The following is a 55,983-nucleotide window of genomic DNA, read 5'->3' as shown; positions in this document are numbered from 1 at the left end:
CCTCGAAGGACTGACCTGCGAGAAGTACATCGTGGTCGGTGATGGCCAGTTGCGCGGCCAGGCGACGGTCTGACTTGACCGACCTCGACCTGACAGCGCCGCAAACCGGCAGCGAGTCCCGCCCCCGACGCATCGGCGTATTGGGCGGTACGTTCGATCCGGTGCACATCGGCCATTTGCGTGGAGGGCTGGAAGTCGCCGAAGCGCTCGCGCTCGACGAGTTGCGCCTGATGCCGAATGCGCGGCCGCCACATCGCGGTACGCCGCAGGTGTCGGCGCAGGATCGCTTGGCAATGGTCGAGTGTGCGGTGGCCGGATTGCCGCCGCTGGTGGTGGACGCCCGCGAACTGCAGCGGGACAAGCCGTCCTGGACCATTGATACCCTGGAGTCGATGCGCGCTGAAATGCCCGCCGAGACCCAGGTTTTTCTGCTTTTGGGCTGGGACGCGTTTTGCGGCCTGCCCACTTGGCACCGCTGGGAGGAGTTGCTCCAGCATTGCCACATCCTGGTGCTACAGCGCCCGGACGCCGACAGCGAACCGCCGGATGCCTTGCGCAACCTGCTGGCAGCGCGTTCGGTGAGCGACCCGCTGGCCCTGAAAGGGCCGAGCGGACAGATTGCATTCGTCTGGCAGACACCGCTCGCGGTTTCCGCCACCCAGATCCGTCAACTGCTGGCCAGCGGTAAGTCGGTACGTTTCCTGGTGCCCGACGCGGTCCTGGCCTACATCGATGCGCACGGTCTGTACCGTGCGTCGAACTGAGCAAGGCGTGCTTCACTGATACGAATCCACGTATCGCCAAGCCGCCGAATATATGAGCAAAACGAGTTTTATATGACTGACAAAGACCAAACCAAAGTAAAGCGCAAAGGCACATTCAAGAGCGCCCCGCTGCCAGAGCCGGTCAACACCAACGAGCCGCTGAAGGGCGACGAGCTGGTCAAGCTGGCCGTAGCCGCTCTGGAAGACGTCAAGGCGCAAGACATCCAGATCATCGATGTTCGCGACAAGCAGAGCATCACTGACTACATGATCATCGCCACCGGTACGTCCAACCGCCAGATCAACGCGATGCTCGACAAGGTTCGCGAAGAAGTCAAAAAGCAGGGCGCCAAGCCGCTGGGCGAAGAAGGCAAGGGCGACAGCGACTGGGTGCTGCTCGACCTGGACCTGGTGATCGTGCACATGATGACTGCCTCGGCACGTCAGTTCTATGACCTGGAGCGCTTGTGGGCCGGTGCCGAGCAGAGCCGTGCGGCCGACGCCAAACACCACAGCCCGGAAAATACCCACGAGCATTTCACCAAGCTCAACAAAGACCAGCTGTAAGGGATTGCTGTGCGACTGCGCCTGATCGCCGTCGGTTCACGCATGCCCAAGTGGGTGGAAGAAGGCTGGCATGAATATGCCAAGCGTCTTCCGTCCGAGCTGGCGCTGGAACTGGTGGAAATACCGCTCAATACCCGTGGCAAGAATGCCGACGTGGCCCGATTCATCCGCCAGGAAGGCGAAGCCATGCTGGCCAAGGTTGGGCCGAACGAGCGGATCGTCACGCTGGAAGTCCACGGCAAGCCCTGGAGCACCGAGCAGCTGGCGGTCGAACTCGATCGCTGGCGGCTGGATTCGCGCACGGTCAATTTCATGGTCGGGGGCCCGGAAGGGCTGGCGCCGGAAGTCTGTGCCCGTGCCGATCAGCGCTGGTCGTTGTCGCCGCTGACGTTGCCGCACCCGCTAGTGCGGATCCTGATCGGCGAACAGTTGTATCGTGCCTGGACCGTGCTGTCCGGTCACCCTTACCACAAGTAATCCAGCCCTCATGTCTCAGCCGATCCGCATCAAGGACCACGAAAAGGACGCACGCCTGGTGCGTAGCCGCGTCGTGTTCGGGGCCATTGCGATCATGCTGTTGATCGGCGTGCTGATCGCACGGCTGTATTACTTGCAGGTGATCCAGTACGAGTACCACTCGACACTCTCGGAAAACAACCGCGTCCACGTGCAGCCGATTCCGCCGACGCGCGGGTTGATTTTCGACCGCAATGGCGTGGTGGTGGCGGACAACCGTCCAAGCTTCAGCCTGAGCATGACCCGTGAGCGCTCCGGCGACTGGCAGCAAGTGCTCGACGTGATTGTCGAAGTGCTGGAGCTGACGCCCGAGGATCGGGTGATCTTCGAAAAGCGCATGCGTCAGGGGCGCCGGCCGTTTGAGCCGGTGCCGATCCTGTTCGAGCTGAGCGAAGAGCAGATTGCCCGGATCGCCGTGAACCAGTTCCGCCTGCCCGGCGTGGAGGTGGTTGCGCAACTGGTTCGTCACTACCCGCAGGGCGCGCATTTTGCGCATTCGGTCGGGTACATGGGGCGGATCAACGAGAAAGAGCTGAAGACCCTCGACCCGGTCAACTACAGCGGCACCCACCACATCGGCAAAACCGGCATCGAGCGATTCTACGAGCCGGAATTGCACGGTCAGGTCGGCTACGAAGAAGTCGAGACCAACGCCCGAGGCCGCGTTCTGCGTGTGCTCAAACGCACCGATCCGATTCCCGGCAAGGACATCGTCCTCAGTCTGGACATCAAATTGCAGGAGGCCGCCGAGGCAGCATTGGGCGGACGTCGCGGCGCGGTCGTGGCGCTCGATCCGAAGACCGGCGAAGTTCTGGCAATGGTCAGCCAGCCGAGTTTTGACCCGAACCTGTTCGTCACCGGCATCAGCTTCAAGGCCTACGCCGAGTTGCGCGATTCGATCGACCGGCCATTGTTCAACCGCGTGCTGCGCGGTCTGTACCCACCGGGTTCGACGATCAAGCCAGCGGTGGCGATTGCCGGTCTCGATTCCGGTGTGGTGACGGCGTCGAGCCGAGTGTTCGACCCCGGCTACTACATGCTGCCCAACTACGATCACAAATACCGTAACTGGAACCGCACCGGGGACGGCTTCGTCGATCTCGACACGGCGATCATGCGTTCCAACGACACCTACTTCTATGACTTGGCCCACAAGCTCGGCATCGATCGGCTGTCGGCCTACATGAACAAGTTCGGCATCGGCCAGAAGGTCTCGCTGGACATGTTCGAAGAATCCCCCGGCCTGATGCCGTCCCGCGAATGGAAACGGGCGACGCGTAAACAGGCATGGTTCCCGGGCGAAACGCTGATCCTCGGGATCGGCCAGGGCTACATGCAATCGACCCCGCTGCAGCTGGCCCAGGCCACCGCGCTGGTGGCCAACAAAGGCATCTGGAATCGTCCGCACCTGGCCAAGTCCCTCGAAGGGGTGAAACCGGTGGATGAAAACCCGATGCCGGACATTGTCCTGCGTGATCCGTCGGACTGGACCAAGGTCAACCACGGTATGCAGCAGGTGATGCACGGCGCGCGTGGTACTGCGCGCAAAGCGGCCATCGGCGCGCAATACCGCATTGCCGGCAAGTCGGGTACCGCGCAGGTGGTGGCGATCAAGCAGGGTGAGAAGTACGACCGCTCCAAGGTTCAGGAACGTCACCGCGACCACGCCTTGTTCGTCGGTTTCGCCCCGGCCGATGACCCGAAAATCGTTGTATCGGTGATGGTCGAGAACGGTGAGTCCGGCTCTGGCGTTGCAGCGCCGGTGGTGCGTCAGGTCATGGACGCCTGGCTGCTCGATCAGGACGGACGTTTGAAGGCCGAATACGCCAGCCCAATCAGTGCGGAGGCTACGGCCCGTGATGAATAACTTTGATCGCATGCTCTCCAGTGAGGATGTGATGCGTCGCCGCGCGACGTTGCTGCAAAGACTGCATATCGATGGCCCGTTACTGATCCTGCTGCTGATTCTCGCCGCCGGCAGTTTGTTCGTGCTGTATTCGGCGAGTGGCAAGAGCTGGGATCTGTTGGCCAAACAGGCGACGTCGTTCGGTATCGGTCTGGTGTCGATGATCATCATCGCCCAGTTCGAGCCGCGTTTCATGGCGCGCTGGGTGCCGCTTGGTTATGTGATCGGCGTGGTGCTGCTGTTGGTGGTGGACATCATGGGCCACAACGCGATGGGCGCCACCCGCTGGATCAACATCCCCGGGGTGATCCGCTTCCAGCCCTCGGAGTTCATGAAGATCCTGATGCCGGCGACCATCGCCTGGTACCTGTCCAAGCGCACGTTACCGCCACAACTCAAGCATGTCGGCATCAGCCTGATGCTGATCGGCGTGCCGTTCGCGCTGATCGTGCGCCAGCCTGACCTCGGTACTTCACTGCTGATTCTGGCGGGCGGCGCGTTTGTGCTGTTCATGGGCGGGCTGCGCTGGCGCTGGATTCTCAGTGTGCTGGCGGCGGCGATTCCGGTGTCGGTGGCCATGTGGTTCTTCATCATGCACGACTACCAGAAACAGCGAATCCTGACCTTCCTCGATCCGGAAAGCGATCCGCTGGGCACCGGCTGGAACATCATTCAGTCGAAAGCCGCGATCGGTTCCGGCGGGGTGTTCGGCAAGGGCTGGCTGCTCGGCACCCAGTCGCACCTGGACTTCCTGCCGGAAAGCCACACCGACTTCATCATTGCTGTACTCGGCGAGGAGTTCGGTCTGGTGGGCATTTGCGCGCTGCTGCTGATCTATCTGTTGCTGATTGGCCGGGGGCTGGTGATCACCGCTCAGGCTCAGACGCTGTTCGGCAAATTGCTCGCCGGTGCGTTGACCATGACGTTTTTTGTTTACGTTTTCGTCAACATCGGTATGGTCAGTGGCCTGTTGCCGGTTGTAGGGGTGCCGTTGCCGTTCATTAGCTACGGAGGAACTTCGTTGGTGACGCTGCTGTCAGCGTTTGGGGTTTTGATGTCGATCCATACCCATCGCAAGTGGATCGCACAGGTTTGAATAAGGTGAAGAGTTCAATGCAAGTAATGCGTGGCTGGGCGACTCGATGCGCGCCGCTGGTTGGCCTGATGGGCCTGCTGGGTAGCGTGCAGGAAGCGCTGGCCGGCGAATACGAAGGCTCGCCGCAGGTGGCCGAATTCGTCGGTGAAATGACCCGCGACTACGGTTTCGCCGGTGAGCAATTGATGGCGGTGTTCCGCGAGGCTCAGCGCAAACAGGCGATTCTCGACGCCATTTCCAGACCTGCCGAGCGCGTCAAGCAGTGGAAAGAATACCGCCCGATGTTCATCACCGATGCGCGCATTGCGCGCGGTGTCGACTTCTGGCGTCAGCACGAGGCGACGCTGGCCCGTGCCGAGCAGGAATACGGCGTACCGGCACAAGTCATCGTATCGATCATCGGCGTTGAAACCTTTTTCGGACGTAATACCGGCAATTACCGGGTGATCGATGCCTTGTCCACGCTCGGTTTCGACTATCCTCCCCGTGCCGAGTTTTTCCGTAAGGAACTGCGAGAGTTCCTGCTGCTGGCCCGTGAAGAACAGGTCGATCCATTGACCCTCAAAGGCTCGTACGCCGGGGCCATGGGCCTGCCGCAGTTCATGCCGAGCAGCTTTCGCGCCTATGCGGTGGATTTCGACGGTGACGGCCACATCAATATCTGGAACAACCCGGATGATGCGATCGGCAGCGTCGCCAGTTACTTCAAACGACATGGCTGGGTGGCCGGCGAGCCGGTGGTCAGCCGCGCCGATGTGCGGGGCGAGCAGGTCGATGAAGGCTTGACCACCGGCATCGAGCCGACGAAGACGGTTGGAGAGTTGCGGGCGCTGGGCTGGTCAAGTCATGATGCGCTGCGCGATGATATGCCGGTTACTGCATTTCGCCTCGAAGGCGACAATGGCCCCGAATACTGGATGGGCCTGAAGAATTTCTACGCGATCACGCGTTATAACCGCAGCGTGATGTACGCCATGGCCGTACATCAACTGTCTGAACAGCTGGTACAAGCACGGGGCGTCAAGTAATGCAGGCATTGCCTAACAGTAAACCCCTGAAGCTGGTGGCATTCGCTGCATTGGCAGTGCTGGTCGCCAGTTGTTCGACCAGCCGTTCGCCGACTCAGAAAACCACGAATACCGCCGTGCGGGCGCAGCCGGGCCTGGACATCAACCGTGCGCACAAAGATGGCGCGCCGTGGTGGGACGTCGACGTGTCGCGCATCCCCGATGCCACCCCGACCCTGCACACTGGCCCGTACAAGGCCAACCCGTACACCGTGCTGGGCAAGACTTACTTCCCGTTGCAGGAGTCCAAGACTTACGTCGCGTCCGGTACGGCGTCCTGGTACGGCACCAAGTTTCACGGTCAGAACACCGCCAACGGCGAGGTCTATGACCTGTACGGCATGAGTGCTGCCCACAAGACTCTGCCACTGCCAAGTTACGTTCGGGTGACCAACCTGGACAACAACCGCACGGTGATCCTGCGGGTCAACGACCGTGGGCCGTTCTATTCCGATCGCATCATCGACTTGTCCTACGCCGCCGCGAAAAAACTCGGTTACGCCGAAACCGGCACCGCGCGGGTCAAGGTTGAAGGTATCGATCCGCAGCAGTATTGGGCTGCCAAGGGCCGTCCGGCACCGTTGATGCTCAACGAGCCGCAAGTCGCGCAGAACAGCGCACCGGTGATCACGGCCTCGGCCGGCACCGTTGAGCAATGGACGCCACCGCCGCAGCAACATGCCTCTGACACCGTCCCGGTGCCGATGAGCGCAAAAAAAAACGCTTCTGCAACAGCGTCTGGCCAGTATCTGCAGGTGGGCGCGTTCGCCAACCCGGACGCTGCAGAACTGCTGAGGTCGAAGCTCAGCGGGATGGTGAGCGCTCCGGTGTTCATCAGTTCGATCGTGCGCAATCAGCAGACCCTGCATCGGGTACGTCTGGGGCCGATCGGTTCGCCGGGTGAAATTGCCCAGGTGCAGAACAGCGTGCGCCTGGCCAACCTTGGTTCGCCAAGTGTGGTCACCGAGTAATACGTAGAACTTGATTGACGATTCGCCAGCGATTGGGGGGTGAATCAGGTTGTTGGCTCGTCGAAGAACAAAAGCCCGGCAAGGGTGACTGGAGTGAGCAACTGAACACGCGATGGCTCGTTAGAAAGTCATCTGATTAAATTTTGTCCGCAAGGACAGTTTCCATTAGCGATTTCGAGAGACGGATGAACATCACCACCTTTGCCAAACGCCTGTGTCTGCTAGTCCCGCTGCTCCTCTCGCCAGCCGCCTTCGCGGCCGAGATGATGCCGTCGCCACCGCAACTGGCCGCCAAAGCCTACGTACTCATGGATGCCGCCAGCGGCAACGTGCTGGTAGAGAACAACGGTGACCAGCGTCTGCCGCCGGCCAGCCTGACCAAACTGATGACCGCGTACATTGCTACGCTGGAAATCCGTCGTGGCCAGATCGGTGAAAACGATCCGGTGACCGTCAGCGAAAACGCCTGGCGCACCGGCGGTTCGCGGATGTTCATCAAAGTCGGCTCGCAGGTGACTGTCAGCGACTTGCTGCACGGCATCATCATCCAGTCCGGCAACGACGCCAGCGTGGCGCTGTCCGAGCACATCGCCGGCAGCGAAGATGCGTTCGCCGACCTGATGAACAAGACTGTCACCGATCTGGGTATGACCAACACCCACTTCATGAACCCGACCGGTCTGCCAAACCCTGAGCACTACTCGTCGGCTCACGACATGGCGATTCTGGCCCGTGCGATCATCCACGAAGACCCGGCTCACTACGCGATCTACTCGCAGAAAGAGTTCTTTTGGAACGGCATCAAGCAGCCTAACCGCAACCTGCTACTGTGGCGCGACAAGACCGTTGACGGTCTGAAAACCGGTCACACCGACGAAGCCGGCTACTGCATGGTGTCCTCGGCTGTACGTGACGGCCAGCGTCTGATCGCCGTGGTGTTCGGCACCAACAGCGAAGTGGCCCGTGCAGCTGAAACCCAGAAGCTCCTGACCTACGGTTTCCGCTTCTTCGAAACCCAGACCTTCTACCAGAAGGGCACCGAACTGGCTCAGGCCCCGGTGTGGAAAGGCACCACCAATCAAGTCAAGGCCGGCCTGGCTGAAGACCTGACCATGACCCTGCCAAAAGGCCAGCTGAAGAAGCTCGCTGCCAGCATGACCATGAACCCGCAACTGACCGCGCCAATCGCCAAGGGCGACGTGATCGGTAAAGTCGAAGTCAAACTGGAAGACAAGGTCGTGCACAGCGCCGACCTGATCGCTCTGGATGGCGTCGAGGAGGGTGGTATCTTCCGCCGCATGTGGGATAGCATCCGTCTATTCTTCTACGGCTTGTTCAACTGATTTGTGTTGACCTGCATGGCCCCGCCCCGATCCGGAGCGGGGCCATGTGCGTTACCACGGCTTGCGCTCTAGAGGCCGTTACGCCATGACCGATACCGAAGTAAAGGCGCCAAAGATCGAATTTCCGCAGACTGATTATCCGATTAAGGTGATCAGCGATACGGGTGTTGGCAACAAGGACAAGATCATCGAGATCGTCCTGAAACACGCGATCATCAACGATGAGCGCATCGACGAGCGTCAAAGCACTAACGGCAAATACACCACCATTCAGTTGCACATCGTCGCGATCGATCAGGATCAGCTGTACAACATCAACAGCGAACTGCGGGCGACCGGCTTCGTGCACATGGTGTTGTGATGTCTGGCACGCTGGGCTTTCGTGAGCTCGGCCAGATGGCGTACGAGCCGGTCTGGCATGCCATGCAACGCTTTACCAACGAACGCGGCAGCGATGCCGCCGACGAAATCTGGCTCGTCGAGCACCCACCGGTGTTCACTCAGGGCCAGGCCGGCAAGGCCGAACACTTGCTGTTGCCGGGGGATATCCCGGTGGTGCAGGTCGATCGCGGCGGGCAGGTGACTTATCATGGTCCCGGCCAGTTGGTGGCTTACCTGCTGCTGGATGTACGCAAACTGGGTTTCGGCGTACGAGATCTGGTCAGTCGCATGGAACAGTGCCTGATCGAACTGCTGGCCAGCTACGGCGTGACCGCCGCAGCCAAGCCAGATGCTCCCGGCGTCTATGTCGATGGAGCGAAAATCGCTTCTCTGGGTTTGCGGATTCGCCACGGTTGCTCCTTTCATGGCCTGGCCCTGAACGTGGATATGAACCTGGAACCGTTTCGACGGATTAATCCCTGCGGCTATGCCGGGCTGGCGATGACCCAGCTGAGCGATCACGCAGGATCGATTGAATTTGCCGAGGTAAGTGCCCGGCTGCGTGCGCAGCTCGTCAAACACCTCGACTATGCTGAGCAGACGACCCTGACGGGCGGAATCGACTGATATGACTACTGATGCAGTGCAAACCATGATCCCGACGCTCGACGTGACCGAGCGCCCGGCCCCGCGTCCCAAGGTTGAAGCCGGCGTCAAGCTGCGCGGCGCCGAGAAGGTTGCACGCATCCCGGTAAAGATCATTCCGACCACCGAACTGCCGAAGAAACCTGACTGGATTCGTGTACGCATTCCGGTTTCGCCGGAAGTCGACCGGATCAAGAGCCTGCTGCGCAAACACAAACTGCACAGCGTCTGCGAAGAAGCGTCCTGCCCGAACCTCGGTGAGTGCTTCTCCGGCGGCACCGCGACCTTCATGATCATGGGCGACATCTGCACCCGTCGCTGCCCGTTCTGCGACGTTGGCCACGGTCGTCCGAAGCCATTGGACGTCAATGAACCTGAAAGCCTGGCCATCGCCATCGCCGACCTCAAGCTCAAGTACGTGGTGATCACCTCGGTTGACCGCGACGACCTGCGTGACGGCGGTGCCCAGCACTTTGCCGACTGCATCCGCGAAATCCGCAAACTGTCGCCGAACGTGCAGCTCGAGACTCTGGTCCCGGACTACCGTGGCCGCATGGACGTCGCGCTGGAAATCACCGCCGCCGAGCCGCCGGATGTGTTCAACCACAACCTGGAGACTGTGCCACGTCTGTACAAGGCTGCGCGTCCGGGTTCGGATTACCAGTGGTCGCTGACCCTGCTGCAACGCTTCAAGCAGATGATGCCGCACATTCCGACCAAATCCGGCTTGATGCTGGGTCTGGGCGAGACCGACGAAGAAGTCATCGAAGTCATGAAGCGCATGCGCGAACACGACATCGACATGCTGACCCTGGGCCAGTATCTGCAGCCGTCGCGCAGCCACTTGCCGGTGCAGCGTTTCGTGCACCCGGACACCTTCGCCTGGTTTGCCGAGGAAGGTTACAAGATGGGCTTCAAAAACGTCGCGTCGGGCCCGCTGGTGCGTTCTTCGTACCACGCCGACGAGCAGGCCAAGCTGGTCAAGGCTGAGCTGCTGGGTTCCTGATCCGGCGCTGAATAAAAAATGCCCGCCGAGGTTTTAACGCCCGGCGGGCATTTTTTTGCCCGGATTACACTCGCTGCTGATTTTTCCTTCAATCCACGGCGTGGCTGACCCTCTTCTGTTTGCCGCCGTTCCTGACTACTGTGTGTGCATGACTTCACAGGGAGATCCAAGGATGACCGTTCGACCAACCCACACACTTTGCCCGCACAAAGCCGTGCCTGCGCTGCCCTCGGAAGGGTTGATCGGCGTCATTGCGCCTGCCGGCCCCGGTGCTCTGGACACCGATAAGGCGATGCAATGGATGCGCGCTCGTGGCTATGGGCTGAAGGTGTTTCCCGGTGTCTATGAAAAGGACGGCTATCTGGCCGGTAGTGACGATGTACGCCTGCGTGACCTGCACGCGGCGTTCGCTGATTCCGAGGTCGATGCGATCATTTGCCTGCGCGGTGGCTACGGCACGCCGCGATTGCTCGACCGGATCGACTACGACCTGCTGAGCCGCAACGCCAAGCCCTTCGTCGGCTACAGCGATATCACTGCACTGCATCTGGCCATCAGTCGCTATGCCGGGTTTGTGACCTTTCACGGGCCGCTGCTCAACGCCGACCTGTTGGGTGACAAGGAACCGCCGACCGTTACTTCGTTCTTCGCCATGCTGCGCGGGCAATTGAAGGCAGGGAATGTGTTTAGCCATCCGGTGGCTTATCCATTGACCACGGTCGAGCCCGGCATCGCGCACGGGCGCTTGCTCGGCGGTAATCTGGCGATGATCGCCGCAACGCTGGGCACGCCTTACGAGATTGATGTCGAGGGGGTGATTCTGCTCATCGAAGACATCAACGAGCCGCTGTATCGCATTGACCGGCTGCTCACCCAGATGCGCCTGGCCGGCAAGTTGGCCAAGTTGCGCGGGGTGTTGGTCGGGGATATTGCAGGCGTGGATGTCGAAGCGCTGAACCGCTTGCTCAAGCAGACTTTCGAGCCGTTGCGGATTCCGGTGTTGTCGGGATGGCGTAGCGGGCATTGCGATCCGAACCTGACGCTGCCGATGGGCGCACTGGTGCGGCTGGATGCGGGCAAGCAGGAATTGATGCTGGAGCAGGATGTGGTGATCAAGGCCTGAAGGTTTATTGCCTGATAGTCAGTCTTCGCGAGCAGGCTCGCTCCCACATTTGGCATGCATTCCAATGTGGGAGCGAGCCTGCTCGCGAAAGCGGTATCAGCCCTAAACAATCGTTCTACTGAGTCCGCAGGCTTTCCAGCAATTTGTGCGTCGGATAACCATCTGCCGGCCAGCCAAACGACTGCTGGGCACTGCGAATCGCTTTACGCGTATTGGCGCCGATGATCCCGTCCGCTGTGCCGGCATCGTAATTGCGCGCGCTCAACAGGGTTTGCAATTCCATACGCTCGGTACGGCTCAGTGGCAGATCATCTTTCGGCCAGGTGCCGTTGATCAGGCCGCCGCCGTTGAAACGCTCGGACAGCAGGCTCACCGCCAATGCATACGACGACGAGTTGTTGTACTTGAGGATCGCGCGGAAATTATCGAGGATCAGAAACGCCGGCCCACGATAACCAGCCGGCAGCAGCAGGGCGGCCGACAATTGTTCCGAACCGGCTGGCACCTGAGCGCCATTTGGCAGGGACACACCTAATTGACGCCACTCGGCAACGCTCTTGCGAATCGCGCCATCAGCCAGTGTGTAGTTGAACGTGCTCGGCAGTTGCACTTCAAAACCCCACGGCTGGCCACGCTGCCAGCCAGAGCTTTGCAGGTAATGCGCGGTCGAGGCCAGGGCGTCGGCCGGGCTGCCCCAGATGTCGCGGCGACCGTCGCCATCAAAGTCCACGGCGTGGGTGTTGTAGGTGGTCGGAATGAACTGGGTCTGGCCCATCGCGCCGGCCCAGGAACCGAGCATCTTCTCCGGTGTGATATCGCCTTGTTGCAGAATTTGTAGCGCGGCGATCAATTGCGCGTGTGCAAAGCCCGGACGTCGGCCTTCGTAGGCGAGGGTGGCCAGCGAGTTGATCACCGACTTGCTGCCCTGAAACTGACCGAAATTACTTTCCATACCCCACACTGACACCAGCGCCTGACGGTCAACGCCATATCGCTGTTCGATGCTTTGCAGAATATCGGCGTACTGACTGATCAGTGCCTGGCCTTTACGCACACGCAGTGGCGAAAGCGCGCCATCGAGGTATTCCCACACCGGGCGGGAGAACTCCGGCTGACTGCGGTCGGCCCGGATCACGCTGGCGTCGAAGCTGACATTGGCAAAGGCGCGATCGAACAGCTCGGGGCTGATTCCGGCGGCCAGCGCATCTTTGCGAAAGCCTGCCTGCCATTCGGCAAAGGTCTGAGTCGGCTGAAGATCAAGTGGGTCGGCGGACGGCACTACCGGCGGGATGATCGCTGGGGCCGTGGCGACAGGCGCGGCTTGGAGGGGTTGCGCATCGGCGGCGGTCGGTTTTTCCGCGCAGGCGACAAGCAGAATGAAGCTGGAGGCAGCGATCAATTGGCGAACAGGCCAACGACGGGAAAGACTTAGGGGCATGCACAGTTCCAGGAAAACGAATCAGGTGCAGACCTTAACATGACCGGGGGGTACTGCGCTTTAAGCGGCCAGAAAGTAAGAAGCCTCCCAGCTGTCAGACTGGAAGGCTTCGCGGCGGTAGCTGCCTTTACCCTTGGTTGGTCGTTCCTGGCGACTGCGGAACAGGGGTTGGGCGACAATGGATTTGGCCTTGTTGGGGCCATGTTTCGATGGCTTTTTGCTCATGAGGGTTCTCTCGAGTGAGTGAGGTTTTGCGCCACAGATAATCTGCTCATGCTATAGAAAAGTCAAAAGATCGCAGCCTTCGGCAGCTCCTACATGAATCGGTGTAGGAGCTGCCGAAGGCTGCGATCTTTTGATCTTACTCAGCGGGGAGTGTCAGACGCTGGCCGGACATCAACAACGCCAACCGGCTCAGGCTCATCCACGGCGACCCGGCAGCCTGGCCTTTGATTTGCGCGTCGATCCGCTGGGCCTCCAGCAACAACTGCGCCCAACGCTGCGCCGAGTAGCGCTGCAGGGCTTTGCTCATCAACGGTTTGCGCTTGTCCCAGACCGGCGGTTTGGCCTGACTGAAGCATTTGTCCAGCGGCGTGCCCTGGCTGTATTGCAACGAAATATTAGCCAGCAGACGTAGCTCGCGCGCCAGCGCCCAGAGAATCACCGGTGGTTCGACGCCTTCGCCACGCAAGCCTTCAAGCATGCGCAGCGCGTGGGCCGGTTCGCCATTGAGCACGGCATCGGTCAGGCCAAACACGTCGAATCGCGCACTGTCCGCGACGGCGGCCTGCACGGTTTCGACTGTGATCTGACCGCCCTCGGCCATCAACTTGAGCTTTTCGATTTCCTGCGCGGCGGCGAGCAAATTGCCCTCGACGCGTGCAGCAATCAATTCGACCGCGTCCTGGCTGGCCGACAACCCGGCCTGGGACAAGCGCTGACGAATCCAGCTTGGCAACTGATTGGCATCCACCGGCCAGATCTGGATGAACTGGGTTTGCTGGCCTTCAACCAGCGCCTTGCCCCACTTGGTCTTCTGCGCGCTGCCATCCATCTTGGGCAGGCTGATCAGCAGCACCGTGTCTTCAGCGGGGCGCGAGCAGTATTCGATAAGTGCCGCGGCACCTTTGTCACCGGGCTTGCCCGAAGGCAGGCGCAGTTCCAGCAGGCGTTTTTCCGAGAACAACGACATGCTGGCGCCGGCCTGCAACAGCGTGCCCCAATCGAAATTGGCGTCGGCGGCAAAGACCTGGCGTTCGTCAAAACCTTGCTGGCGCGCAGCACTGCGGATGGCGTCGGCGGCTTCCTGGCACAGCAGCGGGTCATCGCCACTGATGATGTAGACCGGGCCGAGAGCGCCTTGCAGGTGTTTGCCGAGTTGGGCGGGAGCGAGCTTCATAAAAAATGTCGAACGGGGCGCCTGAGCGCCCCGAACGTCTTACTGCTGCGGTATTTCGAGCGGCGACTGACGCGGGGTTTCCGCTTCAGCCTTTTGCGCCGCTTGCAGCGCATCGGCTTCTGCCTTGGCGCGGTCATTGGCGGCTTGCTGCAGTTGTTGCAGCTGGCCCGGCGTCAGTTGCTGCAGACGCAGCATCATGCGCTGAACCAGTTCGCGAGTGGTTTCGCGACGAGCATCGTTGGCTTCCTGATCGGAACCCACGAGGTTGTTACCGTCGTGGATAAACACTTTCTGAACTTCAAGTTGGTCGCTGAGCAGCTGCAGGTTCTTTTCGCCACGGATCTCATATTTCAGAACAGTGTTGACCTGATACTCGCCCGTACGACCGGCACCGGCGTAGCTGAGGATGCGCTGGCTCTCCTGCTGGTCAGCCAGGAACAGCTTGTACGGTGCGCCGGAGTAGACCTTGACGCCGCTCGACTCCAGCACCTGACGCAGTTGCGTGACCGTCTCGCCATAGGCGTTACGGGCGCTCAGGTCGAGTTCCTTGATCGACAGTTCGTTGGTGCCGGTACCGCGCAGCTGGAAACCGCAGGCGCTCAACAGAACGGCGAGGCCCATCACCAGCAGATTGCGTTTGATCATTGTGTTGCTCCCCTTGAAACCACGTGGGCCGACTGTACGGCCCGAAAGGTTTTACTTGGCGTCAGGCGAACCTGACGCCCGATCCAATTAGCTGGCGACGATATTGACCAGTTTCCCGGGCACTACGATCACTTTACGAATGGTCAGACCATCGACGAAACGCAATACGTTTTCGTTGGCGCGGGCTGCCGCTTCCACTTCTTCACGCGTCGCACTGGCAGGCATATCGATCTGACCGCGCAGCTTGCCGTTGACCTGGATCACCAGGGTCAGGCTGTCCTGCACCAGAGCGCTTTCGTCGACTGCCGGCCAGCCGGCGTCGATGACGGCGTCAGCGTGCCCCAGCCTGTTCCACAATTCGTGGCTGATGTGCGGCGTGATTGGCGCCAGCAACAGCGTCACGGCTTCCAGACCTTCGTGAATCAACGCGCGATCCTGCTCGGTAGCTTGCGCTGCTTTTTCCAGCACGTTCATCAGCGTCATCACCTGAGCGATGGCGGTGTTGAATTTATGATTCTGGCCGACGTCGTGGCTGGCTTGCTTGATGGCCACGTGGATCGAACGGCGAACGGCTTTCTGCTCGTCGTTCAGGCTGGCGATGTCCAGTTTGCCCGGCAAGGCCTGACTGACGTGAGCCTGGGCCAGACGCCAGACGCGCTTGAGGAAGCGGTGCGAACCTTCAACGCCGGAATCGGACCACTCAGCGCTCATGTCAGGTGGCGAGGCGAACATCATGAACAGGCGGCAGGTGTCGGCGCCGAACTGATCGATCATCGACTGTGGGTCGACGCCGTTGTTCTTCGACTTGGCCATCTTCTCAGTGCCGCCGATTTCCACCGGCAGGCCGTCGGATTTCAGCTTGGCGCTGATGACCTTGGCTTTGCTGTCGCGCTCGAGTTCCACGTCCGCCGGGTTGAACCAGGTGTAGGCACCGTTGGCTTCACGACGATAGTAGGTTTCAGCGATCACCATGCCTTGGGTCAGCAGGTTCTTGAATGGCTCGTTGGAGCTGACCAGGCCTTCGTCACGCATCAGCTTGTGGAAGAAACGCGCATAGAGCAGGTGCAGAATCGCGTGTTCGATACCGCCGATGTACTGATCGACCGGCAACCAGTGGTCGGCTGCGGATTTTTCTACCAAGCCACCTTCAAAGTGCGGCGAGGCGTAACGGGCGTAGTACCACGACGACTCGACGAAGGTGTCCATGGTGTCGGTTTCACGCTTGGCAGGCTGGCCGCATTTCGGGCAGCTGCACTCGTAAAACTCAGGCATGCGTGCCAGCGGCGAACCGGCGCCGTCCGGCACCACGTCTTCCGGCAGGACGACCGGCAGTTGATCTTCCGGCACCGGCACGTCACCGCAGGCATCGCAGTGAATGATCGGGATCGGGCAGCCCCAGTAGCGCTGGCGGCTGATGCCCCAGTCGCGCAGGCGGAACTGGGTACGCGAGGCGCCCAGTTCTTTCTTGATCAGGGCGACTTCCATGGCGTCGAACGCACCAGCGAAGTCGAGACCGTCGAACTCGCCGGAGTTGATCAGCGTGCCATGCTCGCCGTAGGCGTCTTGCCACGGGGCCGGGTTGCTGTCGCCGGAGCTGGTACGCACTACCGATTTCACCGGCAGGTTGTACTTGTGAGCGAATTCGAAATCGCGCTCGTCGTGCGCCGGCACGGCCATTACAGCGCCGTCGCCGTAGTGCATAAGCACGTAGTTGGCGACCCACACCGGGAGTTTTTCACCGGTCAGCGGGTGCTCGACGAACAGGCCGGTCGGCAGGCCTTTTTTCTCTTGGGTGGCGACGTCGGCTTCGGCAACGCTGCCGCCCTTGCATTCAGCGATGAACGCTTGCAGCTCAGCGTTGTTTTTCGCGGCCAGGGTGGCCAGCGGGTGCTCAGCGGCCACGGCGACATAGGTCGCGCCCATCAGGGTGTCCGGACGGGTAGTGAAGACTTTCAGAGTGCCGGCTTCGCCAATGGAATCGACGTTGTACGGGAACTGCACTTCCATGCCGCGGGATTTGCCGATCCAGTTGCGCTGCATGGTCTTGACCTGTTCAGGCCAGCCCGTCAGCTCGTCGAGGCTCTCCAGCAGCTCATCCGCGTAAGCGGTGATCTTGAAGTAGTACATCGGGATTTCGCGCTTTTCGATCAGCGCGCCGGAACGCCAGCCGCGACCGTCGATCACCTGTTCATTGGCCAGAACGGTCTGGTCGATCGGGTCCCAGTTCACGGTGCCGTTTTTACGGTAGATCACACCTTTTTCGAACAGGCGAGTGAACAGCCATTGTTCCCAGCGGTAGTAATCCGGTTTGCAGGTGGTGACTTCGCGCGACCAGTCGACCGCCAGACCCAGGCTGCGCAGCTGGGTTTTCATGTAGGCGATGTTCTCGTAGGTCCACTTGGCAGGGGCGACATTGTTCTTCATCGCGGCGTTTTCCGCCGGCATGCCGAATGCGTCCCAGCCCATCGGTTGCAGAACGTTCTTGCCGAGCATGCGCTGGTAGCGGGAGATCACGTCGCCGATGGTGTAGTTGCGCACGTGCCCCATGTGTAGCTTGCCGCTGGGGTAAGGGAACATCGACAGGCAGTAGTAGGTTTCCTTGCCTGGCTGTTCACTGACTTCAAAGGACTTTTGCTCGTCCCAGAATGACTGGGCGGCGGCTTCGATTTCACGGGGCTGATATTGTTCGTGCATGGCTACTTTTGTACTGGATAGGGGTGGCCTAATCCTCTTCAACGCAGGTTCCGGGGTTGGCCCGGACGAGCTGGAAGTGGAATTACAGGAAGCGCCGTAGCATACATGACCGCGCTTGGCCTAGGGAAACCCTGATTACAGCTGTTTTCCCCGGCCAATCCGTGGCGAGGGCCGTTGGTCGCGGCGTGCAGCCGGTTTGTGCAGCGAAGCTAAGCTCTAACTGGGGAGTGAGTCTTATCTTCAATGAGGTGAGGGATGGTGGAGCAACGGCAGAAAAAAGTGACTAAACCCGAGTTGTACGAAAGGTTGATCGACCGTCTGGGTATGGCCCTGGACGCTGTAAAAACCGCTGACCGGCTGCGCGACGAGCGCCCCCTGGAACTGGAATTGCGTGGCTTGAGCCCCGCTGAGTTCAAACTGGTCAAGGCCTATCTGGATCGCAGTGAACGTGAATCGCACGGATGCTTGTCACAGGCAGTGAAGCAGCTCGATGCAGCACATTCGGCCAAGGTCATCTGGCTCAAGGACAAGGCGCCCGGCAGAGACACCGTCAAGGTTCGCTCTGTGCAGGCCAAGTAAGCGCATGGCAGGTCAGGAACCGGATCTTTTTCAACAGGATCCCACCTATTGGTTGTAACGCTTTATTAACACTCTTAGGCTTCGGGCATCTGTGGAGATGCCCGATGCCCTTTCGTTATTTCATCAAACAACTTTTATTGCCGCCCGGCATTCTTTTGCTGCTGTTGCTGGCTGCGTGGTGGCTACGCCGCTCACGGCCGCGCCTGGCTGGCGTGTGCTTTACGCTTGGCTTTGGCGGATTGTGGCTGATGAGCCTGCCGGTGGTCGTGCAGTGGGGCGCGAAGGCGCTCGAGCGCGAACCGCCATTGGCCCGTGAAGAGTGGGCGACGTTGGCGCAGCGAGCTGATGCGATTGTGGTACTGGGTTCCGGGCGCGAGCGCGGCGATCTGGCCTGGGGCGAGGATCAGCCGACCGGCGTGGGGCTTGAACGTCAGCGTTATGCGGCGCGGCTGGCCAAAGCGTCCGGTTTGCCGATTCTGACCACGGGTGGCTTGCATTACGGTACACCGCCGACTGAGGCGAAGTTGATGGCGGACTCATTGCGCGACGATTTTGGCGTGACAGTGCGTTGGCAGGAAGGTGAAAGCCGTACGACGTGGGAAAACGCCAGGTTCACCGCCGATATCCTTTTGCCGCAGGGAGTCAAGCGCGTAGTAGTGGTGACACAGGCGTGGCACATGCCCCGATCAGTCTGGAGTTTTGAACAGGCAGGATTTGAAGTGGTACCGGCGCCGGTGGGCTTTTTGGGCACTGATAATGCGAGGCCGTTTGGTGGCTGGTTGCCGGAGTTCAAGTCGATCTGGCAGAGCGGGCAGTTGCTGAACGAGGCGGTGGGGCAGGTGGGGTATTCACTGTTTTACCGGGCTGACTGATCATTCCCACGCTCTGCGTGGGAACGATCATTGTCGCAGGCTTTAAAGGGTTTTCGACATCCGGCTCGCCATCAGTGCCCAGCCAAACAACAGCACGCACAGGATGATCAATGGCCACGAACGCCATTGCAGATACGGCGTCAGGTTGTGCATCGGCACCACTTCGCCGTACAGAATGCCCTGTTCAAACTGCGGAATCTGCTCGGTGATCTGCCCGAACGGGTTGATCAACCCGGTCACGCCGTTGTTGGTTGCGCGGATCATCCAGCGCCCGGCCTCCAGCGCACGCATCTGCGCCATCTGCAAATGTTGCAGCGGGCCAATCGAGGTGCCGAACCACGTGTCGTTACTGATCGTCAGCAGCAGATCACTACGCGCCGACAGGCTGGCGGCAAATTCCGGATAGACCACTTCGTAGCAGATGAACGGCGCAATCTGATAACCCTTGGCTTGCAGCAGTGCCTGATCGGCGGGGCCGCGGGCAAAGTCCGACATCGGTAGATCGAAGAAGGCGATCAGCCCGCGCAGCACATCCTGCAGCGGCACGTATTCGCCGAATGGCACCAGTTTTTGCTTCAGGTAAGTGCCATCGCCTTCGCCTACTACGGTGATGCCGTTGAAGAAGCGTTTTTCGTGACGAACCGTTTGGCGAATCGGCACGCCCGTGATCAGCGCCGATTTACGTTCGGCGGCGAAGGTCCCCATCATGCTCAGGTAACCTTCGGCGGACTCCTTGAGTACCGGCACGGCGGTTTCCGGCCAGATCAGCAGATCGACCGGTTTCGAGCGGAAGCTCAAGTCGCGGTACAGCGCCAGTTGTGCGTTGAGTTCGGCCGGGTCCCATTTCATGCTTTGTGCGACGTTGCCTTGAATCGCGGCAACAGTCAGAGGTGCGCCGGACGGGCTGGTCCAGGCGTGGCCTTTGAGCGCGATACCGGCAATCCAGGGACCCAGCAGCAGCACCAGCCCCGCAACGACAAAACCTTTGCGGTCGCTTTGCAGCAGGCGCCGCGCGTTGTAGATCAGCGCGGCGGTTAGCGCCAGCACGAACGACACCAGCCACATGCCACCGACCGGCGCGAGTCCGGACAACGGCCCGTCGAGCTGACTGTAACCGGAGTACAACCAAGGGAAACCGGTGAGGAACCAACCGCGAAATGCTTCCTGACCGACCCACAGCGCAGCAAACGCCAAAGCATCCGCCACGGGCGCTTCGTTACGGCGCAGCCAGCGCGCCCAAATCCAGGCTGGCAGGGCGAAGAACCAGGCAATCGCTGCGGTAAACAGCAGCATCAGGAAACCGGCCAGCAACACTGAAGCGCCGCCGAAGTGGTGAATGCTGTAGTAGATCCAGCTGGTGCCGGCGCCGAACAGGCCGAAACCGAAGCACCAGCCACGGCCCAGCGCCTGACGCGGGCTCAGCTCACGCAAGCCTGCATAGAACAGACCGACCGCCAGCAAAGCCAGTGGCCAGATGTTGAAAGGTGCCAGAGCGAACGTGGTGATTGCACCGGCCGCCACGGCCAGCAGGTTACCGGGCCAGCCGGGGCGGGTTGTCCAGCGCATTTCAGTCCTTAGAATTAACGAGCAATTGGCGTCAGTCGCAGCAAATGAATCCGACGGCTGTCGGCATTCAGGATGCGGAAACGATAGGCGCCGATTTCAGTGATTTCGTTGCGTTTTGGCAAGTGCCCGAACGCGCTCATCACCAGGCCGCCGACGGTGTCGAACTCGTCATCAGAGAATTCGCTGTCGAAGAACTCGTTGAAGTTCTCGATAGGCGTCAGCGCCTTGATCAGGAAGTCGCCACTTGGCAGCGGCTTGATGTAGCTGTCTTCTTCGACGTCGTGCTCGTCTTCGATATCGCCGACGATCTGTTCCAGCACGTCTTCGATCGTTACCAGACCCGCCACGCCGCCGTATTCGTCGATGACGATGGCCATGTGGTTGTGGTTGGCGCGGAATTCACGCAGCAACACGTTCAGACGCTTGGACTCCGGCACGAAAGTGGCCGGGCGCAGCAGATCCTTGATGTTGAAGCTGTCGCCGTTCTCCTTGAGGATCAGCGGCAGCAGATCCTTGGCCAGCAGCACGCCCATCACATCGTCATGGCTTTCGCCGATCACCGGATAGCGCGAGTGGGCCGAGTCGACCACGGCCGGGAGGAATTCACGCGGTGTCTGGGTCGCCTTGATGCTGATCATCTGCGAACGCGGCACCATGATGTCGCGTACTTGCAGGTCAGCCACCTGAATGGCGCCTTCGACGATGGCCAGCGCTTCGCTGTCCAGCAGTTTGTTCTGATGTGCATCACGCAGCAGCTCGAGGAGCTCCTGACGGTTCTTCGGCTCGTGGGCAAAAGCCTGGGTCAGTTTACCCAGCCATGACTTCTGCCCGTTGCTCGATCGATCTTCGCTCATAGCGATTACTCTGAATCCTTTGTTGTAACGATAGGGGATGTGTCGGGTTCGTCGTCCGCGTACGGATCGGGGTAGCCCAGTTCGGCAAGCAACTCGCGTTCCAGTGCTTCCATTTCTTCGGCTTCTTCGTCATCTATATGGTCGTAACCGAGTAGATGCAAGCAGCCGTGAATGACCAGATGTGCCCAGTGGGCCTTTAGTTCCTTGCCTTGTTCAGCGGCTTCTCGTTCGACCACGGCCACGCAGATCACCAGATCGCCAAGCAACGGGATGTCGAGAAACTCGTCAGGCACTTCAGCCGGGAACGACAGGACATTGGTCGCGTAATCCTTGTGGCGCCAGGTGTGATTGAGCTCGCGGCCTTCTTCCTCGTCGACCAGACGAATGGTCATTTCCGAGTCAGCGGTGCGCTGGCGCAGGGCCAGTTCGCACCACAGGCGGAAGTCGGCTTGACTCGGCGCGCTCGCTTCAGTCGCGATTTGCAGGTCTAGCTCAAGCATTTCGCGAGGTGTCCTTGGGTGCTTCGTCACGGTTTTCGAAGCGCTCGTAGGCTTCGACGATCCGCTGTACCAAAGGATGGCGCACGACGTCTTTGGGCTGGAAGTGCGTGAAGCTGATGCCCGGCACGTCTTTAAGCACTTCGATCACATGGTGCAGACCCGACTTGGTGCCTTTCGGCAGGTCGACCTGGGTGATGTCACCGGTGATGACGGCGGTAGAACCGAAGCCGATTCGGGTCAGGAACATCTTCATCTGTTCGACGGTGGTGTTCTGGCTTTCGTCGAGAATGATGAAGCTGTTGTTCAGCGTGCGACCGCGCATATAGGCCAGTGGCGCAACTTCGATCACCTGACGTTCGATCAGCTTGGCCACGTATTCGAAGCCGAGCATCTCGTAGAGTGCGTCGTAGAGCGGGCGCAGGTACGGGTCGATCTTCTGCGACAGGTCGCCGGGCAGGAAGCCGAGTTTTTCACCCGCTTCAACCGCCGGACGCACCAGCAGGATGCGGCGGATCTGCTCGCGTTCCAGTGCATCGACAGCGCAGGCCACGGCCAGATAGGTCTTGCCGGTACCGGCCGGGCCAATGCCGAAGTTGATGTCGTTGCCGAGGATTTCCTTCACGTAGCGCAGTTGATTCAAGCCGCGCGGGCGAATCATGCCTTTCTTGGTGCGCAGGGCAACGGACGCTTCGGCGGGGGCGTGATTGTCCAGCTCGACCACGGCCGATTCCTGCAGGAACAGGTGCACCGTATCCGGCGACAGCTCTGAACCTTTGGTTTCCCGGTACAGGCGACGAATCAGATTTTCCGCAGACGTGGTGTGTTTGGGGTCGCCGATCAGCTCGAACTGGTTTCCGCGGTTGCGGATCTCGATCGTCAGGCGCTGTTCGATCAAGCGCAAATGCTCGTCGAATTGCCCGCACAGATTGGCGAAGCGGCGAGCCTCAAAGGGCTCGAGGATAAAACGATGTGGTTCTATGGGTGCGTTCAAGGTCGTATTTAGCCGCCCTGGGGCAATTAAGATGAAATCAAGGATAACGCCAGAGGCTTGGGTGCGAAAGCTCTTATATGAGGTCGCCCGATTCATGCCTCTGACGCTGTACCTGTGGGAGCGAGCCTGCTCGCGAAGGCGGCGACACATTCAACATTGATGTGTCTGACAGACCGCTTTCGCGAGCAGGCTCGCTCCCACAGGGAAATGCAGTGTTATTGGATCAGCGAGCCGCGCAGTGAGTGCGGCTGCGCCGCGTCGATGTGCACGTCGGCGAACTGGCCGATCAGGGTTGGATTGTCGCAGCGGAAGTTGACGATACGATTATTCTCGGTACGCCCCTGCAACTCGCCCGGGTCTTTTTTCGAATAATCGGTCACCAGAATGCGCTGGATCGAGCCGACCATTTGTCGGCTGATCTCGAAACCTTGCTGATTCAAGCGGTGCTGCAGCGCGTTCAAGCGTTCTTTCTTCAGCTCCTCCGGCGTGTCATCCGCCAGATCGGCAGCCGGTGTGCCCGGGCGCTGGCTGTAGACGAAGGAATAGGAGAAGTCGAAACCGACGTCGGCAATCAGCTTCATGGTCTGTTCGAAGTCTTTCTCGGTCTCGCCGGGGAAACCGACGATAAAGTCCGAACTGATGCAGATTCCCGGCACCGCCGCGCGCAGTTTGCGCAGCTTGGATTTGTACTCCAGCGCGGTGTGGTTGCGCTTCATTGCCGCCAGAATCCGGTCGGATCCCGATTGCACCGGCAAGTGCAGGTGTTTGACCAATTCCGGCACATCGGCGTGGGCCTGGATCAGGCTGTCGGAGAACTCCAGCGGGTGCGAAGTGGTGTAGCGAATGCGGTCGATGCCGTCGATGGCGGCGACAACGCGGATCAATTCGGCGAGATCAGCCAGGCGACCGTCATGGGTCGTACCGCGATAGCCGTTGACGTTCTGCCCGAGCAGCGTCACTTCACGCACGCCGTTTTCGGCGAGGTGGATGACTTCGGCAATCACATCGTCGAACGGCCGGCTGACTTCTTCGCCACGGGTGTAAGGCACCACGCAGAACGTGCAGTACTTGCTGCAGCCTTCCATCACCGACACATAGGCGCTCGGGCCATCGATACGCGGCTCGGGCAAGTGGTCGAATTTTTCGATTTCCGGGAACGAAACGTCAACTTGCGGCAGCTTGGTGATACGCGCGGCGTCGATCATTTCCGGCAGGCGGTGCAGGGTCTGTGGGCCGAACACGACGTCGACGTACGGCGCGCGATCACGAATCGCCGCGCCTTCCTGGCTGGCCACGCAACCGCCGACGGCGATCACCATGTCCGGGTTGGCCAGTTTCAGTTCGCGCCAGCGGCCCAGCTGCGAATACACGCGATCTTGCGCGCGCTCGCGGATCGAGCAGGTGTTGAGCAGAATCACGTCGGCGTCTTCTGCACGCGCGGTGACTTCCAGGGCCTGATGTTCGCCCAGCAGATCGACCATGCGCGAGCTGTCGTACTCGTTCATCTGGCAACCGTGGGTTTCGATGTAAAGCTTCTTGGCCATGGAGTAGGGTCGTCACGTGATTCAAAGAACCCGGCATTATAGGGAACAAGCCCTCAGGTTCCTACCGCTGCGCGTCCGGCGGCTATGCTATAGTTTGCGCCCTCATTTTTATCCCCGATGTTATCCCCCCGCCATGACCAAACGCGAAGCTCCAATCTATAAGCTGATTTTCCTCAACCAGGGCCAGGTGTTCGAAATGTACGCCAAGCAGATCTATCAAAGTGATCTGTGGGGTTTTCTGGAAGTGGAAGAGTTCGTCTTTGGCGAGCGCACGCAAGTGGTCGTCGATCCGAGCGAAGAAAAGCTCAAGGCGCAGTTCGAAGGCGTGGTGCGCAGCTTTGTGCCGATGCACTCGATTGTGCGCATCGACGAAGTGGAACGTCTGGGCACCCCGAAAATCAGCGAAGCCCGTGGCGCGGTCGGCAATGTGATGCCGTTCCCGGTGCCGATGCCTGAGAAGTAAGCCTTAAAACCGAGTCGCCTCATTCGCGAGCAGGCTCGCTCCCACAGGGGGTCTTCTGAACACTGGAGATCTACTGTGGGAGCGAGCTTGCTCGCGAAGAGGCCAGAAAGGTCGGCGCAAAAATCAGGGAAGAGGCGAGAACGGCGTGCGCCCATCGGCGCTCTGCAGTTCCATCAGGTATTTACGGAAAATTTGCCCGAGCACTTGCGTGGCAGTCTCGAGATCTTCGCGGGACATTTTTTCGGAAACTTCGTCAGCTGTATCCAGCGCATCTTCAGCGCCGTTGACCGCGGCCATCTTCAGCACGATGTACGCCTGAATATTGTTGGCCTGCACGCCTTCACCGTGGAAGAACATCGTGCCCAGTTTGAACTGTGCCTGAGCGTGGCCTTGCAGCGAGGCTTTTTCGAAATAGCTCAGGGCTTGATTGAGGTCGCGCGGCGCATTCTTGCCGTCGTAGTAGAACTCACCCAACTCGTATTGCGCTTGCGCATCCCCTTCGTCCGCCGCTTTCTGGCAGGCGGCCAGTGCCTGCGTGACGTCTTGCGGCTGAGTATTGAGGGTGCAACGACCCATCGCCGGGATCAACAACGAGTTGCCGCCTGCTTGTGCATGCGCGAGCAGGGGCTGAAGGAGCAACAGGCAGCCCAAGGCAAGGGTGCGGCCGGTGCGGTTCATGGGAATCGACTTACCTCTGAAGGGCACGCGGACCCATCGAGGGATCCAATAAGCGCGCATTATGAAATAAGCAGGGCCAACCTTACAAAGTCTTTACTCGTTTTTCTGCTGCACGGGGAATATATCGCCCACTTTAGGGGAGATTCTTAGCAGGAGCATCGGAAAAACAGCGCGGATGTAGGTGAATGCTGACGCTGGCGATAGCCAACGTCAGCGGTACGGCGATTACTTCAGTGCAGCGAAGGCGCGTTCGGCAGCGTCCAGCGTCAGTTTCAGCTCGGCTTCGCCGTGAGCGATCGAGGTGAAACCGGCTTCGAAGGCGCTCGGTGCCAGGTACACGCCACCTTCCAGCATCAGGTGGAAGAAGCGTCCGAACAGGGCTGCGTCGCTGGCCATCACGTCTTCAAAGGTGACGATGTCATCGGCGCCGCTGAAGTACAGACCGAACATGCCGCCGGCCTGGGTGGTCACGAACGGAATGCCAGCAGCATCGGCGCGTTGTTGCAGACCGTCGAGCAGACGCGTGGTGTAGTCGGTCAGCTCAGCGTGGAAACCCGGACGGCTGATCAGGCGCAGGGTGGTCAAACCAGCGGCCATGGCCAGTGGGTTACCCGATAGCGTACCGGCCTGATACACCGGACCCAGCGGCGCGATGCGTTCCATGATTTCACGCTTGCCGCCGAAGCAGCCCACCGGCATGCCGCCACCGATGATCTTGCCGAAGGTGGTCAGGTCAGGATTGACCCCGTAGTACGCCTGGGCACCGCCGAGGGCGACGCGGAAACCGGTCATCACTTCGTCGAAAATCAACACCACGCCATGTTTGTCGCACAGCGAACGCAGGCCTTCGAGGAAGCCCGGCGCCGGTGGTACGCAGTTCATGTTGCCGGCGACCGGCTCAACGATGATGCACGCCACGTCCTCGCCAACTTCAGCGAGCATCTTTTCAACTGCGTCGATGTCGTTGAACGGCAGGGTCAGGGTGTGTTTGGCGAATGCCGCCGGCACACCGGCCGAGCTTGGAACGCCTTGGGTCAGGGCGCCGGAACCGGCCTTGACCAGCAGGCTGTCGGAGTGACCGTGGTAGCAGCCTTCAAACTTGATGATGCTGTCGCGGCCGGTGTAACCACGGGCCAGACGGATCGCGCTCATGGTCGCTTCGGTGCCGGAGCTGACCATGCGCACCATGTCCATCGATGGCACCAGCGAGCAGACCAGATCGGCCATCTCGGTTTCCATCGCGGTCGGTGCGCCGTACGACAGGCCGTGTTGCAGCTGATTGCGCACCGCGTCGAGCACGTCCGGGTGGCTGTGGCCGAGGATCATCGGACCCCACGATCCGACGTAATCGACATAACGTTTGTCGTCTTCGTCAGTGACGTAGGCGCCTTCAGCGTGTTTGAAAAACAGCGGGGTGCCGCCAACGCTCTTGAATGCGCGGACTGGCGAGTTCACTCCACCGGGGATGTGTTTCTGGGCATTGGCAAACAGGGTTTCGGAACGAGACATGATCGGGCTCTCAAATCAGACTTTCAGTAATTCATTGAACGCGCGGGCGCGGCGGGTCACTTCGGCGGTGCTCTCGGCACCGAACAAGCCGTGAACCACCGCCAGCAGGTCGACCCCGTGGGCCACCAACGGTGCGGCGTTGTCGAGGCTGATGCCGCCAATCGCGCAGATCGGCAGGTGCAGCGTGCGTTTGGCTTGGTCGAGCAGATCGAGGCTGCAGCTCGGCGCACCGGGCTTGGTGTTGGAATTGAAGAAGCGACCGAAGGCGACATAACTCGCGCCTTCTTTGGCCGCTTGTTCGGCCAGCGCGATTTGCGCGTGGCAGGTCGAACCGATAATTGCTTTGGAACCGAGTAGGGCGCGGGTAGGCGACAGCGGGCCGTCGGTCTGACCGAGGTGCACGCCGACGTTGAGGCGCGCGGCCAGTTCGGCATCATCGTTGATGATCAGTCGCGTCTTGTAGCGCTCGCACAGGTCGCGCAGCGCTTCAGCCTCGCGCAGACGGCGGGCTTCGTCGCTGCTCTTGTCGCGGTATTGCAGCAGGGTGACGCCGCCTTCCAGCGCCGCCTCCACGTAAGACAGAAACTTGCCCGCCAGCAATTGGCTGTCGGTAATGGCATACAGGCCACGTAGTTTCATCGGGCAGACCTCACGACGTTACGAGCAGAAATCCAGCGGCAGGCGACGCGGGACGAACTGGCCTTTGCCCAGTTGTTCGGCATCGCGCAGGGTGCGCCAGGTGTAATCCAGAGCACTGCGTACAGCGCTGGCCAGGTGTTCGCCCTGGGCCAGACGACCGGCGAGGGCGCTGGCCAGTGTGCAACCGGAACCGTGATAGCTGCCCGGCAGACGCTGGCAGATAAAGGTTTCACGCAGGCCGTCGCGGCTGTACACGCGGTTGTGGATTTCAGTTTCGTCGCCGTGGCCGCCGGTGATCAGCAGGTTTTTGACGAACGGCAAAAGTTTTTCAGCGCACTCGTCGGCGGTGCCTTCGGGCAGTTCGGCGAGGATTCGCGCTTCAGGAAGGTTAGGGGTGGCAATGATCGACAGCGGCAGCAGTCGCTCGCGCATCGCATAGCCGACCTCGTCCTTGCCCAGGCGACCGCCGCCGCCGGCGCGCAGCACCGGGTCACAGACCACTGGCAAGTGCGGGTGCGCCGAGAGCAGTTCGACAACGGTGTCGACCATTTCCAGCGAACCGAGCATGCCCAGTTTGACCGCCGCGACTTCGGAGTCGTTAAGTACGGCATTGGCCTGGGCCAGTACCCACTCACGGTCGAGGACGCGGAAGTCAGTGACGTTGACGGTGTCTTGCACGGTCAGGGCGGTGACGGCCGGAGCCGCATGGCAACCCTGCGCGAGCAGGGCTTCGATATCTGCCTGCAAGCCGGCGCCACCACTTGGGTCGTGGCCGGAGAGACAGAGGACAACGGGGCGGGAGCTGTAGATATTCATGGTGCGCGAGCTTACCACCAAAGCTGATTTTCGGGTTCAGTGCCGTTATGCATGGCCGATAACCTGGCAAGAGAATCCGACCGTACTGTCACAACCTGACCAACTCAACAGCTCTAGCTCGCTGCTTTGCTCTGGAACGCCCGTTCTAGAGCCTTTGTAGGAAAAATTTCAATGGTGCTCAATGGCCATCAACGGCTATGCTAGTCTGGATCCAAACCAATAACAGGTAATACCGGTTTTACGTCTACTCAAAGGGAATGGGGGGCTTCCTGACACAACCGGACGAGCCACGCTGGGGCTTCAATGCGCTATTTGCTGATGTTGCTGTTCTGCTTGCCCCTCCTGGCGAGCGCCGTCGAATTCGACGAATTTACCCAGAGCCTCCCTCTGGGCCGGTCGCTGCAAGTGTTCGAAGACCCGAGCGGTCAGGCGAGCATTGCCGATGTTCGCGCGCAGGCTGCCGCCGGCAATTTCAAACCTCACGATAAAGCCACGCTCAATGCCGGTTATTCACGCTCGGCGTTCTGGCTGAAGATCGACCTGCATTACCGCCCGAGCAATCCCGCCGCCCAGCGCACCTGGCTGCTGGAACTGGCGTATCCACCGCTCGATCATCTCGATCTTTATATGCCTGATGCCAGTGGCGACTACCGCCTCGTCCGGCAAACCGGCGACGCCTTGCCGTTCGCCAGCCGCGAGATCCGCCAGAACAACTATTTGTTCGACCTCTCCTTCAAACCGGATCAAACGCAAACCGTATATCTGCGACTGGCCAGCGAAGGCTCGATTCAGGCACCGGTGACGTTGTGGTCGAGCACCGCGTATCTCGAAGACCAACCGGTGCGCCTGTATGTGCTGGGCATCATTTACGGCGTGCTGCTGGGGATGGTGGTTTACAACCTGTTCATCTACCTCAGCGTGCGCGACACCAGTTACCTCTATTACATCTTCTACATTGCCTCGTTTGGTCTCTATCAACTGTCGGTGAACGGTGCGGCGGTCGAGTACTTCTGGCCGGACAACCCATGGTGGGCCAACGCCGCGACGCCTTTTTTCATTGGTTGCGCCGGCCTGTTCGGCAGCCAGTTCGCCCGCAGCTTCCTGCAGACCAAAACCCACAGCCGCTGGCTCGACCGCCTGTTGATCGGCTTGATCGCGTTCAGTGCGTTAGTCATCGGCCTGTCGCTGATGACCACTTACGCCCTGGCCCTGCGCTTGGCGACGACGCTGGCGCTGACCTTCACCGTGGTGATTTTTGCCGCCGGGATTCTGGCCTGGTGGCGCGGCTTGCGGGTGGCGCGCTATTTCATCATCGCCTGGTCGGCGTTTCTGCTCGGCGGCATCGTCAACACGCTGATGGTGCTGGGCCTGCTGCCGAACGTGTTCCTGACCATGTACGCCAGCCAGATCGGTTCGGCCATCGAAGTGGCGCTGTTGTCGCTGGCGCTGGCCGATCGCATCAACGCCATGCGCGAGCAACAGGCGCAGACGCTGTACGACGCCGGGCAGAAACTCGAAGTGCTCAACCAGCAACTGGCCCACAGCAACAAGCTCAAAGATGAGTTTTTGGCGACCCTGACCCACGAACTGCGCACGCCGATGAACGGTGTCATCGGTTCGCTGGAATTGATGCAGACCGTCGAGCTGGATCCGGAACTTGAGCAATACCAGCAGACCGCTGCCGGTTCGGCGCGAGACATGATGCGCATGGTCAATGGCATCCTCACACTCACCGAATTGCAGGCCGGCAAGCTCAAGGCCGCGCCGGGCAGTTTCAGCCTGCGTGGCGTGGTCGAGGCGTTGCGGGTGCAGTTTGACGGCAATGCGTCGAGCAAGTCGCTGGACTTCAAGGTCGAGGTGCTGCCAACCCTGCCGGATCGCCTGCACGGCGACAGCGCCAAACTCGCGCAATGCCTGGAGTGTCTGCTGGATAACGCGATCAAGTTCACTCGCATCGGTGGTTTGGCATTGCGCGTCACTGGTAAGCCGTCGACGGATAATCGTCTGGCGCTGTCGTTTGCAGTGATCGACACCGGTATCGGTTTTACCGACCTGGGCGAGGCGACGATGTATCAGCGCTTCTTCCAGCTCGACGGTTCGATGACCCGCGAATACGGCGGCCTGGGCGTTGGTCTGGCGATTTGCCGACAGTTGGTCGAGTTGCTCGGTGGCAAGCTCACACATCGCTCGGAGCCCGGGCGTGGCAGTCGCTTCCAACTGGACGTCGAGTTTGAACTGCCAGTGGTCGAAACTGCGCCGATCTGCGCGCCTTCGCGCGATTGCGTGCGTGCACCACAGGATTGCACGGTGCTGTTGGTGGACGACAACAGTGTCAATCAACTGGTGATGCGCGGCATGTTGCTCAAGCTCGGTTTTCGCGTGCGTACCGCCGACAACGGCGCGGCGGCATTGGATTGCTTGCAACGAGAGACCTTCGACGCAGTGCTGATCGATTGTCAGCTACCCGCTCACGATGGCGCATCGTTGTGCTGCCAGATTCACGCCTTGCCGGGCTGCACGAATTTGCCGGTGTTCATGTTGGCGTTGACCGCTGACCGAGAGCTTTGCGCCACGGGGGCGCCGGTCGATTACTTGAACAAACCGGTCAAATTCGAAGATTTGCAGTCGGCTCTGGAGCGTCGTGTACTGTGCTGCTGACAGGGTAAAAGCGCCGCAAATTCGGCTGGTATGACACTTTGACCCGTCGCGGTGCGGTGCTTAACTGAGTTCCTTGGTTGCCCAAAGGAGCCCCGTCATGAACCTGCATCAGTTCGCCGAAACTCACCAAGTCACCAACCAGCCACCGTCGCTGGACGGCACCAATCTGTACCGCATCGACCTGCCGCTGCAGGAGTGGTCGCGGCGCTTTGGTGCTGGTTGGGCCGAGTCGCGGATCGATGCTTACGGCGCGCTTGCCGGCGGGCCGTTGATGGAAGCCGGCTTCCTTGCCAACCAGAACAAACCTGTGTTCGCCAGCCATGACCGCTACGGCCATCGCATCGATCTGGTGGAGTTTCACCCGGCTTATCACGAGCTGATGCGCACGGCGATCGAGCACGGTTTGACCTCATTGCCATGGGCGCACCCGCAGGATGGCGCCCATGTCGCCCGCGCCTCGATGACTTATCTGCACAGCCAGGCCGAGGCGGGCAGCGGTTGCCCGTTGACCATGACCTTCGCCAGCGTGCCGGCCCTGCGTTTGCAACCGAATCTGGCTGAGCAATGGCTGCCGAAAGTCCTCGCCACGGAATACGATCCGCGCAATGTCGGCATGGCGCACAAGGCCGGCGTGACCATCGGCATGGCCATGACCGAGAAACAGGGCGGCACCGACGTGCGCGCCAACACCACCAAGGCGTATCCGGTCGGCGCCAGTGGTCCGGGTCAGGCTTATGAGCTGGTCGGGCACAAGTGGTTCTGCTCCGCGCCAATGTGCGATGCCTTCCTGACGCTGGCGCAAACCGACAAGGGCTTGAGCTGCTTCCTGCTGCCACGTCATCGCCCGGATGACACGCGCAATCAGTTCTACATCCAGCGTCTGAAAAACAAACTCGGCAACCAGTCCAACGCCTCCAGTGAAGTGGAGTTTCGTGGCGCGCTGGCGTGGATGGTCGGCGAAGAAGGGCGCGGCGTGCCAACCATCATCGAGATGGTGGCGATGACCCGATTCGACTGCATGGTCGGTTCCAGTTCGCTGATGCGCCAGGCGCTGACCCAGGCCAGCCACCACTGCGCGCACCGCAAGGTCGGCGGCAAACTGCTCAGCGAACAGCCATTGATGCAGAACGTCTTGGCTGATCTGGCCCTGGAAAGCGAAGCCGCGCTGGCCCTCAGTTTGCGCATGGGCAAGGCGCTGGATCATCTGCATGATCGCCACGAAGCGCAGTTTGCGCGGCTGGTGACGGCGGTGGGCAAGTACTGGATCTGCAAACGCGCGCCGGGAATGATCAACGAAGCAGCGGAATGCATGGGCGGTGCCGGGTATGTCGAAGAGAGCATCCTGCCGCGTCTGTACCGCGAGGCGCCGGTGAATTCGACGTGGGAAGGCTCGGGGAATGTGCAGTGCCTGGACGTGCTGCGCGCGTTGTCGAAAGAGCCGGGCGTGCTGGATGTGTTGTTCAGCGAGTTGGGCGATGGGCATGGTGACAAGCGCCTGGCCGCGCATATTCAGCAGTTGCAGGTGCAGTTCAAGGACACCAGTGATATTCAGTATCGGGCGCGGCAACTGACTGAAGACATCGCGCTCGGTTTGCAGGCCAAACTGTTGCTTGAGGCCGGAAACTCAGCTGTCAGCGATGCGTTTATTGCCAGCCGATGGAGCGGTAGTGGCCGGGTCTACGGCGCCTTGCCACGCGGACTGGACGTCGAAGCCATCGTCGCCCGCTCAACCCCACAGATTCTCTGACCCACCACACATCCCCTTGTGGGAGCGAGCCTGCTCGCGAATGCGGTGGGTCATTCAATAAAGATGTCGACTGATACACCGCTTTCGCGAGCAGGCTCGCTCCCACAGGGGATCTCCATTGATGGGAAGATTTGGGTACACCCACAACGCCACTGTTCCCGTGACGCCACGATGCAGGCAAGATGAAGCTCTGCAAGTCAGAACACAGGAAGCTGATCGTGACCGAAGCGTTTATTGTCGTTCAAACCGCCGAACAAGCCGTGGATCGTCTGGCCGAGTTGCATGAGCGGGCCACCACTGCGCTGAACTCGGCGCTCAAGCGTTACCTCAAGGATCGCGTCGAACCCGACGCTGCACAGCGTGCTCTGTTTCGTTATCCCGAACTGCGTCTGACCTATCACTGCCAGGGCGAAGTCCCGCAGACCACCCGCGCTTACGCGAAGGTGCAACTGCCGGGCACGTACAGCGTCACCGTCACCCACCCGGCGGCGTTTCGCAAATACCTGCTCGAACAACTGACGCCATTGATGCACGACTTCACCGTGACCGTGGAAGTCGGCGTCAGCCAGCAAAACATTCCGTATCCGTACGTGGTCGAGCAGGGCGATGAACTGGCCGGTTCCGGCGTCACCGCTGCCGTGCTGGCGCGGGTGTTCCCGAGTACCGATCTGTCCGCCGCCACCGATGGCATCGCCGACGGTCTCTATGACTGGGAAAACACCGATCCGCTGCCGCTGGCCTTGTTCGACGCCGCGCGCGTGGATTTCTCGCTGCGCCGTCTGGTGCATTACACCGGTAGCGACTGGCGCCATGTGCAGCCGTGGATTCTGCTGACCAACTATCACCGCTACGTCGACCAGTTCATCGTTCATGGTCTGGAGCAGTTGCGCCGCGACCCGCGTTTCGTGCGCATGGTCTTGCCGGGTAACGTGATCATCGAGAAAGGCATGGATCACGGCGAGGCGTCGGCGATTGCTGCCGGTGTGGTCTGGCACCGTTATCAGATGCCGGCCTATCACCTGATCGCCAGCGATGGCCACGGTGTGACCCTGGTGAACATCGGCGTCGGCCCGTCCAACGCCAAGAACATCACCGACCACCTAGCGGTGCTGCGTCCACATTGCTGGCTGATGATCGGCCACTGCGGCGGCCTGCGTCAGTCGCAGACCATCGGCGACTATGTGCTGGCCCACGCTTACATGCGTCGCGACGGCATTCTCGACCGCGTAGTGCCGCCGAACATTCCGATCCCGGCCCTGGCCGAAGTGCAAATGGCGTTGCAGCAGGCGGCGGCGAATGTCACCGGCGAGAAGGGTGATGATCTGAAAAAACGCCTGCGCACCGGCACCGTGCTGACCTACGACGACCGTAACTGGGAATTGCGTTGGGCGCAGGAACGGCCGTTGATCAACCTGTCCCGTGCTGTCGCGGTGGACATGGAAAGCGGCACGATTGCCGCCCAGGGTTATCGCCTGCGGGTGCCTTACGGCACGTTGCTCTGTGTGTCGGATAAACCGCTGCACAGCGAAATCAAGCTGCCGGGTTCGGCCAACGCCTTCTATGAACGCGCGGTCAGTCAGCATTTGAAGATCGGCATCGAAGCGGTGGACTTGCTGCGCACCGAACTCAATTCGCTGCACTCGCGCAAACTGCGCAGCTTCGACGAGCCGCCGTTCCGCTGATTTGTTGATGGTCATTTAACGGTCAGGCTACTAGCATTGGCAGCCCTGACCGTTAGATGTTCTTTTCGCCATGTCCCGTCCCCCGCGTCCACCTTCCCGCCGTCCTGGCGCGAAGCCTCAGTCTTCTTCCCCGCGTCGTGTTGCCAAGGCACCACCGGCCGAGCCGAAGCTGATCCTGTTCAATAAACCGTTCGATGTGCTGACGCAATTCAGCGATGGCGAAGGGCGGGCGACGCTCAAGGATTACATTGATGTGCCCGGCATTTATCCGGCCGGACGCCTGGATCGTGACAGTGAAGGCTTGTTGCTGCTGACCAACGACGGGCAGTTGCAGGCGCGCATCGCCGATCCGAAACACAAATTGGCGAAGACCTATTGGGTGCAGGTTGAAGGTGTGCCGACGGCCGAACAGCTGCAGCGTTTGCGTGATGGCGTCGAACTGAATGACGGCATGACCTTGCCCGCCGAAGCGCGACAACTGGATGAGCCTGAGTTGTGGCCGCGCAATCCGCCGGTGCGCTTTCGCGCGACCATACCGACTTCGTGGCTGGAACTGGTGATTCGCGAAGGGCGCAACCGTCAGGTGCGGCGCATGACCGCGGCGGTCGGTCTGCCGACGTTGCGGCTGGTGCGGGTCAGGATTGGCGACTGGACGCTTGAAGGCCTCGATCAGGGCCAGTGGAAGGAAGTGCCGGCGCGCTTATAGAGCGCCGGATTCGATCAGGCCGATCACCACACTCTTGATGATGAACGCGGCCACGCCCAGGCCCAGCACGAAGAACAGAATGAACGAGCCAAAGCGCCCGGCCTTGGACTTCTTCGCCAGATCCCAGACGATGAAACCCATGAAAATGATCAGGATGCTGACCAGACCGGTCATCATCCACTCTTCTAATAATGCTGGATCCATTGGGTTTCTCCGGCGCCTGGGGCTAAAAGGGCGCGGCGAGTATACGCCAAGGTGTGTGGGGTGGCATTGATCTGGGTCTGATCCGAAGCCTTTGCCCTCACCCTAGCCCTCTCCCGTAGGGAGAGGGGACTGACCGAGGTGTCTGGCGTCATACATCGACCTGAAAGATCGAGTCGATTATGGATTCACAGCAGAACGCTCAGGTCGGCGTACTTCTTCAGCATCTCACGGTCGGCCCCCTCTCCCTCCGGGAGAGGGCTGGGGTGAGGGGCTTTTGATCAGTTGCGCAGGTGGGTCAGCGGCAGTTCTGTGCTGTTGAGCACCTGATTCAGTACGAAGCTCGAACGAACGCTGGTCACGCCCTCAATCCGTGTGAGGTGCCCAAGCAACAGCTTCTGATAGTGATCCATATCCGGCACCACCACCTTCAACTGGTAATCCGCATCCACCCCCGTCACCAGACTGCACTCCAGCACCTGCGGCAACGTACGAATCGCCGCTTCGAAGTTCTCAAAACGCTCCGGCGTATGCCGGTCCATGCCGATCAGCACATAGGCAGTCAAACTCAGCCCGAGCATCTTGCGATCAAGCAAAGCCACCTGACGTGAAATGTAGCCGTCGTCTTCCAGTTGCTTGACCCGGCGTGAGCAAGGGGAGGGCGACAGACCGATGCGCTCGGCCAATTCCTGGTTGGAGATGCGGGCGTCGCGCTGCAATTCCGCCAAAATGCTCAGGTCGTAACGGTCGAGTTTGCTCATCAATCTGTCCTTGGTTGTAACTATTGCGGCGGATTATCTATCCAGGGTTAAAAATTGCGCAAGTGGTGTTTATTTCAGCAATCTTCGCAATCCTCTGTCGCGGTCTCAGGCTTATTCTTATCACCAGAATCACTGCTCGGTAACACAGTCCACGCGGCCCGCCCTATCCGGCCTGCCGCGGCCGCCACCCCCATCGGGGTTGTGCCGGCCCCCGAGCTGCACACTGTCCAGAAGACGGCGTGAGGTGAGCCGACGTCAAAAGCGTCGAGCCAGGACGAAGTTCTCTAGAAGGGAGGCCGACGGGTCTCCCTTTTTTCTTGCCTGCGATTTCATGCCGGGCGCTCAATAAATAAGTTGCGCGACTGATAACCTGTTGCAGAACCGGGCGTATGTATCCCCGGTCTTAGTGATAAGTCCTCTTACATTTGCAGGCCCCGCAGTGAGAAAAAGCATGAATTCACGCCTCTGGCGTCTGGCCGGTGTTGGTTTGCTGTGTGTGAGTGTCAGTGTGCAAGCGTTTGCCGATGAACCGCAGAACCGCGGCCCGGATGGCGGCGGCCACGGCCAGGATCATCAGGGCAACAATCAGGGCCGTGGCGGCAACAATCAGCCGCGTCCGCAGAACAATCCATCGCAGAATCAGCCGCAACAGAATCAGCCGCGTCCGCAGAACAACGACATCATCCGTGGCGACAACAGCCGCCAGTTCGAGCACAACGGCAACAACAATGGCCAGTGGCAGAACCACGATCAGAATCGCCCGGCCTACAATCCCAACCCGGTGCGTCAGCCACCACCGCCGCCGCAACTGCCGGCCAACAGCCTGCCGATCCAGCCACGGCCCGACACCGTGCGCCAGACCCAGGAGCCGCGTCAGGGTTACTACCGTGACGAGCGCCCGCAGAACGGTTATCACAACCAGCAATGGCAGACCGGTAACCGGCCCAACGACAATCGCTGGCCGGGGCGTCCGGACGGTCACGGCAACGGTTGGGGGCCAGGCCCGCAATACCGGCCGGGGCACGTGATCGACCGCTTCCCGGATCGCGATTACCGCGTGCCGTATCGTGGTCAGGATTACTTCTACTCCGGCGGCTACTGGTATCGCCCGCAAGGCCCGCGTTATATCGTCGTGCAGCCGCCGCGCGGGATCCGCATTCAGTATCTGCCGGATTACGCCCGTGAAGTGTGGGTCGGTGGTTCGCTGCTGTTCCTCGCCGCTGGTTCCTACTATGCCTATCAGGAAGCGACGCAGGATTACATCGTGGTCGAACCGCCGGTGCAGCAACAGCCGCAACCGCAGTCTCAAGGCTATGACGTCGAAGCGTATCCGGCCAACGGCCAGTCGCCGGAGCAGGTACAGCAGGACGGTTACCAGTGCTATCAGTACGCCGTGCAGCAAAGCGGTTTCGATCCGCGCACCGCAACGTATCAACCGGCGCCCGAAGTGGTTCAGGCCTACCGCCAGGCTCAGGGCAATTGCCTGAGCAGTCGCGGTTATCAGGTCAGTTACTGAAGCCGGGTTTGCGCCCGTTCAGATTTGACCACTTCCTGCGGGTCGGCGTGCACCAGCACTTCGGCTCGCGGGTAGGCCTTGTGAATGGCATCGGCCGCTTGATCGCTGATGCCGTGCGCCACTGACAGGGTCAGTTCCCCCGGCAATTCCAGGTGCAACTGCACGAACCAATGGTTGCCGGAGATTCGCGTGCGCAAGTCATGCGCGCCCAACACGCCCGGCACACTGCACGCCAGTTCGAGCATGTGCTGACTGACGTCGGTTGGCAGTTCCTCATCCATCAACACCGAAAAACTTTCCCGGGCGATCTGGATTGCACTCCACAGGATATAGGCCGCAATGCCGAGTCCGAACCAGGCATCCAGTTGATGCCAGCCGAACCCGGCCAACATCAGCGCCACCAGAATACTGCCGTTGAGTAACAGATCGGATCGGTAATGCAGTGAGTCGGCACGCACGGCGTTGGAGCCGGTTTGCTTGATCACTCGATGCTGCAGCACCAGCAAGGCCACCGTCAGCAGCAATGAGAAAATGATCACGCCAATGCTGATCCACGGCGCGCCAAGCGGTTCCGGGTGCTGGATGCGTTCGTAGGCCTGAAACGCAATCAACACCGCACTGCCACCAATGAACAGCGCCTGCGCCATGCCTGCCAGCGATTCCGCTTTGCCGTGGCCATAACGGTGATCGTCATCCGCCGGGCGCAGCGCGTAATGCACGGCCAGCAGATTGAGCAGCGAAGCGATGCCATCCAGCGCCGAGTCGGTGAGGCCGGCGAGCATGCTCACCGAGCCGCTCAGCCACCAGGCGACGGCTTTGGCGACGATCAGCGTGCACGCGACCGCCACCGAGGCGCGGGTCGCCAGCCGTAGCAGGCGGGCGTGTTCGGGGCTGGATGTCATTTAACTTCCTTTTCAAGCGGCGGGTTGCAGGCCGAACATCGCCAGTTGCTGAGTGCTGCCCTTGTGTTGAATCAGGCGCGGGTCATCCAGAGGGAAATCTCTGCCCAGCTCGCTTTCGAGAATAGCCTGCAGCTTGTGATTATCGACCTGACCGTCCGGACCGATGGCTTGTTTGAGTTTGGCCGGATCGATCTGCGCGGTGTGACCCGGTTCGAAATAGATCGCGCCGGTGGCAAAGTCGACGGCAAACGCGATCAGCCCGGGAATGATGTAGAACAGCAGGCCCACGGCGTCGAGCACGGCAATCGCCGGGTCGATCTTGCCGTCGATCTGACCGCGCCGGTCCGGGTAGAAAATCGAACCGCACGCGGTGATTTGCGTGAGCAGGGTGGCGACCAGTACACCGCCGATCAGGCGAAAAGGTAAGCGCATGGGAAAATCTCCTGATTCATCTGATAACGAAGCTTCGTCTTGTGAAGTTAAGACCCTGACGAACGCCCGCCAGTTCGCCGTTATACTCGGCCATGGCAGGGCATGCCCACAGTAAATTGCGGCCTCGTCTCACCCCTACCGAAATACGTTGAGGATTGAAGTTGTTTTCTCCAGATCGACACCGCGTGAAGGCTAATGAATCCTGTCGGGGTTCGGCCCTCCGGGCTAAAGCTGTGAGCGCGCCATGCTGCGTTGCGGGACTTGGCAAGGAAACGACCCTTACCTGCGTCCCGCGCCTTGCCTGGCACGCTCACAGCTTTAACGCGACTCGCAATTTACTGTGGGCACGCCCTGGGGAGCCAGCATGAATTCTTTGCCGATCGATGAAGTTTTACCCGCCCTGCGTGAAGCCTTGGCGACGCGCCACGAAGCCGTGCTTGAAGCACCGCCCGGCGCTGGTAAAACCACCCGCGTGCCGTTGGCCTTGCTCAATGAAGCGTGGCTGGCCGGGCAGACCATTCTGATGCTCGAACCGCGCCGCCTCGCCGCGCGTGCAGCCGCAGAACGATTGGCCAGTGAGCTGGGCGAGAAGGTCGGTGAAACCGTTGGTTATCGCATCCGTCTCGACAGCAAGGTCGGCCCCAATACGCGCATCGAAGTGGTCACCGAAGGCATTCTCACCCGGCGTCTGCAGGATGATCCGGCGCTGGAAGGCGTGGGCCTGCTGATCTTCGACGAATTCCACGAACGCAGCCTCGACGCCGATCTGGCGCTGGCCCTGAGTTTGAACGGTCGCGAGTTGTTTCGAGCTGAACAGCCGCTGAAGATTCTGCTGATGTCGGCCACGCTGGAAGGTGAACGTCTGGCCGGGTTGCTGAACGACGCGCCGATCCTGCGCAGCGAAGGGCGCATGTATCCGGTGACGATGCGCTGGGGCCGGCCGTTTCTGCCCGGCGAATACATCGATCAACGCGTCACGCAAACCGTACTCGAAGCGCTGCACGATGAAACCGGCAGCCTGTTGGTGTTCCTGCCCGGGCAGGCCGAGATCCGTCGCGTCCACCAGCAATTGGCCGACGCGATCGGTGAGCGCAGCGATGTGTTGCTCTGCCCGTTGCACGGTGAACTCGACCTTAATGCCCAGCGTGCGGCGATCGATCCGGCGCCGGCCGGTCAGCGCAAAGTGGTGCTGGCGACCAACATCGCCGAGACCAGTCTGACCATCAACGGCGTGCGCGTGGTGATCGACGCCGGGCTGGCGCGGGTGCCGCGTTTCGATCCCGGCAGCGGCATGACGCGCCTTGATACCCAGCGGATTTCCAAGGCCAGCGCCACCCAACGGGCGGGCCGCGCCGGGCGATTGGAACCGGGGGTTTGCTATCGCCTTTGGTCGCAGGATCAGCACGAGCAATTGGCGGCGTATGGCAGCGCGGAAATCCTCTCGGCGGATCTCGCCAGCCTCGCGCTGCAGCTGGGGCGCTGGGGCGTGACGCCTGGCGAACTGGTCTGGCTCGACGTTCCGCCAGCGGCCGCTTATGCCCAGGCGCAGGATTTGCTGCAGCGTCTCGGCGCGCTGGAAGGTGAGGCGCTGACTTCTCATGGTCAGGCCATGGCTGAGTTGCCGGCGCATCCGCGCATCGGTCATTTGCTGTTGCGCGGTCAGGCATTGGGTTTGGCCAACATGGCGTGCGATGTTGCTGCGTTGCTGGGCGAACGCGATATCTTGCGTGGCGCCGGGGCGGATCTGCACAGTCGGCTGGTGCTGCTCTCGGGTGAAGAACGTGCGGCTCGAGGTGCGCAGGGCGGGGTGCAGCGCGCTAAGCAACTGGCGCGGCAATATCGCGGTTACCTGCGAGGCAAGGCGAGTGAGCCGGTCAGCGATCCTGATCATCCGCGCTGGCTCGGTGCGTTGCTGGCGCTGGCGTATCCGGATCGCGTCGCGCAACAGCGGCGTGCTGGAGGTGCCGAATATCGGCTGGCCAATGGTCGTGCGGCGCTGTTCGCCGAAGCTGACAGCCTGATGAAAGAGCCGTGGATCGTCATCGCCGATCTCGGCAGCCGTCAGGGCCAGCGCGAAGAACGGATTTATCTGGCGGCGGATTTCGACCCTGCGCTGTTTGATTCCGTGCTGGCCGAACAGGTGCGCAACGTCGATCAACTGGACTGGGACGAGCGCGAAGGCGTGCTGCGCGCCGAGCGTCAGCGCAAGGTCGGCGAGCTGATCCTCAGCCGTGAACCGTTGACCGGTCTCGATGAAAATGCGCGCAGTCAGGCGCTGGTCAATCTGGTGCGGCGCAAGGGTCTGGAGTTGCTGCCGTGGACGCCGGAGCTGCGTCAGTGGCAGGCGCGAGTGGCGTTGTTGCGGCAGTTGGAATTGGGTTCGCAAGCTGAAAGCCAGTGGCCGGATGTCAGTGACGCGACGTTGCTGAACACCCTCGAAGATTGGTTGATGCCTTATCTGGGCAAGGTTTCGCGACTCAGCCATTTTGCCAATCTCGATCTGTCGAGCATCGTGCGCAATCTGCTGCCGTGGCCGTTGCCGCAGAAGCTTGATGAGCTGGCGCCGCATCATCTGAGCGTGCCGTCGGGGTCGTCGATTCGTTTGGACTACAGCGAGTTTCCACCGATTCTCGCGGTGCGTTTGCAGGAGTTGTTCGGGCTGGCCGATACGCCGCGAATCGCCGGTGGGCGGCAGGTGGTCAAATTGCATCTGCTATCGCCAGCGCGGCGCCCGGTGCAGGTGACGCAGGATCTGGCCAACTTCTGGCGCAGTACCTATGCCGAGGTGAAGAAGGATTTGAAGGGGCGGTACCCGAAGCATTACTGGCCGGATGATCCGTTGGTGGCCGAGGCGACCGCACGGGCCAAACCGCGTGGCACCTGAAGATCAAGAGATCGCAGCCTTCGGCAGCTCCTACAGAATTGAAGTCGGCCACAGAATAACGGTACGACACCGATCTACTGTGGGAGCGAGCCTGCTCGCGAAGGCGTCGTGTCAATCGATACATCCGCTGACTGAACATCTGCATTCGCGAGCAGGCTCGCTCCCACAGGGGCCTATGGTGCAGGGGATGGCGGGTTCAGCTCACGGCAGGGCAAACACGGTTTTAACCCATCCCTGCAGGGTGTATTTCTGATAGATGTGCTCAGGCACATCGACATACGGATCCGTAATGAACCGTTCCGGAATCACCGGGTTGGCCTCATCGATCACCAGAATGTTCGCCGGGTTGTAGAAGTCATAGTCGACCACGCTGTTGTTGGTGGTGATGACTTTTTTCCGTGAGGCCATGGCTTCGAAGAAACGGAAGCTCAACCCGGCCTGCCCGGGCTTGGCTATATCGAGAATGATCCGCGAGCGCTTGACCAGCTCACCCACCGATTCCAGCGACATTCTCTGTTCGAAAAAGGTGATGCCCGGATGCGCGCCCGGAACCGGTTTGGACTGAACCAGAAACTTGTAATCGGTCACCCCGAGGCGATCGAATTCCTCTGCCAGACCGGCAAGTGCCGGCACCCGATCCTTGCCCGCCATCACTACAAGCGCCGAGTACTCACCGGGCTCACCGTCCGCGATGTAGTCGTCGTAAATGAAGTTGTAGAGTTTTTTCAGCCCGTAGCTTTCGGCATTTTCCGGGTCGAAGGAAAACACCTCGTCATAACCGGCAAGCGCTTCGCGCGTCATCGGCCAGCGACTGAAGCTGTCGTAGAGGTAGGCGATCTTGTGGTCGGAAACCTTGAGTCCGGCGGCCAACTGGTTTGCATCGATCTGGGCCGGGTTGATGATGAGTGCGGCGTCGAAACGTCCATGCGCAGCGATAGCTTTGTTGAACTGGCGTAACTGTGCCCAGCGTTTCAGCGGGCGGCGCAGGATCTTCGGCGCCCGATCAAAACTGTTCTGCATCGATGACGTATCGATAAAACACACGTCGTTGTCGATCATCAGATAGTCCGCCAGTTTGCGCGCGTAACCACCAATATCCTTGCACACCAATAAGATTTTCATGGGATTCCATATCGTCAATTCGAGCGACGGGTCGATATTCCTTGGCCCTGCCTAGGGCGCCACCGGTAGCAGGAAGCGCGCAATCACCGGCAAGTGATCGGAAATGCGCAACGTATCGTCCTGGCGCACCGTTGCTTCGACCCGTTTGATCTTCGGGCTGTAAAACAGATAGTCGACCGTGCGATCCGGGCCGTTCAGGCCAGGATCGTTGGGGTAGTGGGTCAGCCATTGCGCCCGGTCGATGCCGCTGGCTTCGTTGTTGGTCGGGATCATCGGGTACTTGTCCCACAGCAGATGCAGTTCGCTGTCGGCGGAGTAGGGCGTGCGTTGTTCGGCAGGCAGGCGGCGGTACTGGCCGAGTGGCAACAGATTGAAATCACCACCAATCAACCACGGCAGGCCCTGGCTTTCGTACTTGTCGAGCACTTTGGCCACGGCACTCACCTGTGCCAGCGCGGTGTCATTTGGTTGGCTGGAGCGTTCCAGATGCGTATTGAACACAGTCAGTTGCCCGCCATCGCTCAGTGGCAGTTTGGTCGCGAGCAGGGCGTCTTTCGGCTGGAACTGGCGGCTGATGAAGTTGGCGGCAGCCACTGGCAATTGCAGGCGCTCGGCGTGCTCGATGCGATAGCGGCTCAGGGTCGCCAGTTGCCGGCCGACGCTGCCAAAGATGTGTCGATCAGGGACGAATTCGGCTTTCCAGTCAAACGCACTGGCGTTGCATGGGTACAGGTCGGCGACCCGTTCCTGCAAGAGCTTGAGCTGATCCTGATAATCGCTGGCCTTGGCGCCTTCATCGAGTTCCTGCAGCAGCACCACATCCGGCTGCTCATCGCGGATTACCCGCGCCACTTCGTCGAGGCTGAAGGCCATGTCTTCCGGTGTCGGCGCTTCATCGTTGCCCTGGGCCAGATCATTCCAGAACACGTAACGCTTGCCGGCCAGGTACTGCACGTTCCAGGTCATGACTTTCAGCGCCTGGCCCGGCACCAGTATCGGTGGCGTCCCCGTGCAACTGATCGGCAGGGTTTCGCGGGCGTCGGGGCGCCAGGTCAGGCTGAACAGCAGCCCGCCGATCAGGGCGATGGCGAGCACAACAAGTAACAGGGTGTAGCGCAGTAGACGGGTCATGGCTCGGCTTATAGCGTTACAGAAAGTGGCCTCGAGCATACCTGACGGCTGTCTCGAAGCCCAAGCGCAGAGCTGTCAGACCGCTCTGTCACGTTTGTCAGGCAATTCGCTGATCAGCATGAACAGGCGGAACAACACCACACTGGTGAACAGTTGCAGGAAGCTGTGAGCGCTGTCGATCAGTATGGCGATCACAGGATTCTGCGGCTCGGGGTACACCGCCAGTGTCGCGCCTTTGAGCAACCACAGCGGCGTCATCACACAGAGAATGCACAGCAGGATTCGCCAGAAATGCCCACGGGTCAGGCGCAGGCTTTCCTTCATCGCCTGCAAGGGCCCCATGCCGCGCAGCACCAGCAGGTATTCGCCGAATGCGAGCATGACCATCAGCATCAGGCCTGGGAGGAAATACAGCGACAGGCCCAACAGAATCAGCAAGGTGTTCAGCGCCGTGAGCAGGGCGAAACGTGGCCAAAGGGTGGCGGCCATTGCCAGCAGGTCACGATTGCGCGGTGCCTCGCCACGGCTGCGCGCATCGAGGAAAAGGATCAGCGCTGCGGTGTACAGCGGATACACCAGCAGACCAACGACGATGCTAATTGCCGAGATGTTTTCCGGCCCGCTGGCGTGATCGACCACTTGTTGCAGGAACGCTTCGAAAATCACCAGCGGCAGGCACAACCGTACGATGCTGCCCAAATGGCGTTTGAAAAAATACAGAGAGTCGCGCAGTACTTCGAGGGCATTCATCAGTCGGTATCGCAGGTGGAAAACAGTGGCTCACTTTAACCGATGATCGCCGGCGCGACACAAACGTAAACATTCGGTAAAGGTCATTGAAACGTTTTGTCACCGTCTCCATTACAGGAGAGCACCTCGGCCAACGTGGACGAGGGCAATGTTATCCCCGGCAATCTACGAGGTCGCCATGAACAGCGAAGAGCAAACCCTGATCGATGGACTGTTTTCCCGGCTGCAGCAGGCCGAAACGGAGGCAGCCCCGCGCGACGCCCAGGCCGAGACGCGGATCAAGGAACACCTGACCCGCCAGCCGGCGGCAGGTTATTTCATGACCCAGGCGATTCTGGTGCAAGAGGCTGCGCTCAAGAGCCTCGATGAGCAGAACAAGCAACTGACCCGGCAAGTCCAGCAGTTGCAGGCCGAGTTGCAGTCGGCCAAAGCCCAGAGTGCTGCACCGGCGCCGAGCGGCGGCGGTGGTTTTCTTTCGAGCATTTTTGGTGGCAGCCCGCGTCCGGCGCCGACCCAAAGTACTGCTCCGACGTCGACCGGAGGCTGGCGTGAACCGGCACCGCAGCAGAACTTCGGCGCACCCGCACCACAACAGAATTTCGGTGCAGCACCGCCTAATTACGCTCAGCAAGCTGCTCCGGCAGCAGGCAGCAGTTTCCTCGGCGGCGCCCTGAAAACCGCCGCCGGTGTGGCCGGTGGCGTGATGCTGGCGCAGGGCATCAGCAGCCTGTTCCATCACAATCAGCAGCCGGAAGAAATCGTTGAAGTGATCAAGGAAGAGCCGGCGCAGGTCGCTGACCAGAGCAGCAATGGCTGGGGCGAAGATCAGCGTGTGGCCGATAACGGCTTCTCTGGCAACGACCAGGGCGGATTCACCGACACCGACTACGGTAACGACAATTCTTCCTTCTTTGATGACGACGATTCCTTCGTCTGATTCACCATTCGTCCGGAGCCCCTGAGGGCTCCGGGCCGATTATTCGCGGAACCTTCCTTCGGGCTGGCATACTGAGCGCCTTTTTCGGGCCTGGCGCCTGATCCCGCTTCGAGCGCTTGCGCGCCCACAGGAACTCCGGTGAAAAAAATCGCAGTGTTCGCCGACGTGCAGAACCTCTACTACACCGTGCGTCAGGCCTATGGTTGCCACTTCAACTACGCCGCGCTGTGGGCAGACATCAGCAAGGACGGGCAGATCGTCGAGGCCTACGCCTACGCGATCGACCGTGGCGACAGCAAGCAGCAGCAGTTCCAGCAGATCCTGCGCAATCTGGGCTTCACCGTGAAGCTCAAACCCTACATCCAGCGCAGCGACGGCTCGGCCAAGGGCGACTGGGACGTGGGCATCACCCTCGACATCATGGACGCCGCCGACCACGTCGACGAAATTGTCCTGGCCTCCGGTGACGGCGATTTCGACATGCTGCTCGAACGCATCATCAGCAAACACGGCGTGCAAGCGGTCGCCTATGGCGTGCCCGGCCTGACGGCCAACTCGCTGATCCGCGCCGCCAGCCGTTACGTGCCGATCGAAGGCGCGTTGTTACTCAAGAGTTGAACGGAGTTGAACCCGGTTTGGAACGCATTGCAGTCATCGACTTTGAAACCACCGGCCTGTCGCCGAACAGCAGCTGCCGCGCCACGGAAATCGCCGTGGTCATGCTGGAAAACGGCCGCATCGTCGAGCGTTACCAGAGCCTGATGAACGCCGGCGTACGCGTCCCCGCGTTCATCGAACAACTGACCGGCATCAGCAACGCCATGCTGCGCACCGCGCCGCCGGCCGAGCAGGTGATGAACGAGGTCAACGAGTTCGTCGGCTGCACGCCGCTGGTAGCGCACAACGCATCGTTCGACCAGAAGTTCTGGGACTTTGAACTGGGGCGGATCAAGCGCACGCGGTTGCAGAACTTTGCCTGTTCGTTGCTGCTGGCGCGGAGGCTGATGCCGGCGGCGCCGAATCACAAGCTCGGTACGCTGACCACTTTTGCGCGTTTGCCGCACACGGGACAGGCTCACCGGGCCATGGCGGATGCCGAGATGGCGGCCAACCTGATGGCGCATCTGGCGGATGAGTTGCGCGGCAAGCATGGTGTGCGCGAGCTATCCCATGATCTGCTGTGCAAACTGCAGAAAGTCCCTGCCGCGAAAGTCAGCGAACACTTGCAGCGTTACCGCTGATCCTGAATCCAGTACAAAAAACCTGTGGGAGCGAGCTTGCTCGCGAATGCGGTGTGTCATTCAACTTCTATGTGACTGATCTACCGCTTTCGCCAGCAAGCTCGCTCCCACAGTAGGGCTTATTGTCATCAGGATTTGCCGTTACTTTCGATCTGGCCGAGCGGCACACGCTTTTCGATCGCGCTCGACAACACAATCGAGGTTTTGCTGAAGCCAAACTTCGCCACGCGATTGATCAATTCCTCCAGCTCCGTCATCGATCCCACAGCGGCCTTCATCATCACGCACGGATCGCCTGTCACTCGAAAGCACTCGGTCAGTTGCGGGATTTTTACCAGTTCGTCGTAGACCTTCTGACTGCCGTTCTGGTGCAGGCGCAATTCGATCATGCACTGGATCGGCAGGCCGATTTTCGACAGATCGATTTTTGCCTCATAGCCGGTGATCACTCCGGACGCCTCAAGCTTGGCCACACGCTCGGCCACAGCCGGCGCTGACAGGTTAACTTTGCGCGCCAGATCGGCGTAGGACGCACGGCCGTTTTCGAGCAGGGCGCTGAGCAGCATGCGGTCGTATTTGTCCAAGGCCGGACTCCTGAAAATGCCAGACTTTCGAAATCGTGGTTAAACCCGTCGATCTCCGTGATTTCCAAAGTGTACCGGCGCTATAAACAGGTTTTGTAGCTTATTTTTACTCGCCTGCCTTTCTAGAATAATTCATCCGCTACCTCTGACCTTCGAGCTGCCCATGCCTGCCTTGCGCCGTTTTTCCTTGCCGCTGATCGCCGCGTTTTTTGCGCTGTATGTGATTTGGGGATCGACCTATCTGGTGATCCGCATTGGCGTTGAGTACTGGCCGCCGCTGATGCTCGGCGGTGTGCGCTTCGTGATCGCCGGTACGTTGATGTATGCATTCCTGCGCTGGCGCGGGGCCCCTGCGCCGACCTGGGCGCAATGGAAAGCGGCGGGGATCATCGGGATTTTGCTGCTCAGTTTCGGTAACGGCGCGGTGAGTGTCGCCGAGCACACCGGTGTGGCTTCCGGGGTTGCTGCGTTGGCGGTGGCGACGGTGCCGCTGTTTACTTTGCTCTGTGGATATTTCTGGGGCGCGCGTAATACCCGTCTCGAGTGGGCCGGGGTGGCGTTGGGGATTATCGGCATCGCCATGCTCAACATGGGCTCCAACCTGCAATCGAGTCCGATGGGCGCAGCATTGCTGATTTTCGCGGCGGCAACCTGGGCGTTCGGTTCGGTGTGGAGCAGACACTTGCCGTTGCCGCAGGGCGCGATGGCCAGTGCGGTGGAAATGCTGGTCGGCGGTGTGGTGTTGCTGATCGGCAGCGCTGTCAGTGGCGAGCATCTGCAAGCGATGCCGCCGGTTGAAGGCTGGCTGGCGCTGGCGTACCTGATCTTTTTCGGCTCGATCATCGCCTTCAATTCCTACATGTACCTGCTCAAGCACGTACGTCCAGCGGCGGCGACCAGTTATGCCTACGTCAACCCGGCGGTCGCAGTGTTGCTGGGGATTGTGTTTGTCGGCGAGACCATCGGCATCGAGGAAGCGCTGGCGATGCTGGTGATCATCAGCGCTGTGGTGTTGATCGGCTTGCCGCAGTGGCGCCGCCCGGCACAGCCGCCAGTTGCAGCGCCGACAGCCGTTCCCGCGGAACAGCGTACGAATTAGGGTAAACTGCGCGGCATTGCATGCCCGCGTCATTTTTTCCTACGGTACTTCCATGACTTTCGCCACCCTTGGCCTGATCGAACCCTTGCTGCGCTCCCTCGAGAAGCTCGGCTACCAGACCCCGACGCCGGTTCAGGCGCAAGCCATTCCGGCCGTGCTGGCCGGTCGTGACCTGATGGCTGCCGCCCAGACCGGCACCGGCAAGACCGCCGGTTTCGCCTTGCCGCTGCTGCAGCTGCTGGCCATGGAAGGGCCGAAAGTCGCTGCCAACTCGGCGCGTGCGCTGATTCTGGTGCCGACCCGCGAGCTGGCCGAGCAGGTTCATGAGTCTGTGCGCCAGTACGCCGAAAACCTGCCGCTGCGCACTTATGCGGTTTACGGCGGTGTCAGCATCAACCCGCAAATGATGAAGCTGCGCGGCGGTGTCGATGTGCTGGTCGCCACGCCGGGTCGCCTGATCGATCTGTTCCGCCAGAACGCGCTGAAACTCGATCAGTTGCAGACTCTGGTGCTGGATGAAGCCGATCGTATGCTCGACCTGGGCTTCTCCGAAGAACTGGCGAACATTTATCGCATGCTGCCGAAAAAGCGCCAGACCCTGCTGTTCTCCGCGACCTTCTCCGATGACATTCGCCTGCTGGCCGGGCAGATGCTCAACGATCCGCTGAGCATTGAAGTCAGCCCGCGCAACGTTGCCGCCAACACCGTCAAGCAGTGGGTGGTGACGGTAGACAAAAAGCGCAAAGCCGAACTGTTCGTGCACCTGATGCGCAAGAACAAGTGGAAGCAGGTGCTGGTGTTCGCCAAGACCCGCAACGGTGTTGATGCGCTGGTGGAAAAACTCCAGGGTCTCGGTGTGAATGCCGACGGTATCCACGGCGACAAACCGCAGGCCACCCGTCAGCGTGCGCTGGACCGTTTCAAGCTCAGCGAAGTGCAGATTCTGGTCGCGACTGACGTTGCGGCGCGGGGTCTGGATATCGAAGATCTGCCGCTGGTGATCAACTTCGATCTGCCGATCGTGGCTGAGGATTACATTCACCGTATTGGCCGTACGGGCCGTGCTGGCGCAACCGGTGAGGCGATTTCGCTGGTGTGTGCGGATGAAGTGAACATGTTGTCGGCGATTGAAATGCTGACTCGCCAGACCTTGAAGCGTCAGAACGAACCGGATTTCGAACCGGAGCACCGTGTGCCGGATACTGATGCCAGCGGTCAGGTGATCAAGAAGCCGAAGAAACCGAAGAAGCCGAAAGCTTCGGGCGGTGGCGGCAAGCGCAATCTGGGCAAGTGGGTGGATAGTGGCGAGACGCAGGCTCCGGAGCCTTCGATCAAACCTGTGCGTAAAGTGCCGGTGTTTAACACTGGGCCGCGTAAGCGTAAGCCTTAAGGTCAAAAGCCCCTCACCCTAACCCTCTCCCGTAGGGAGAGGGGACTGATTGGGGGATGCTCGCGAAGTACGCCGACCTGATTCTTGTGTTGTGAATCCATAATCGACAGAGCTTTCGCCAGACACCTCGGTCGATTGACCAAATCCATAATCGACTCGGTTTTTCAGGTCGACGGATGACGTCAGACACCTCGGTCAGCTCCCTCTCCCTCTGGGAGAGGGCTGGGGTGAGGGTTCAGGCAGACGCCTCGGACTTGAGCCACTGCACAATACCCAACCCCGCCGCCCGCCCGCTGGCAAAACACCCCGTCAGCAAATACCCGCCCGTCGGTGCTTCCCAATCCAGCATTTCCCCCGCGCAGAACACCCCCGGCAACGCCTTGAGCATCAAGCGCTCATCCATCGCCTCGAACGTCACGCCCCCGGCACTGCTGATCGCCTCGTCCAGTGGACGGGTTTTCACCAACGTCAGCGGCAACGCCTTGATCGCCCGCGCCAACAGCGCCGGATCAGCAAACGTCGCCGCATCAGTCAACTCCCGCAACAACGCCGCTTTAACTCCGTCAATGCCAACCTGACTGTGCAGATGCTTGGCCATCGAGCGCGAGCCGCGAGGCTTGCTCAATGCCGCCTGCAATTTATCCACAGGTCGGCCGGGCAGCAGGTCGATGTGAACAACCGCCGCGCCATACTGATTGATCGCCTCACGAATCGGCGCCGACAGCGCATAAATCAGACTGCCTTCAATCCCGGTCGCGGTGATCACGCATTCGCCCAAGCGCGGAACGTCGTCGTTCAAGCCGATGGCGATATTTTTCAGCGGCGCACCGGCGAATTTGCTGACCATCAATTCGCTCCAGGCCTGCACCTCGAAGCCACAATTACTTGGTTGCAACGGCGCCAGTCCTACACCACGCTGCTCCAGCGCCAACATCCACGCACCGTCGGAGCCGAGGCGAGCCCAACTGCCACCGCCGAGGGCGAGCAGGGTGGCGTCGGGTTTCACGGTGATTTCACCTTCCGGGCTGTCGATGCGCAGCGCGCCGTGTTCATCCCAACCGAGCCAGCGATGGCGGGTGTGGATAACTACGCCACTGTCGCGCAGGCGTTTGAGCCAGGCACGCAACAGTGGCGCGGCTTTCATGTCGGTGGGAAACACGCGGCCGGAGCTGCCGATGAAGGTTTCAATGCCCAGATCGTGAATCCATGTGCACAACGCATCGGCGTCGAAGCCGCGCAACAACGGCGCGATCTGCGGCGCGCGCTCGGCGTAACGCGAGAGGAATGCCGGGTAGGCTTCGGAGTGGGTGATGTTCATCCCGCCGACGCCGGCGAGCAGGAATTTTCGGCCCACCGAGGGCATGCCGTCGTAGAGATCGACGCGAACTCCGGCCTGGCTCAGCACTTCAGCGGCCATCAGGCCGGCGGGGCCACCGCCGATGATGGCGACGTGAGCGGGGGAGGAGGCGGAAGTCTGGGTCATGGCATGCGCTGCGGTATGGCGGGATAAGGCGCGCATTCTAACAGCGCAGATCTCTTGTAGGAGTGAGCCTGCTCGCGATAGCGGTGTGTCAGCCAAATTAATGTTGAAGGTGTTGACGCTATCGCGAGCAGGCTCACTCCTACAGGGATTTGAGGTGGCCTTGAGTTGTTGGTTAAAAATTAGCCAGTGTTCTGTAGGCCACAGTAGGTATGGCCTGTAGTCCCTTTCACTCAGGTTATCCACAGGCCGTTCCACAGCGATTGTGGGTAACGCAGCACAGCTCAATGACAACCGTGTGACTGCCAGACCCGCTGCGCGCTGTGATGGAGAATGCCGTGGCGGCGGGCGAGGGCGTGGCGATCCTTGCTGTAACCGCCGCCAATCACACCCATCACCGGAATGTCGCGGCCCAGGCAATGGCGCATCACGCTTTCATCGCGGGCGGCGACGCCTTCATCGGTCAGTTGCAGATAACCGAGGGCGTCGTCCTTGTGTACATCAACGCCGGCGTCGTACAGCACCAGATCCGGTTGATACAGCGGCAGCAAATAGTTGAGTGTGTCATCGACCACTTTCAAATAATCGGCATCGCCCATGCCTTTGGGCAGCGGAATGTCCCAGTCACTTTCCGCTTTGCGTGCAGGAAAATTCTTCTCGCAGTGCAGGGAAACGGTAATCGCCTCCGGCGTGTCATGGAGAATCCGTGCGGTGCCGTCGCCCTGATGCACATCGCAATCGAAGATCAGCACGCGACTCACCCGGCCGCTTTGCAGCAGGTAATGGCTGATGATCGCCAGGTCATTGAAAATGCAGAAACCGGCCGGGTAATCGTAATGCGCATGGTGAGTGCCGCCGGCCAAGTGGCAGGCCAGGCCATGCTCAAGGGCTTTTTCCGCCGCCAGAATCGAACCGCCGACCGCCCGCACCGTACGCCGCGCCAACGCTTCGTTCCACGGCAAGCCGAGACGCCGCTGGTCTTCGCGGGACAACTCGCCGCTCATGTAGCGTTCGATATACGCACGGTCATGGGCCAAAGCGAGAATGTCGTTAGGGCAGATCTCGGGGCGCAGCAGGTCGGCATCGCGGGTCAGACCGCTGTCGACCAGGTGATCACGCAACAAACGAAACTTGTCCATCGGGAAGCGGTGATCCGCCGGAAACTCGGGGCTGTAGTCTTCGTGGTAGATCAGCGGCAATGGCATGGCGATTTCGTGTAGGAACGTAGGAATGAGTGAAGGATCCTACCAGCGATGTAGACTTGCGGCATGGAAACGGAGGGGCACGATGGAGCCGATACTGGAACTTGAAAGCGCGCGCTTGCTGATGCGTCAGTGGCAGGACGAGGATTTGCCGGCATTTGCCGCGATGTGCGCCGATCCTCAGGTGATGCGCTATTTTCCGGCACCGTTGAGCCGCCTGGAAAGCGCCTCGATGATCGGCCGCGTGCGCGGGCATTTTGCCGAACACGGCTTTGGTCTGTGGGCGCTGGAGCGCAAGGACAGCGGCGAATTTATCGGTTTCACCGGTCTCGGCGTGGTCGGTTTCGATGCACCGTTTACGCCGGCGGTGGAGATTGGTTGGCGCCTGGCCAAGGAACATTGGGGCCTGGGCTATGCCAGTGAGGCGGCGTGGACCGCTCTGCGTTGCGGCTTTGATCGCTTGGCCTTGAAGGAAATCGTTTCCTTCACCGCGCAATCCAATTTGCCCTCAGAGAAAGTCATGCAGGCGATTGGCATGCATCACGCCCCGGAAGATGATTTCGATCATCCGAAACTGCCCGTCGATCATCCGTTGCGCCGGCATGTGCTGTACCGCATCACTCGGGAACAATGGCTGCAAACCTTGCATGGATAAGCCGACACGGACGTTTACAATGGCCGCCATATCATTGGCCCGCGCCAGAATCTGAATCGGCCGCCGCAGCCAAGACTGCGCGGCATATAGCTTTGTGTGAGGAGAGTCTGAATGAGCCAAGTGTTGGAAGATCTGGTCGACTTGCTGACCCTGGAACCGATCGAAGAAAACCTGTTCCGTGGCCGTAGCCAGGATCTGGGTTTCCGTCAGTTGTTCGGTGGTCAGGTGCTCGGCCAGTCGCTGTCGGCGGCCAGTCAGACCGTTGAAGAAGCGCGCCATGTGCATTCGATGCACGGTTATTTCCTGCGCCCGGGCGATGCCAAGTTGCCGGTGGTCTATTCGGTTGATCGCGTGCGTGATGGCGGCAGCTTCAGCACCCGCCGCGTCACGGCGATCCAGAAGGGCCATCCGATTTTCACCTGCAGTGCATCGTTCCAGTACGACGAAGCGGGCTTCGAGCATCAGAGCCAGATGCCAGTGGTAGTCGGACCGGAAAACCTGCCGTCGGAGCTGGAACTGACCCAGCAACGCGCACACCTGATCCCCGAGCACATGCGCGAAAAGTTGTTGTGCCCGAAACCGATCGAAGTGCGCCCGGTCACCGAAAAAGACCCGTACAACCCGCAGCCGGCCGATCCGGTGAAGTACGTGTGGTTCCGTGCTGACGGTGCGCTGGCCGACATCCCTGCGCTGCACAAATACCTGCTGGCCTACGCCTCGGACTTTGGCCTGCTGACCACCTCGATGCTGCCTCACGGCAAATCGGTCTGGCAGAAAGACATGCAGGTCGCCAGCCTTGATCACGCGCTGTGGTTTCACAATGATCTGCGCGCCGATGACTGGTTGCTCTACGCGATGGACAGCCCGTGGGCCGGTAATTCCCGTGGTTTCTCCCGTGGCAGCGTGTACAACCGTGCCGGGCAACTGGTCGCGTCGGTGACGCAGGAAGGCTTGATCCGTCATCGCAAGGATTGGGCATGAGCCTGAAAGATGTGAAGCACTGGGTGTTCGACATGGACGGCACGTTGACCGTTGCCGTGCATGATTTTGCGGCGATTCGCGTGGCGCTGGCGATTCCGCCGGAGGACGACATCCTCACCCATCTCGCGGCATTGCCGGCGGATGAAGCAGCGGCGAAACACGCTTGGCTGCTGGAACACGAAAGGGATCTGGCGCTGGGTTCGACCCCGGCCACCGGGGCGGTGGAGCTGGTGCGTGATCTGCATGCGCGCGGTTATCGCCTTGGCATCCTCACTCGCAATGCGCGGGAATTGGCGCATGTGACGCTGGATGCCATTGGTTTGGCTGACTGCTTTGCGGTGGACGATGTGTTGGGCCGCGATGAAGCGCCGCCGAAGCCGCATCCGGGTGGCTTGCTGAAACTGGCAGAGGCCTGGGCAGTACCGGCCAGGGAGATGGTGATGGTCGGTGATTACCGCTTTGATCTGGATTGCGGTCGAGCGGCGGGGGCGCGGACGGTGTTGGTGAATTTGCCGGATAACCCGTGGCCGGAGTTGACCGATTGGCATGCGCGCGATTGTGTGGAGTTGCGGCGGATGCTTCTGGCCTGAGATTTTTGCTGTGTGAAGGACGCCTTCGCGAGCAGGCTCGCTCCCACATTAGATCTCCGGTGCACAGAGATTTTGTGTAATGCATCAATCCAATGTGGGAGCGAGCCTGCTCGCGAAGAGGCCAGATCATCCACCGCACAACTTACTGTTCAAACAACGCCTTCTGCCCCTCCGGCGAGGTCAGCATCCCATCGCCGTTATGCCCGACCCCGGGCACTTCAACCAACCTTTGATTCACCCCTTCCGGATGGCGGCGCAGCAAATACCCGAAGTACAACTTCCCACGTTCCAGGCGATACGCACCTTGCGCCTCGGCTTCACAACGCTTGTCCAGGGCCGGGTGCTTGGGATCGATGTCCTGCTGCCCAAGCAGATAAATCACCTCGCGTTTGACGTAACTGCTCTCAAGCTGCAACGGCGTTTGCCCACCGGCATAGACCGGCATGTCTGACAGACCGTACTTCCAGCGATTGAAACCCGCGCACTTGGCGTGATCGAACGCCACCGGCCGTTGTTCATTGAAATACGCGTACGACGACGGATTCGCCACCACATAACGCAGACCAATGCCGTTGGCCTTCAGCGCCGGTTGATCCTTGGCCAGCAGGGCATAACGCTGTACAACCTGGCCGCCGCCGGAATGACCGAAGATTACGATCTGCTTCACGTCGGGAAACTGTTTGCGATCGCTGATCCGTCCGATGATCTCATCGAGTGCCGCATAGGAACTCAACGGATTCGGCCCTGTGGATAACCCGCC

General features: G+C 60.3%; 55 protein-coding genes (2 of these 55 only partly in view). 30 read left to right on the top strand and 25 right to left on the bottom strand.

Annotation, left to right across the window (positions count from 1 at the left end):
- The 13 genes from F8N44_RS13475 to F8N44_RS13415 all read left to right on the top strand — a co-directional run.
- Positions 1 to 73, top strand: partial view of a glutamate-5-semialdehyde dehydrogenase gene (locus tag F8N44_RS13475; RefSeq protein WP_150650625.1) — the 3' end only. It extends 1,199 nt beyond the left edge of the window; only the last 73 of its 1,272 coding nucleotides appear in the window; its start codon lies beyond the left edge, outside the window; its stop codon occupies positions 71 to 73.
- Complete coding sequence (gene nadD, locus F8N44_RS13470) at positions 42 to 764, top strand: nicotinate-nucleotide adenylyltransferase (RefSeq protein WP_150650624.1); 723 nt, start codon at positions 42 to 44, stop codon at positions 762 to 764. Before F8N44_RS13475 ends, nadD begins: the two co-directional genes overlap by 32 nt.
- Positions 765 to 836: 72 nt before the next feature.
- Complete coding sequence (gene rsfS, locus F8N44_RS13465) at positions 837 to 1,331, top strand: ribosome silencing factor (RefSeq protein ID WP_016986117.1); 495 nt, start codon at positions 837 to 839, stop codon at positions 1,329 to 1,331.
- Between the two features lie 9 nt (positions 1,332 to 1,340).
- Complete coding sequence (rlmH, locus tag F8N44_RS13460; protein ID WP_003185785.1) at positions 1,341 to 1,808, top strand: 23S rRNA (pseudouridine(1915)-N(3))-methyltransferase RlmH; 468 nt, start codon at positions 1,341 to 1,343, stop codon at positions 1,806 to 1,808.
- Positions 1,809 to 1,818: 10 nt separating this feature from the next.
- A complete protein-coding gene (gene mrdA, locus F8N44_RS13455) occupies positions 1,819 to 3,714 on the top strand; it encodes a penicillin-binding protein 2 (RefSeq protein ID WP_127929907.1) in 1,896 nt (631 codons plus the stop codon).
- Between the two features lie 31 nt (positions 3,715 to 3,745).
- On the top strand, positions 3,746 to 4,849 hold the full coding sequence (gene rodA / locus F8N44_RS13450) for a rod shape-determining protein RodA (protein ID WP_049802149.1): 1,104 nt from the start codon (positions 3,746 to 3,748) through the stop codon (positions 4,847 to 4,849).
- 17 nt (positions 4,850 to 4,866) lie between these two features.
- Entirely contained in the window at positions 4,867 to 5,877 is a 1,011-nt protein-coding gene (gene mltB, locus F8N44_RS13445) for a lytic murein transglycosylase B (protein ID WP_093434581.1), read from the top strand.
- Positions 5,877 to 6,887, top strand: coding sequence for a septal ring lytic transglycosylase RlpA family protein (locus F8N44_RS13440; RefSeq protein ID WP_150650623.1), 1,011 nt, complete (start codon positions 5,877 to 5,879; stop codon positions 6,885 to 6,887). The genes mltB and F8N44_RS13440 overlap by 1 nt, the downstream gene beginning before the upstream one ends.
- A gap of 185 nt (positions 6,888 to 7,072) precedes the next feature.
- Complete coding sequence (locus tag F8N44_RS13435; RefSeq protein ID WP_016986121.1) at positions 7,073 to 8,230, top strand: D-alanyl-D-alanine carboxypeptidase family protein; 1,158 nt, start codon at positions 7,073 to 7,075, stop codon at positions 8,228 to 8,230.
- 85 nt (positions 8,231 to 8,315) lie between these two features.
- Positions 8,316 to 8,591, top strand: coding sequence for a DUF493 domain-containing protein (locus F8N44_RS13430; RefSeq protein WP_150650622.1), 276 nt, complete (start codon positions 8,316 to 8,318; stop codon positions 8,589 to 8,591).
- Complete coding sequence (gene lipB, locus F8N44_RS13425; RefSeq protein ID WP_150650621.1) at positions 8,591 to 9,238, top strand: lipoyl(octanoyl) transferase LipB; 648 nt, start codon at positions 8,591 to 8,593, stop codon at positions 9,236 to 9,238. The genes F8N44_RS13430 and lipB overlap by 1 nt, the downstream gene beginning before the upstream one ends.
- A 25-nt stretch (positions 9,239 to 9,263) precedes the next feature.
- A complete protein-coding gene (gene lipA / locus F8N44_RS13420) occupies positions 9,264 to 10,262 on the top strand; it encodes a lipoyl synthase (protein WP_161986515.1) in 999 nt (332 codons plus the stop codon).
- Positions 10,263 to 10,434: 172 nt separating this feature from the next.
- The gene (locus F8N44_RS13415) at positions 10,435 to 11,385 is read left to right on the top strand and encodes a S66 peptidase family protein (RefSeq protein ID WP_150650620.1); all 951 of its coding nucleotides are present in this window, start codon (positions 10,435 to 10,437) and stop codon (positions 11,383 to 11,385) included.
- Positions 11,386 to 11,500: 115 nt separating this feature from the next.
- Here F8N44_RS13415 and F8N44_RS13410 read toward each other — a convergent pair whose 3' ends face one another.
- The 5 genes from F8N44_RS13410 to leuS all read right to left on the bottom strand — a co-directional run bounded on the left by F8N44_RS13410 (position 11,501) and on the right by leuS (position 17,561).
- Positions 11,501 to 12,823, bottom strand: coding sequence for a lytic murein transglycosylase (locus F8N44_RS13410; RefSeq protein ID WP_150650619.1), 1,323 nt, complete (start codon positions 12,821 to 12,823; stop codon positions 11,501 to 11,503).
- A 60-nt stretch (positions 12,824 to 12,883) separates the two neighbouring features.
- Positions 12,884 to 13,048, bottom strand: a complete 165-nt coding sequence (gene arfA / locus F8N44_RS13405) for an alternative ribosome rescue factor ArfA (protein WP_016986126.1) — start codon at positions 13,046 to 13,048, stop codon at positions 12,884 to 12,886.
- Positions 13,049 to 13,184: 136 nt separating this feature from the next.
- Positions 13,185 to 14,222, bottom strand: coding sequence for a DNA polymerase III subunit delta (holA, locus tag F8N44_RS13400; RefSeq protein WP_150650618.1), 1,038 nt, complete (start codon positions 14,220 to 14,222; stop codon positions 13,185 to 13,187).
- Between the two features lie 39 nt (positions 14,223 to 14,261).
- Positions 14,262 to 14,867, bottom strand: a complete 606-nt coding sequence (gene lptE / locus F8N44_RS13395; RefSeq protein ID WP_150650617.1) for an LPS assembly lipoprotein LptE — start codon at positions 14,865 to 14,867, stop codon at positions 14,262 to 14,264.
- An 87-nt stretch (positions 14,868 to 14,954) separates the two neighbouring features.
- Positions 14,955 to 17,561, bottom strand: a complete 2,607-nt coding sequence (gene leuS / locus F8N44_RS13390) for a leucine--tRNA ligase (RefSeq protein ID WP_150650616.1) — start codon at positions 17,559 to 17,561, stop codon at positions 14,955 to 14,957.
- A gap of 255 nt (positions 17,562 to 17,816) precedes the next feature.
- Here leuS and F8N44_RS13385 point away from each other — a divergent pair, with 255 nt between their 5' ends.
- Positions 17,817 to 18,140, top strand: a complete 324-nt coding sequence (locus F8N44_RS13385; protein ID WP_134177208.1) for a hypothetical protein — start codon at positions 17,817 to 17,819, stop codon at positions 18,138 to 18,140.
- Positions 18,141 to 18,244: 104 nt separating this feature from the next.
- Positions 18,245 to 19,012: a YdcF family protein gene (locus F8N44_RS13380; RefSeq protein ID WP_150650615.1), complete on the top strand. Its 768-nt coding sequence runs from the start codon at positions 18,245 to 18,247 to the stop codon at positions 19,010 to 19,012.
- A 42-nt stretch (positions 19,013 to 19,054) separates the two neighbouring features.
- Here F8N44_RS13380 and lnt read toward each other — a convergent pair whose 3' ends face one another.
- From lnt to miaB, 5 genes are all read right to left on the bottom strand, one after another.
- A complete protein-coding gene (gene lnt / locus F8N44_RS13375; protein WP_150650614.1) occupies positions 19,055 to 20,578 on the bottom strand; it encodes an apolipoprotein N-acyltransferase in 1,524 nt (507 codons plus the stop codon).
- Between the two features lie 14 nt (positions 20,579 to 20,592).
- Positions 20,593 to 21,432 carry an HlyC/CorC family transporter gene (locus F8N44_RS13370; RefSeq protein ID WP_007909641.1) on the bottom strand — a complete coding sequence of 280 codons (840 nt, stop codon included), beginning with the start codon at positions 21,430 to 21,432 and terminating at the stop codon, positions 20,593 to 20,595.
- Between the two features lie 5 nt (positions 21,433 to 21,437).
- Entirely contained in the window at positions 21,438 to 21,932 is a 495-nt protein-coding gene (gene ybeY / locus F8N44_RS13365) for an rRNA maturation RNase YbeY (RefSeq protein ID WP_150650613.1), read from the bottom strand.
- Positions 21,925 to 22,923: a PhoH family protein gene (locus F8N44_RS13360; protein ID WP_038361873.1), complete on the bottom strand. Its 999-nt coding sequence runs from the start codon at positions 22,921 to 22,923 to the stop codon at positions 21,925 to 21,927. Before F8N44_RS13360 ends, ybeY begins: the two co-directional genes overlap by 8 nt.
- A 215-nt stretch (positions 22,924 to 23,138) precedes the next feature.
- Entirely contained in the window at positions 23,139 to 24,467 is a 1,329-nt protein-coding gene (miaB, locus tag F8N44_RS13355; RefSeq protein ID WP_034153780.1) for a tRNA (N6-isopentenyl adenosine(37)-C2)-methylthiotransferase MiaB, read from the bottom strand.
- Between the two features lie 133 nt (positions 24,468 to 24,600).
- Here miaB and F8N44_RS13350 point away from each other — a divergent pair, with 133 nt between their 5' ends.
- Positions 24,601 to 24,930: a DUF1820 family protein gene (locus F8N44_RS13350; protein ID WP_150650612.1), complete on the top strand. Its 330-nt coding sequence runs from the start codon at positions 24,601 to 24,603 to the stop codon at positions 24,928 to 24,930.
- Between the two features lie 123 nt (positions 24,931 to 25,053).
- Here the strand turns inward: F8N44_RS13350 and F8N44_RS13345 are convergent, their stop codons facing one another.
- From F8N44_RS13345 to F8N44_RS13330, 4 genes are all read right to left on the bottom strand, one after another.
- Positions 25,054 to 25,608 (bottom strand): tetratricopeptide repeat protein, encoded by a 555-nt coding sequence (locus F8N44_RS13345; protein WP_003228518.1) that lies wholly within the window; start codon positions 25,606 to 25,608, stop codon positions 25,054 to 25,056.
- Positions 25,609 to 25,833: 225 nt separating this feature from the next.
- Positions 25,834 to 27,117: a glutamate-1-semialdehyde 2,1-aminomutase gene (hemL, locus tag F8N44_RS13340; RefSeq protein WP_038361864.1), complete on the bottom strand. Its 1,284-nt coding sequence runs from the start codon at positions 27,115 to 27,117 to the stop codon at positions 25,834 to 25,836.
- 15 nt (positions 27,118 to 27,132) lie between these two features.
- Positions 27,133 to 27,756, bottom strand: a complete 624-nt coding sequence (thiE, locus tag F8N44_RS13335; RefSeq protein ID WP_150650611.1) for a thiamine phosphate synthase — start codon at positions 27,754 to 27,756, stop codon at positions 27,133 to 27,135.
- An 18-nt stretch (positions 27,757 to 27,774) separates the two neighbouring features.
- Positions 27,775 to 28,572, bottom strand: a complete 798-nt coding sequence (locus tag F8N44_RS13330; protein WP_007909650.1) for a hydroxymethylpyrimidine/phosphomethylpyrimidine kinase — start codon at positions 28,570 to 28,572, stop codon at positions 27,775 to 27,777.
- Between the two features lie 303 nt (positions 28,573 to 28,875).
- Here F8N44_RS13330 and F8N44_RS13325 point away from each other — a divergent pair, with 303 nt between their 5' ends.
- The 4 genes from F8N44_RS13325 (at position 28,876) to F8N44_RS13305 (ending at position 35,365) form a co-directional block, all read left to right on the top strand.
- On the top strand, positions 28,876 to 31,230 hold the full coding sequence (locus F8N44_RS13325) for a hybrid sensor histidine kinase/response regulator (RefSeq protein ID WP_150650610.1): 2,355 nt from the start codon (positions 28,876 to 28,878) through the stop codon (positions 31,228 to 31,230).
- Positions 31,231 to 31,327: 97 nt separating this feature from the next.
- On the top strand, positions 31,328 to 32,977 hold the full coding sequence (locus F8N44_RS13320; protein ID WP_150650609.1) for an acyl-CoA dehydrogenase family protein: 1,650 nt from the start codon (positions 31,328 to 31,330) through the stop codon (positions 32,975 to 32,977).
- A 182-nt stretch (positions 32,978 to 33,159) separates the two neighbouring features.
- On the top strand, positions 33,160 to 34,659 hold the full coding sequence (gene amn / locus F8N44_RS13310; protein WP_163019592.1) for an AMP nucleosidase: 1,500 nt from the start codon (positions 33,160 to 33,162) through the stop codon (positions 34,657 to 34,659).
- A gap of 70 nt (positions 34,660 to 34,729) precedes the next feature.
- Complete coding sequence (locus F8N44_RS13305) at positions 34,730 to 35,365, top strand: pseudouridine synthase (RefSeq protein WP_150650608.1); 636 nt, start codon at positions 34,730 to 34,732, stop codon at positions 35,363 to 35,365.
- On the opposite strand, the gene F8N44_RS13300 is transcribed toward F8N44_RS13305, so the two are convergent.
- The gene (locus tag F8N44_RS13300; protein WP_007909655.1) at positions 35,360 to 35,569 is read right to left on the bottom strand and encodes a DUF2788 domain-containing protein; all 210 of its coding nucleotides are present in this window, start codon (positions 35,567 to 35,569) and stop codon (positions 35,360 to 35,362) included. The genes F8N44_RS13305 and F8N44_RS13300 overlap by 6 nt on opposite strands.
- A 278-nt stretch (positions 35,570 to 35,847) precedes the next feature.
- Complete coding sequence (locus tag F8N44_RS13295; protein ID WP_008081091.1) at positions 35,848 to 36,327, bottom strand: Lrp/AsnC family transcriptional regulator; 480 nt, start codon at positions 36,325 to 36,327, stop codon at positions 35,848 to 35,850.
- Positions 36,328 to 36,778: 451 nt separating this feature from the next.
- On the opposite strand from F8N44_RS13295, the gene F8N44_RS13290 reads away from it, so the two are divergent.
- Complete coding sequence (locus tag F8N44_RS13290) at positions 36,779 to 37,843, top strand: DUF6515 family protein (RefSeq protein ID WP_150650607.1); 1,065 nt, start codon at positions 36,779 to 36,781, stop codon at positions 37,841 to 37,843.
- Here the strand turns inward: F8N44_RS13290 and F8N44_RS13285 are convergent.
- A complete protein-coding gene (locus tag F8N44_RS13285) occupies positions 37,837 to 38,745 on the bottom strand; it encodes a cation diffusion facilitator family transporter (RefSeq protein WP_150650606.1) in 909 nt (302 codons plus the stop codon). The genes F8N44_RS13290 and F8N44_RS13285 overlap by 7 nt on opposite strands.
- A gap of 12 nt (positions 38,746 to 38,757) precedes the next feature.
- On the bottom strand, positions 38,758 to 39,177 hold the full coding sequence (locus tag F8N44_RS13280) for a hypothetical protein (protein ID WP_016986146.1): 420 nt from the start codon (positions 39,175 to 39,177) through the stop codon (positions 38,758 to 38,760).
- 364 nt (positions 39,178 to 39,541) lie between these two features.
- Between F8N44_RS13280 and hrpB the strand changes: the two genes are divergently transcribed.
- A complete protein-coding gene (gene hrpB, locus F8N44_RS13275) occupies positions 39,542 to 42,061 on the top strand; it encodes an ATP-dependent helicase HrpB (RefSeq protein ID WP_150650605.1) in 2,520 nt (839 codons plus the stop codon).
- A gap of 201 nt (positions 42,062 to 42,262) precedes the next feature.
- On the opposite strand, the gene F8N44_RS13270 is transcribed toward hrpB, so the two are convergent.
- The 3 genes from F8N44_RS13270 to F8N44_RS13260 form a co-directional block, all read right to left on the bottom strand.
- Positions 42,263 to 43,183: a hypothetical protein gene (locus F8N44_RS13270; RefSeq protein ID WP_150650604.1), complete on the bottom strand. Its 921-nt coding sequence runs from the start codon at positions 43,181 to 43,183 to the stop codon at positions 42,263 to 42,265.
- 51 nt (positions 43,184 to 43,234) lie between these two features.
- Positions 43,235 to 44,314 (bottom strand): endonuclease/exonuclease/phosphatase family protein, encoded by a 1,080-nt coding sequence (locus F8N44_RS13265; RefSeq protein WP_150650603.1) that lies wholly within the window; start codon positions 44,312 to 44,314, stop codon positions 43,235 to 43,237.
- A gap of 75 nt (positions 44,315 to 44,389) precedes the next feature.
- Complete coding sequence (locus F8N44_RS13260; protein WP_127929880.1) at positions 44,390 to 45,064, bottom strand: YciC family protein; 675 nt, start codon at positions 45,062 to 45,064, stop codon at positions 44,390 to 44,392.
- A 178-nt stretch (positions 45,065 to 45,242) separates the two neighbouring features.
- Between F8N44_RS13260 and F8N44_RS13255 the strand changes: the two genes are divergently transcribed.
- From F8N44_RS13255 to F8N44_RS13245, 3 genes are all read left to right on the top strand, one after another.
- On the top strand, positions 45,243 to 46,001 hold the full coding sequence (locus F8N44_RS13255) for a DUF2076 domain-containing protein (RefSeq protein ID WP_150650691.1): 759 nt from the start codon (positions 45,243 to 45,245) through the stop codon (positions 45,999 to 46,001).
- A gap of 138 nt (positions 46,002 to 46,139) precedes the next feature.
- Positions 46,140 to 46,619, top strand: coding sequence for an NYN domain-containing protein (locus tag F8N44_RS13250; RefSeq protein WP_150650602.1), 480 nt, complete (start codon positions 46,140 to 46,142; stop codon positions 46,617 to 46,619).
- 17 nt (positions 46,620 to 46,636) lie between these two features.
- Complete coding sequence (locus tag F8N44_RS13245) at positions 46,637 to 47,242, top strand: PolC-type DNA polymerase III (protein ID WP_150650601.1); 606 nt, start codon at positions 46,637 to 46,639, stop codon at positions 47,240 to 47,242.
- Between the two features lie 128 nt (positions 47,243 to 47,370).
- Here F8N44_RS13245 and F8N44_RS13240 read toward each other — a convergent pair whose 3' ends face one another.
- Positions 47,371 to 47,826: an Lrp/AsnC family transcriptional regulator gene (locus F8N44_RS13240; RefSeq protein ID WP_150650600.1), complete on the bottom strand. Its 456-nt coding sequence runs from the start codon at positions 47,824 to 47,826 to the stop codon at positions 47,371 to 47,373.
- Positions 47,827 to 47,989: 163 nt separating this feature from the next.
- On the opposite strand from F8N44_RS13240, the gene yedA reads away from it, so the two are divergent.
- Both yedA and F8N44_RS13230 read left to right on the top strand, forming a co-directional pair.
- A complete protein-coding gene (yedA, locus tag F8N44_RS13235; RefSeq protein ID WP_150650599.1) occupies positions 47,990 to 48,925 on the top strand; it encodes a drug/metabolite exporter YedA in 936 nt (311 codons plus the stop codon).
- 52 nt (positions 48,926 to 48,977) lie between these two features.
- The gene (locus F8N44_RS13230) at positions 48,978 to 50,315 is read left to right on the top strand and encodes a DEAD/DEAH box helicase (protein ID WP_150650598.1); all 1,338 of its coding nucleotides are present in this window, start codon (positions 48,978 to 48,980) and stop codon (positions 50,313 to 50,315) included.
- Between the two features lie 235 nt (positions 50,316 to 50,550).
- Here F8N44_RS13230 and F8N44_RS13225 read toward each other — a convergent pair whose 3' ends face one another.
- Positions 50,551 to 51,798: a TIGR03862 family flavoprotein gene (locus F8N44_RS13225; protein ID WP_150650597.1), complete on the bottom strand. Its 1,248-nt coding sequence runs from the start codon at positions 51,796 to 51,798 to the stop codon at positions 50,551 to 50,553.
- A 281-nt stretch (positions 51,799 to 52,079) separates the two neighbouring features.
- A complete protein-coding gene (locus F8N44_RS13220; protein WP_150650596.1) occupies positions 52,080 to 53,000 on the bottom strand; it encodes a histone deacetylase in 921 nt (306 codons plus the stop codon).
- A gap of 82 nt (positions 53,001 to 53,082) precedes the next feature.
- Between F8N44_RS13220 and F8N44_RS13215 the strand changes: the two genes are divergently transcribed.
- The 3 genes from F8N44_RS13215 to F8N44_RS13205 all read left to right on the top strand — a co-directional run bounded on the left by F8N44_RS13215 (position 53,083) and on the right by F8N44_RS13205 (position 55,223).
- Entirely contained in the window at positions 53,083 to 53,652 is a 570-nt protein-coding gene (locus F8N44_RS13215) for a GNAT family N-acetyltransferase (RefSeq protein ID WP_150650595.1), read from the top strand.
- A gap of 111 nt (positions 53,653 to 53,763) precedes the next feature.
- A complete protein-coding gene (gene tesB / locus F8N44_RS13210) occupies positions 53,764 to 54,633 on the top strand; it encodes an acyl-CoA thioesterase II (protein WP_003228466.1) in 870 nt (289 codons plus the stop codon).
- A complete protein-coding gene (locus F8N44_RS13205; RefSeq protein WP_150650594.1) occupies positions 54,630 to 55,223 on the top strand; it encodes an HAD family hydrolase in 594 nt (197 codons plus the stop codon). The genes tesB and F8N44_RS13205 overlap by 4 nt, the downstream gene beginning before the upstream one ends.
- 142 nt (positions 55,224 to 55,365) lie before the next feature.
- On the opposite strand, the gene F8N44_RS13200 is transcribed toward F8N44_RS13205, so the two are convergent.
- Positions 55,366 to 55,983 carry the 3' portion of an alpha/beta hydrolase gene (locus F8N44_RS13200; protein ID WP_150650593.1) on the bottom strand. 336 nt of this gene lie beyond the right edge of the window, so the window shows 618 of its 954 coding nt (coding positions 337-954); the start codon falls outside the window, past its right edge; it ends in the stop codon at positions 55,366 to 55,368.

The sequence above is a fragment of the Pseudomonas fluorescens genome, assembly GCF_902497745.1.
Taxonomy (GTDB): domain Bacteria; phylum Pseudomonadota; class Gammaproteobacteria; order Pseudomonadales; family Pseudomonadaceae; genus Aquipseudomonas; species Aquipseudomonas fluorescens_BM.
The sequence above is the reverse complement of the archived record's forward strand: the minus strand, read 5'-3'. Positions and strand labels throughout refer to the sequence as shown.

Excerpts from the sequence above, each read along its gene's own strand:
- nadD (WP_150650624.1), top strand. The coding sequence starts at position 42 with ATGGCCAGTTGCGCGGCCAGGCGACGGTCTGACTTGACCGACCTCGAC.
- rsfS (WP_016986117.1), top strand. The coding sequence starts at position 837 with ATGACTGACAAAGACCAAACCAAAGTAAAGCGCAAAGGCACATTCAAG.
- mrdA (WP_127929907.1), top strand. The coding sequence starts at position 1,819 with ATGTCTCAGCCGATCCGCATCAAGGACCACGAAAAGGACGCACGCCTG.
- rodA (WP_049802149.1), top strand. The coding sequence starts at position 3,746 with ATGCGTCGCCGCGCGACGTTGCTGCAAAGACTGCATATCGATGGCCCG.
- mltB (WP_093434581.1), top strand. The coding sequence starts at position 4,867 with ATGCAAGTAATGCGTGGCTGGGCGACTCGATGCGCGCCGCTGGTTGGC.
- F8N44_RS13440 (WP_150650623.1), top strand. The coding sequence starts at position 5,877 with ATGCAGGCATTGCCTAACAGTAAACCCCTGAAGCTGGTGGCATTCGCT.
- F8N44_RS13435 (WP_016986121.1), top strand. The coding sequence starts at position 7,073 with ATGAACATCACCACCTTTGCCAAACGCCTGTGTCTGCTAGTCCCGCTG.
- F8N44_RS13430 (WP_150650622.1), top strand. The coding sequence starts at position 8,316 with ATGACCGATACCGAAGTAAAGGCGCCAAAGATCGAATTTCCGCAGACT.
- lipB (WP_150650621.1), top strand. The coding sequence starts at position 8,591 with ATGTCTGGCACGCTGGGCTTTCGTGAGCTCGGCCAGATGGCGTACGAG.
- lipA (WP_161986515.1), top strand. The coding sequence starts at position 9,264 with ATGATCCCGACGCTCGACGTGACCGAGCGCCCGGCCCCGCGTCCCAAG.
- F8N44_RS13415 (WP_150650620.1), top strand. The coding sequence starts at position 10,435 with ATGACCGTTCGACCAACCCACACACTTTGCCCGCACAAAGCCGTGCCT.
- F8N44_RS13410 (WP_150650619.1), bottom strand. The coding sequence starts at position 12,823 with ATGCCCCTAAGTCTTTCCCGTCGTTGGCCTGTTCGCCAATTGATCGCT.
- arfA (WP_016986126.1), bottom strand. The coding sequence starts at position 13,048 with ATGAGCAAAAAGCCATCGAAACATGGCCCCAACAAGGCCAAATCCATT.
- holA (WP_150650618.1), bottom strand. The coding sequence starts at position 14,222 with ATGAAGCTCGCTCCCGCCCAACTCGGCAAACACCTGCAAGGCGCTCTC.
- lptE (WP_150650617.1), bottom strand. The coding sequence starts at position 14,867 with ATGATCAAACGCAATCTGCTGGTGATGGGCCTCGCCGTTCTGTTGAGC.
- leuS (WP_150650616.1), bottom strand. The coding sequence starts at position 17,561 with ATGCACGAACAATATCAGCCCCGTGAAATCGAAGCCGCCGCCCAGTCA.
- F8N44_RS13385 (WP_134177208.1), top strand. The coding sequence starts at position 17,817 with ATGGTGGAGCAACGGCAGAAAAAAGTGACTAAACCCGAGTTGTACGAA.
- F8N44_RS13380 (WP_150650615.1), top strand. The coding sequence starts at position 18,245 with ATGCCCTTTCGTTATTTCATCAAACAACTTTTATTGCCGCCCGGCATT.
- lnt (WP_150650614.1), bottom strand. The coding sequence starts at position 20,578 with ATGCGCTGGACAACCCGCCCCGGCTGGCCCGGTAACCTGCTGGCCGTG.
- F8N44_RS13370 (WP_007909641.1), bottom strand. The coding sequence starts at position 21,432 with ATGAGCGAAGATCGATCGAGCAACGGGCAGAAGTCATGGCTGGGTAAA.
- ybeY (WP_150650613.1), bottom strand. The coding sequence starts at position 21,932 with ATGCTTGAGCTAGACCTGCAAATCGCGACTGAAGCGAGCGCGCCGAGT.
- miaB (WP_034153780.1), bottom strand. The coding sequence starts at position 24,467 with ATGGCCAAGAAGCTTTACATCGAAACCCACGGTTGCCAGATGAACGAG.
- F8N44_RS13350 (WP_150650612.1), top strand. The coding sequence starts at position 24,601 with ATGACCAAACGCGAAGCTCCAATCTATAAGCTGATTTTCCTCAACCAG.
- F8N44_RS13345 (WP_003228518.1), bottom strand. The coding sequence starts at position 25,608 with ATGAACCGCACCGGCCGCACCCTTGCCTTGGGCTGCCTGTTGCTCCTT.
- hemL (WP_038361864.1), bottom strand. The coding sequence starts at position 27,117 with ATGTCTCGTTCCGAAACCCTGTTTGCCAATGCCCAGAAACACATCCCC.
- thiE (WP_150650611.1), bottom strand. The coding sequence starts at position 27,756 with ATGAAACTACGTGGCCTGTATGCCATTACCGACAGCCAATTGCTGGCG.
- F8N44_RS13330 (WP_007909650.1), bottom strand. The coding sequence starts at position 28,572 with ATGAATATCTACAGCTCCCGCCCCGTTGTCCTCTGTCTCTCCGGCCAC.
- F8N44_RS13325 (WP_150650610.1), top strand. The coding sequence starts at position 28,876 with ATGCGCTATTTGCTGATGTTGCTGTTCTGCTTGCCCCTCCTGGCGAGC.
- F8N44_RS13320 (WP_150650609.1), top strand. The coding sequence starts at position 31,328 with ATGAACCTGCATCAGTTCGCCGAAACTCACCAAGTCACCAACCAGCCA.
- amn (WP_163019592.1), top strand. The coding sequence starts at position 33,160 with ATGAAGCTCTGCAAGTCAGAACACAGGAAGCTGATCGTGACCGAAGCG.
- F8N44_RS13305 (WP_150650608.1), top strand. The coding sequence starts at position 34,730 with ATGTCCCGTCCCCCGCGTCCACCTTCCCGCCGTCCTGGCGCGAAGCCT.
- F8N44_RS13300 (WP_007909655.1), bottom strand. The coding sequence starts at position 35,569 with ATGGATCCAGCATTATTAGAAGAGTGGATGATGACCGGTCTGGTCAGC.
- F8N44_RS13295 (WP_008081091.1), bottom strand. The coding sequence starts at position 36,327 with ATGAGCAAACTCGACCGTTACGACCTGAGCATTTTGGCGGAATTGCAG.
- F8N44_RS13290 (WP_150650607.1), top strand. The coding sequence starts at position 36,779 with ATGAATTCACGCCTCTGGCGTCTGGCCGGTGTTGGTTTGCTGTGTGTG.
- F8N44_RS13285 (WP_150650606.1), bottom strand. The coding sequence starts at position 38,745 with ATGACATCCAGCCCCGAACACGCCCGCCTGCTACGGCTGGCGACCCGC.
- F8N44_RS13280 (WP_016986146.1), bottom strand. The coding sequence starts at position 39,177 with ATGCGCTTACCTTTTCGCCTGATCGGCGGTGTACTGGTCGCCACCCTG.
- hrpB (WP_150650605.1), top strand. The coding sequence starts at position 39,542 with ATGAATTCTTTGCCGATCGATGAAGTTTTACCCGCCCTGCGTGAAGCC.
- F8N44_RS13270 (WP_150650604.1), bottom strand. The coding sequence starts at position 43,183 with ATGAAAATCTTATTGGTGTGCAAGGATATTGGTGGTTACGCGCGCAAA.
- F8N44_RS13265 (WP_150650603.1), bottom strand. The coding sequence starts at position 44,314 with ATGACCCGTCTACTGCGCTACACCCTGTTACTTGTTGTGCTCGCCATC.
- F8N44_RS13260 (WP_127929880.1), bottom strand. The coding sequence starts at position 45,064 with ATGAATGCCCTCGAAGTACTGCGCGACTCTCTGTATTTTTTCAAACGC.
- F8N44_RS13255 (WP_150650691.1), top strand. The coding sequence starts at position 45,243 with ATGAACAGCGAAGAGCAAACCCTGATCGATGGACTGTTTTCCCGGCTG.
- yedA (WP_150650599.1), top strand. The coding sequence starts at position 47,990 with ATGCCTGCCTTGCGCCGTTTTTCCTTGCCGCTGATCGCCGCGTTTTTT.
- F8N44_RS13230 (WP_150650598.1), top strand. The coding sequence starts at position 48,978 with ATGACTTTCGCCACCCTTGGCCTGATCGAACCCTTGCTGCGCTCCCTC.
- F8N44_RS13225 (WP_150650597.1), bottom strand. The coding sequence starts at position 51,798 with ATGACCCAGACTTCCGCCTCCTCCCCCGCTCACGTCGCCATCATCGGC.
- F8N44_RS13220 (WP_150650596.1), bottom strand. The coding sequence starts at position 53,000 with ATGCCATTGCCGCTGATCTACCACGAAGACTACAGCCCCGAGTTTCCG.
- F8N44_RS13215 (WP_150650595.1), top strand. The coding sequence starts at position 53,083 with ATGGAGCCGATACTGGAACTTGAAAGCGCGCGCTTGCTGATGCGTCAG.
- tesB (WP_003228466.1), top strand. The coding sequence starts at position 53,764 with ATGAGCCAAGTGTTGGAAGATCTGGTCGACTTGCTGACCCTGGAACCG.
- F8N44_RS13205 (WP_150650594.1), top strand. The coding sequence starts at position 54,630 with ATGAGCCTGAAAGATGTGAAGCACTGGGTGTTCGACATGGACGGCACG.